Genomic DNA, 57671 nt, shown 5'->3' on the forward strand with positions numbered 1-57671 from the left:
TAGATGGGGTAAGGCTCCCAGTAGACGACTGGGTTGATAGGCCAGATCTGGAAGCCCGGTAACGGGTGGAGGTGACTGGTACTAATAGGCCGAGGGCTTGTCCTCAGTTGCTCGCGTCCACTGTGTTGGTTCTGAAACCACGAACAACCCCACCCCTTGTTTGGTCACGGGGGTGGTGCGGTTGATATGTGTTTCACCGTGTTTCGGTGGTCATAGCGTGAGGGAAACGCCCGGTTACATTCCGAACCCGGAAGCTAAGCCTCACAGCGCCGATGGTACTGCAGGGGGGACCCTGTGGGAGAGTAGGACACCGCCGAACAAATATTGCGAAAAGCCCTGTACCGGGTTCACCGGTACAGGGCTTTTCTGCGTTTTACGGTTAATTGAAATGGTGTCTCTCCCCAGTGCCTCCCCCGAGGGGGAGAGGCCTGTTCAGAGACGTCCTGCGGCTTTCAGTGCCAGATATGCGTCCGCCAGTGCCGGCGCCAGTTCGTCCGGCGTCGCGTCGACGACGGTGACGCCGTGGCGGCGGAGCTGTTCGGCGGTTCGGTGACGTTCCGTCTGTGCTTGGGCGGCGGCTGCGGCCTCGTACACCGCTTCTGTGTTTCCTCGGGCTGCTGCCATGGCTGCGATGTGCGGATCTGCCACCGAGGCCAGGAGGACCGTGTGGCGCTGGGTCAGTTGAGGGAGGACGGGTAGCAGGCCCTCTTCGATGGGGGCCGTGTCCAGGCTGGTGAGTAGGACGATCAGGGAGCGCCTGGGGGCTGCACGGAGCGCGGTGGCCGTGAGGCCGCGGGCGTCCGTTTCGATGAGTTCGGGTTCCACGCCGGCCATCGCGTTGACCAGGGACGGGAGGACGTCGGCCGCGGCTCGGCCCTGGACCAGGGCGCGTACCCGGCGGTCGTACGCGAGGAGGTCCACGCGGTCGCCCGCGCGGGAAGCCAGGGCTGTGAGGAGGAGGGCCGCGTCCATGGAGGCGTCCAGCCGGGGGACGTCGCCGACGCGGCCCGCTGACGTACGGCCGGTGTCGAGCACCAGAAGGATGTGGCGGTCGCGCTCGGGGCGCCAGGTGCGTACGGCGACGGTGGTCTGGCGGGCTGTGGCGCGCCAGTCGATGGAACGGGTGTCGTCGCCGGGCACGTACTCGCGCAGGCTGTCGAATTCCGTGCCTTCGCCGCGGGTCAGGACGCTGGTGCGGCCGTCGAGTTCGCGCAGGCGGGCGAGCTTCGACGGGAGGTGCTTGCGGCTGGTGAACGGGGGGAGGACGAGTACCGTCCAGGGAACGCGGTGGTTGCCCTGGCGGGTGAAGAGGCCCAGGGGGCCGTACGAGCGGATCGTCACGCGGTCGGCATGGCGGTCGCCTCGGCGGGTGGGGCGTAGGCGTGTCGTGACGCGGCGGCGTTCGCCGGCGGGGACCGTCAGGCGGTGGCGGGAGGCCTCGACCTCGGTGCCGGACTGCCAGCTGCTGGGGGGCCAGGCATCGCGTAGGCCGGCGCGGAGCGGACGGCCGGAGGGGTTGGTGACCGTGAGCGTGACGTCTGCTGATTCGTTCAGGCGTACGGATGTGTCGCCGGAGCGTGTCAGGCCGAGGCGGCGTACCGGTGCTGCCAGGGCGAAGTCGCAGGCGCAGGCGATTGCCAGTGAGCCGTTGACTGCGAAGAAGCCTGTCCAGCCGGCGTCCCAGATACCGACGGGGATCGAGCCCAGGGCCGCCAGGAGCGCGGCGCGGCCGGTGAGTGCCATCAGCGGGGGACGGGGACGTGGGCGAGGATCGCGTTGATGACCGAGTCGGCCGTCACACCCTCCATCTCGGCCTCCGGGCGGAGTTGCACGCGGTGGCGGAGGGTGGGCAGGGCGAGTGCCTTGACGTCGTCGGGGATGACGTAGTCGCGGCCTGTCAGCCAGGCCCACGCGCGGGACGTCGCGAGGAGGGCCGTGGCGCCTCGGGGGGAGACGCCGAGTGTGAAGGACGGGGATTCGCGGGTGGCGCGGCAGATGTCCACCACGTAGGCGGTGATCTCCGGGGAGATCGTCGTCTCGGCGACGGCCGTGCGGGCCGCTTCGAGGTCTGCCGGGCCTGCCACGGGGCGTACGCCGGCGGCGCGCAGGTCGCGCGGGTTGAAGCCCTCGGAGTGGCGGGTGAGGACGTCTATCTCGTCCTCGCGGGAGGGGAGGGGGATCGTGAGCTTGAGGAGGAAGCGGTCCAGCTGGGCTTCGGGGAGGGGGTACGTGCCCTCGTACTCGACCGGGTTCTGGGTCGCCGCGACCATGAACGGGTCGGGGAGGGGGCGGGGGGTGCCGTCGACGGTGACCTGGCGTTCCTCCATGGCTTCCAGGAGTGACGACTGGGTCTTCGGGGGCGTGCGGTTGATCTCGTCCGCGAGGAGGAGGTTGGTGAAGACCGGGCCCGGCTGGAAGGAGAACTCCGCGCTGCGCGTGTCGTAGACGAGGGAGCCTGTGATGTCGCTCGGCATCAGGTCCGGAGTGAACTGGACGCGCTTGGTGTCGAGGTCGAGCGCGGATGCGAGTGCCCGGACGAGCAGCGTCTTGGCCACTCCGGGGACGCCTTCGAGGAGAACGTGTCCGCGGCAGAGAAGGGCGACGACGAGGCCGGTCACGGCGGGGTCCTGGCCGACCACGGCTTTGGCGATCTCGGCGCGCAGGGCTTCCAGGGAGGCCCGGGCGGTGCCCGGGTTCCCGGTGATCCCGGCGTTGTCAGTGGTCGGGTACATCATGGACGGCGTACCTCTCTTTCGAGGGCGTCGAGTTGGTCGGCGAGGGAGATGAGGGCGGCGTCGTCGCCGGGCGGCGGGCCGAAGAGGAGGGCATGCAGGGCCTGTCCGTCGCTGTGGTTCTGGAGCTGGGCGGACAGGGCGGGGAGCAAGGACTCGGGTGCGTGCGCCTGGGTGACGGGGACGCCTACGAGGGGGGCGAGGCGAGTGCGGGTGGTGAAGCGAAGAGCGCCTGCCGCGCGGTCGCGGGAGTTGGTCTTGCGGTAGAGGCGGGCGCGGCCTTCGACGGTTTCGGAGGCGCGGATCGCCACCGGAAGATGTTCGGCTACGAGGGGGCCGAATCGGCGTGCCCGCCAGAAGGCGGCCAGAACTGCGGCGAAGAAGAGTTGCAGGGTGCCCCAGAGCCAGCCCGAAGGGAGCAGGTCGAAGAAACTGCGCTCGCCGGAGTCGATGCGCGTGTCGTCGGAGAGCGACGGGAGGTACCAGACCAAGTGGGGGCGGGAACCGAGCAGTTGGAGGGCGAGCGAGGCGTTGCCGTACTCGTCGAGACGGTCGTTGTAGAGGATGTCGGGTGCGCCGAGCACGACGGTGTCGCCGTTCCCTGTGACCGCGGGGACGCGTACGAGGGTGGGGAGGCCGTCGCTGGGGTAGCACGCGTCGGCATCGGTGGCGGTGGTGTCGTAGCGGAAGCCACCCGTGTCGGCGGTGCCCGCGCGTTGGGCGGCGGGCAGGTCGCAGTCGGGGGAGAGCTTCGAGTGGAAGCTGAGCGCGGGGTCGGCGGTGACGCCGGGGGCGAGTGTCCCGACGGACGGACCGCCCGGGGCGACCAGGACTGTACGTCCGCCGGAGGTCGCCGTCGCCGCGTGCAGTTGATCCTGCTGATGGTCGGTCAGCAGGTCGGGGGCCGCGATCAGGAGGGTCGTGTCCGCGTCGGCAGCGCTGCTCGCCTCGGCGAGGGTGGTCACCACGCGCGTGGACACGCCCCGGTCGGCGAGGAGCGTGGCGACGGCGCGGCTGCCGCGGGGGTCGGCGGAACGTGGGTCGAGGCCGCCGCGCCGGGTGCCGGAGTTGATCACGGCGATTGCGATGGCACCCACGAGGAGGATGACGACGCCGAGTGCGACGCCTCGCGCGCGGGTCCACACCTGGCCGGCGGTGGGCGAGGTGGAGGTGGGGAGCGTGGCCTCGGTGGTCATTGGGCGGCTCCCTGGCGGGAGTTGGGGGCCGTGCCGGTGGCGCTGCTGCTGTTCACGAGGACCGGTTTCGTGCGCTCCAGGTCGTCGTCGAGTTCGGTGAGCCGGCGGTACATCTGCGGGGTCGCGGTGCGTCCGCCGTATGTGACGTCGTCGAAGTCGCGGGCCGCGGTGCGCAGGCGGTCGGTGTGCGCGGGCAGGGTGCGGCCGGCTTCCGCGGCTGCCTCGTCGGCGGTGCGGCCGGGGCGGGCATCGAGGAGCGCGCGTTCCTCCAGGGAGCGGACGACGGCACGCATGCGCTCCTGGACGGCCTGGTTCCAGTGGCCCTGGACGGCCTGTGCCTCGGCGGCGGCGCGGTGTTCGGCGGCGCTGCGGGGGCGGTCGTCGAAGAGCACGGCGGAGGAGGTGGGGCCGGTGCGTGGGATGCCGAGGCGCCACCACAGGGCGCCGATCACGGCGGCGACGGCCAGGACGACGACCACCAGTCCGACGGTTCCTCCGGGGGTCGCGGTCGAGGTCGAGTTGAACACCTTGTCGAGCCAGTCCCAGAAGGCGTCCATGGCCCGTTCGAGCGGGCTCGGGTCGTTCTGGTGGTACATGCGCTTGGACAGCTCGCGCCGGGCTGCCTCCCGCGCGGGATCACGCGGGAGCGTCACCGGCGGGTCGTCGGCCGCCAGCGACAGTACGGCGCTGCTGCCGGCTCGCAGCAGGGCTCGTACGGCCGCTTCGGCGGTGGGCGGCAGCGTCGGCACCGTGGTGAGAAATCCCCCCGTCAGGCTCACCGCATCAGCTCCCCGGGGTGGCGCCCGGGGCGCCGGAGCCCTGGACGCCGGCGGCGCGGGCCAGGTCGAGGTCGAGTGCCTCGCGGCGGATGCGCTGGTCGATGTAGAGGAGCACGGTCACGCCCGCTGTGATGGGGAAGGTGATCATGGAGCCGATCACCGAGCCGATGCCGCTGACGACGAGGAACGTCCAGCCGAAGGTGCCCGTGCCGTCGAGGAGACCGCTGATGCCGTCTCCGGTCAGGGCGCCGGCGACGAAGGTGAACGGGAGGACGACGATGGACGACACGACGCCCGCGATGATCGAGGCGAGCAGCTGGATGCCGAAGACCCGCCACCAGGAGCCACTGACGAGTTTCGCGGAGCGGCTGATCGACTTCACGATGCTCTGCTTCTCCAGCATCAGCGCAGGCGAGGCCAGGGAGAAGCGGATCATCAGCCACAGCACGACGACGCACGCGCCGAGGGCGCCCAGGACGATCAGCCCCGTGCCTGCGTCCTCCGAAGCCGAGACGGCCACGACGATGCCCGGAACCGTACCGACGGCGACGATCGCGACGGCGGTGAGCATGAGCAGGAAGATGAGGCCGAACAGCTTCGGGATCTGCGGGCGGGCGTCCCGCCAGGCTTCGCCGATGGTCACGGGCTTGCCGAGTACCGCGCGGCTGGTCACGGTCGTGAGCAGGGCGGTCGCGATGACGGTGCCGATCATGGAGATCACGAAGATGACGCCGGAGCCGAGCAGGGCGTCTCCCATGGCGCGGCTCAACTCGTCGAGGCTTGCGCTCGAGCTGTTGAGGGTGTCGGCACTCGTGCTGTCGTCCAGGAAGAGTCCCTGGACGAGGACGGCGACGATCTCCGTGACGACCGCGACGGTCAGCGAAATGCTCAGCACCGTGCGCCAGTAGGCGCGCATGGTGGAGACGGCGCCGTCGAGGATCTCGCCGACGCCGAGGGGGCGCAGCGGGATCACGCCGGGCTTGGCGGCGGGCGGGGGACCGCCCCAGTTGCCGCCCCAGCCGGGGTGGCCGCCGGGCGGGCCGTATCCGCCGTGTCCTCCGGGGCCGCCGTATCCGCCCGGGGTGCCTGGGTGGTTGCCGCCCCAGCCCGGGCCGGGAGGCGGCGGTGGGGGCGGCCCCTGGCCGGGGCCCCGGGGGCCGGTGGGAGCGGACCACTGGGCGGGTGGCGGCTGTTCCGTGGACCACTTCGGGCCGGAGCCGGTCGTGTCGGGGCGCGGCTGGTCCGCGGGTTCCGCGGGACCGGGGTGGTCGGCGGGGGTGGACGCGCCGGGCTGCTGCCCTTCGGAGGGGGCAGATCCGGGCGAGGCCCAGCCCGGAGTGTCGTTCATCGTCGCTCCTTCACGGTGCCCGTCCGCGTTCGCGGCAGGTTGGCAGCCATCGTGTCATGGGGAGCGCGCGGGGGGATCAGCCCCCGTATGGGCTGGGCACCTTCAATTGTCCGGCGGAGAAGGGGCAGACTGGGTGGATGGCTGATCAGTACGCGCAATCCCGCGAGGACAACCGGCCCACCGAGATACCGGCGATCCGCTGGGAGGAACCTCCCGAGGGTCCGGTGCTTGTCCTTCTCGATCAGACGAGACTGCCTGTCGAGGAGGTCGAGCTGGTCTGTACCGACGCGCCCGCGCTGGTGGCGGCGATCCGTTCGCTGGCCGTGCGCGGGGCGCCGTTGCTCGGTATCGCGGGGGCGTACGGTGTCGCGCTCGCCGCCGCGCGTGGCTTCGACGTGGACGAGGCCGCCGTCGCGCTGGCGCAGGCCCGGCCCACCGCCGTGAACCTCGGTGTCGGGGTACGCAGGGCGAGGGAGGCGTACCAGGAGGAGCTCGCCCGGACCGGTGACCGGGAGCAGGCAGCGGGGGCGGCGCTCGTCGCGGCGCGGGTGCTGCACCGGGAGGATGCCGAGGCCAGTGCGCGGATGGCCGTGCACGGGCTGGCGCTGCTGGACGAGTTGCTGCCCGGCGGCGGGCACCGGGTACTCACGCACTGCAACACCGGGTCGCTGGTGTCGGGTGGTGAGGGAACGGCGTTCGCGGTGGCGCTGGCGGCGCACCGGTCAGGGCGGCTGCGCAGGCTCTGGGTGGACGAAACGCGCCCGTTGCTGCAAGGTGCTCGCCTGACGGCCTATGAGGCGGCGCGCAGCGGAATGGCGTACACCTTGCTCACGGACAACGCGGCGGGCTCTCTGTTCGCCGCAGGGGAGGTGGACGCGGTACTGATCGGCGCGGATCGGATCGCGGCCGACGGTTCGGTGGCGAACAAGGTGGGGAGCTATCCGCTCGCCGTGCTGGCCAGGTACCACCACGTGCCGTTCATCGTGGTGGCGCCGTTGACGACGGTGGATCCGGACACCCCCGACGGGGCGTCCATCGAGGTGGAACAGCGTGCCGGGCATGAGGTGACGGAGATCGCCGCGCCTCAGGTGCCGGTGGCGGGAGCGGAAGCGGGAGGCGGAATTCCGGTGGCACCCCTGGGGACCCAGGCGTACAACCCGGCGTTCGATGTGACGCCTCCCGAGTTGGTGACGGCGATCGTCACCGAAGCGGGCGTTGTGTCGCCCGTGACGGCTGCGTCGCTGGCAGAGCTGTGTGACAGGTCACGACAGGTAACGATTTAGTTAATGGGATGATGTCGTTTATGAAGGGACGAGTCCTTGTCGTCGATGACGACACCGCACTGGCCGAGATGCTCGGCATTGTGTTGCGTGGTGAAGGTTTTGAGCCGTCTTTCGTAGCTGACGGCGACAAGGCGCTGGCCGCTTTCCGTGAGTCCAAGCCCGATCTGGTGCTCCTGGACCTGATGCTTCCCGGCCGGGACGGTATCGAGGTGTGCCGCCTGATCAGGGCGGAGTCCGGGGTGCCGATCGTGATGCTCACGGCCAAGAGCGACACCGTCGATGTCGTCGTGGGCCTGGAGTCGGGTGCCGATGACTACATCGTGAAGCCGTTCAAGCCGAAGGAGCTGGTCGCCCGGATCCGGGCGCGGCTGCGGAGGTCGGAGGAACCGGCGCCCGAGCAGTTGGCCATAGGTGACCTCCTCATCGATGTCGCCGGTCACTCTGTGAAGCGGGACGGGCAGTCGATCGCTTTGACGCCTCTGGAGTTCGATCTGCTGGTGGCGCTCGCGCGCAAGCCGTGGCAGGTGTTCACGCGTGAGGTGCTTCTGGAGCAGGTCTGGGGGTACCGCCATGCGGCGGACACCCGGCTGGTCAACGTGCATGTGCAGCGGCTGCGCTCCAAGGTCGAGAAGGACCCGGAGCGGCCGGAGATCGTGGTGACCGTCCGTGGCGTCGGTTACAAGGCAGGACCGAGCTGACATGTCCGGGGACAGTGCCGCTTCGCCCCCCGGGCGTTCCGGGGGGCGTGCGGAGCGGCCTGTCGGGCGGCAGAAGGTGAGCAGGGCCGGCTCCGGCCGGCGGCAGTTCTTCGAGGGCGGGCTGCTCCAGGGCGGTGTCCAGGGCAGCCCGGTCCTTCGGCTTTTCATGCGCTGGGTGCGTCGGCCGCTGCTGCCCGTCATGCGGTTGTGGCGGCGCAACATCCAGCTCAAGGTCGTCGCCACGACGTTGCTGATGTCGCTCGGTGTCGTCCTGCTGCTCGGCTTCGTCGTCATCGGCCAGGTGCGCAACGGCCTGCTGGACGCCAAGGTGAAGGCCTCGCAGAGCCAGGCCGCGGGCGGATTCGCGGTGGCCAAGCAGAAGGCGGACACGGCGGCCAGCGCCAGTGGGGACGACGGTTCCGGCGCCGGCGGCCGACCCGCGCAGAACGTCATCCAGTGGATGAGCGACCTGGTGGAGTCCCTGTCCAGCGGCGGGCAGGGTGCCTTCGACGTCGTGACGCTCCCGATCGGTCCGGCGGCCGACGACAGCGGCGGCGGGCGCGGGCCGCGTGCCTCCGGCGGGGTTGACCCGACGGCGAGCGTGCCCGAGGCGCTGCGTGAGCAGGCCGATGACAACACGCTGATGGCCCAGAGCTACACCCGTATCACCTACACCAACGGCAGCGAGTCGCAGCCCGCGCTGATCATCGGCAAGCAGGTCGACGACCCGAACGGCGACCCGTACCAGCTGTACTACATCTTCCCGCTCACGCAGGAGGAGAAGTCGCTGAGCCTCGTCAAGGGGACGCTGGCGACGGCCGGGCTGTTCGTCGTCGTACTGCTGGGGGCCATCGCCTGGCTTGTGGTGCGGCAGGTCGTGACGCCCGTGCGGATGGCGGCCGGGATCGCCGAGCGGCTGTCCGCGGGGCGGCTGCAGGAGCGGATGAAGGTCACCGGCGAGGACGACATCGCGCGGCTCGGCGAGGCGTTCAACAAGATGGCGCTGACTCTCCAGCTGAAGATTCAGCAGCTGGAGGAGCTGTCGCGGATGCAGCGGCGGTTCGTGTCGGACGTGTCGCACGAGCTGCGGACGCCGCTGACGACCGTACGGATGGCCGCCGATGTCATCCATGACGCGCGCGTGGACTTCGATCCGGTGACCGCGCGGTCGGCCGAACTGCTGGCCGATCAGCTGGACCGGTTCGAGACGCTGCTCGCGGACCTGCTGGAGATCAGCCGGTTCGACGCGGGCGCGGCGGCGCTGGAGGCAGAGCCGATAGACCTCAGGCAGGTCGTCCGGCGGGTGGTGAGCGGTGCCGAGCCGCTGGCCGAGCGCAAGGGGACGACGGTACGGATCGTCGGCGATCAGCAGCCTGTCGTGGCCGAGGCCGACGCCCGGCGCGTGGAACGGGTGCTGCGCAACCTCGTCGTCAACGCCGTGGAGCACGGCGAGGGCAAGGACGTCATCGTGAAACTGGCCGCCGCGGGCGGTGCGGTCGCGGTGGCTGTGCGTGACTACGGGGTCGGACTCAAGCCCGGTGAGGCGACCCGGGTCTTCAGCCGCTTCTGGCGGGCCGACCCGGCACGCGCGCGTACCACCGGCGGTAACGGCCTCGGCCTGTCCATCGCGCTGGAGGACGCGCGGCTGCACGGCGGCTGGCTGCAGGCGTGGGGCGAGCCGGGCGGTGGTTCGCAGTTCCGGCTGACGCTGCCGCGCACCGCCGACGAGCACCTGCGGGGTTCACCGATACCGCTGGAGCCCAAGGACTCACGGCGTCATCGGGGACTCAACGACGCGGGTCTGCCGTACGCGGGCGGCGACAAGCTGGCCACGGTGCCGGTGCAGACCGCGGCCACGGAACAGCGGCCGATAGCGCCGAGGCTCGTCGGCCCGGCCCCGACCGCGGACCCCACGGCGCTGCCCGGCAACGGCGCTCGCGTGGTGCCGCGCCCGGCCGGCGGCGCCCGGCTGGACGGTATGTCCGGTACGGAGTCGCAGCCCTCGGACACGGTGTCCGAGGATGCCGGGCAAGAGCGTGTGGACGAGCAAGGGGAGGCATTTCGTGGGCCCTGACCGCGAGCGGGACGGTCGGCGGCGGGAAACGGCTCGCGCGGTGGTGTACGCCGCCTGTGGCGCCCTGCTGCTGGCCGGATGCGCCTCGATGCCCGACAGCGGGGATCTGCGCGGAGTCGAGTCCACGCCCCGGCAGGACGCCCAGGTACGGGTCTTCGCTCTGCCGCCCCACGACAACGCCCCGCCGGGGCAGATCGTCCAGGGCTTTCTGGAGGCTCTGACCAGCGACGATCCGCACTATGAGACCGCACTCAAGTACCTGACGGCGCGTGCCGCGAAGCAGTGGCGGCCCGACGCGTCGACCACGGTGCTGGACGGGGGGCCCACCGCCGATCCCGTGCGCGTGGGCAGCCGGGACGACACCGACGACGACTACACGTCCACGCTGACCGGCGACCGGTTCGCCACGCTGGACTCCCAACAGTCGTACGAACCCGCCGACGGGAAGTACAGACAGACACTGCACCTCACGCGCGAGAAGAAGAGCGGGCAGTGGCGCATCGACGACCTGCCGCAGGGCATCGTCATGGGCAAGTCGGACTTCCTGCGCAACTACACGTCCGTCAACAAGTACTACTTCGCGTCGAACACGCCGACGGAGTCGGACGGGCAGCCCGTGTCCGTCGCCGATCCGGTCTACGTCCGCAAGAAGGTCGACCCGATGACGCAGACGGTGAGTTCGCTGCTGCAGGGCCCCTCGCGCTGGCTGGGACCGGTGGTCAGGTCGAGTTTCCCCACCGGCACGGCGCTCAAGAAGGGCGTCACCTCACTGACCCCCGACGACCAGAACCGGTTGACGGTGCCGCTCAACGACAAGGCGAGCCGGGTCGGGTCCGCCAAGTGCACCGAGATGGCGGCCCAACTCCTCTACACGCTCCAGGACCTGACCCCCACGGGGGTCGACGAGGTCGCACTGCAGCGCGCCAACGGCACCCAGCTGTGCCTCCTCGACAAGGACCGGGCCGAGATCGTCGCCGCGCGCGGTGTGGTGCAGCACCCCGAGTTCCAGTACTTCATCGACGGCAAGCACCGCCTCGTACGCGTGGCCGGCGACAGCCTCGAAGCCGCCGCCGACGTCACCCCGGTGCCGGGCGCGCTCGGCGAGGGCGAGAAGCAACTGCGGTCCGCGGCGGTCTCGCGCGACGAGGACAGCGCGGCCGGGGTCTCGGCGGACGGGGCCATGCTCTACGTCGCATCGCTGGTGTCCGGTGGATCGCTCGGTGAGCCCGTGCTGACCAGCCAGGGCGCGACCAAGGCAGACCGGCTGACCACACCCAGCTGGGACGGCGACGGCGACCTGTGGGTGGCCGACCGCAACCCCGGGAAGCCCCGGCTGCTGCTCCTGGAGAAGGGCGCGGGTGAGCCGCTGGAGGTGCGGACTCCGGGGCTCGACGGGCGTATCGAAGCGGTACGGGTGGCCGCCGACGGGGTACGGATCGCGCTCATCGTGGAGAAGGACGGTCAGCGGTCCCTGTACGTCGGACGGATCGCGCGGGACGAGCGGCCGGCGGCGGCCTCGGGCGGGTCGCCTCAGCAGAAGACGGCGGCGGGGCAGAAGACCGGGGAGCGGCCGGTCGTGTCGGTTCTCGAACTGCAGTCCGTGACACCGCAGTTGGAGGAGGTCACCGCCATGTCGTGGGCCGGGGACAGTCGGCTCGTGGTGGTCGGGCGTGAGCAGGGCGGCGTGCAGCAGATGGGATATGTGCAGGTCGACGGCTCGACACCGGTGGGGTCGGCGCCGACCGCGCTGACCGGCGTGAAGGGCATCGCCGCTTCCGAGGACGAGAGGATGCCGCTGGTGGCGTACTCGGAGGAGGACGGGATCGTGCGGCTGCTGTCCGGGTCCAAGTGGCAGAAGCTGGTCAGGGCGGGGTCGGCTCCGGTGTATCCGGGGTGAGCGGCCTTTCCGGTTGTACGGCTACGGCTCTCCGGGTATCCGGTTCGGCCCGTGGACCAGGGTGGAAGTGAAGTGTGGCGGCCCGTCGGATGTCCGGCGGGCCGTCGGCGTTTCCGGGTGCCGGCAGTGGGGCGTGCGGAGTTGTCCACAGGGTGTTTTCCACAGGGCTGGCCGGGTGGCGCAGGTGTTGGCACAGTGGTGGGCATGCGGGGGTGGTGGCGGGATCTCGGCGACCTGGTGCTGCCGGCCGAGTGCGGAGGCTGCGGAAGGCCTCGCACGGTGCTCTGCCCGGAGTGCCGTGCCGCTCTGAACGGGGCCGCACCGAACCGGGTGCGACCGGTGCCGGAGCCGCTCGGACTGCCGGCCGTGCATGCGGCGGCCCGGTACGAGGACGAGGTGCGTGCGGTACTCCTCGCGCACAAGGAAAGGGGCGCGCTGGCCCTCGCGGGACCACTCGGGACGGCGCTGGCGGGAGCTGTACGGGCCGGGCTCGACGGGGCCCTGTGCGGCGGTACGGGCGTGCTGCTCGTGCCTGTGCCGTCCGCGCGTCGGACTGTACGGGCACGGGGGCATGATCCGGCTCGGCGCATCGCCCTCGCCGCGGCGGGTGTTCTGCGCGGGTCCGGTACGCCGGCCCGGGTGCTGGCGGTGCTGCGGCAGCGGCGTGCGGTGGCCGATCAGGCGGGCCTCAGCTCACGGCAGCGGCTGGACAACCTCGCGGACGCGCTGTGTGTGGCCGCCGGGGGCGGGCGGCTGCTGGCCGGGGCGGGTGCGGTCGTCCTGGTCGACGATCTGATGACGACCGGGGCCTCCCTGGCCGAGGCCGCGCGTGCCGTGCGGGAAGCGGTCGGATGTGGGGAGATGGGAGGGGCGAAGGGGGCGGAACGGTCGGGAGAGGTGGGAAACGTGAGAGTAATGAGAAACGCCGTGTACTCGGAGGCGGGGCGGGAAGGCAGAGGACAGGAGCGCGCGGGAGTCACGGCCATGGGTGCGGAGCGGAGGCCAGGAGCGTCGGGAATGATGGCGACGGGCGCCTTCGGAGGCATGATCTGCGCGGCTGTGGTCGCGGCGACGCCTGATTCCTTCGAAATGAACCGGAACTGAGCGCGAACTTGCATCGTTGCAGGTAGTGAGAGGGTCAATTCATTTGAACGGAGGTACGCGCCAGTAGAGGGTGACGACATCCGTCCGGGCGAGATATGTTCGGTTGTGAGGGAAAGCCGCAGGCCACACCTCGAAAATCCGAATGCCGTGCTGCGGGTTTTGCTTAATCACCCCAGCCGGCCGCGTGGGGATCTTGTCCTTGGGGGAGGAGGAGGTGGAAGTCACCGAGTCCGCGGTTCCGGAGTACACCGGAACCTGGTGCAAAAGGGAGACGCTTCGCCACTGAAGCGGAGCGATCCGGGAACGGAGTTCTGCGTGGACATCGTCGTCAAGGGACGCAAGACCGAGGTGCCCGAGCGGTTCCGGAAGCACGTTGCCGAGAAGTTGAGGCTGGACAGGATCCAGAAGCTCGACGGCAAGGTGATCAGCCTCGATGTCGAGGTGTCCAAGGAGCCCAACCCCCGGCAGGCCGACCGCTCCGACCGAGTGGAGATCACCCTCCACTCCCGCGGTCCGGTGATCCGGGCGGAAGCAGCGGCAAGCGACCCGTACGCGGCACTCGACCTCGCGGCGGACAAGCTCGAGGCCCGGCTGCGCAAGCAGCACGACAAGCGTTACACCCGCCGAGGCGCCGGCCGGCTCACAGCCGCCGAGGTCGCCGACCACGTCCCGGACGCGGCAACGCTGAACGGCAATGGTCACCCCGTCCACGAGGAAGACGCGGACGGCGTGCCCGTCAAGAGGATCGGCTCGCTGGAAGTGAAGGGGGAAGGTCCCCTCATCGTCCGCGAGAAGAGCCACGTCGCCTCCCCGATGACGCTCGACCAGGCTCTCTACGAGATGGAACTGGTCGGGCACGACTTCTACCTGTTCGTCGACTCCGAGACCAAGGAACCGAGTGTCGTCTACCGGCGGCACGCCTACGACTACGGCGTGATCCACCTCAACACGGACCCGATGATGGTCGCCCACCAGGCGCACGCCCCCGAGGCGGGTGGCACGCTGGGCGGCTGACCACCCCCGGTGACAGCTGAGCGGGTGCCCCTGGAGCGCGTGTGCGCCCCCAGGGGCACCCGTGTACGCCCCCTCAGGGACCCGCTCTGTCACCGCACCGACGCCCGGGCATGGAATCATGGCCGCAACGGCTCAACCGGTGGGTCGTTGCCTTGGGTTGGCGATGGCACAGGACCACAGGCCAAAGCCTTCAGGGGGAGGAACGATGGCGGACAGCTTCGGACCGATGCAGGTCGAGGATGCCGATGGCGGCGTCTCCGGCATGGGCCCGGACGCGGGCAACTCGCGCAAGGAGCCGATCAGGGTCCTTGTCGTGGACGATCATGCGCTCTTCCGCCGTGGACTGGAGATCGTGCTCGCGGCCGAGGAGGACATCCAGGTCGTCGGCGAGGCGGGGGACGGTGCGGAGGCGGTCGACAAGGCCGCCGATCTGCTGCCCGACATCATCCTGATGGACGTACGGATGCCGAAGCGCGGAGGGATCGAGGCGTGCACGTCCATCAAGGAGGTCGCGCCCAGCGCCAAGATCATCATGCTGACGATCAGCGATGAGGAAGCCGATCTCTACGAGGCGATCAAGGCTGGTGCGACCGGCTATCTCCTCAAGGAGATCTCCACGGACGAGGTGGCCACGGCCATTCGTGCCGTGGCCGACGGGCAGTCGCAGATCAGCCCCTCGATGGCGTCGAAACTGCTCACCGAATTCAAGTCGATGATCCAGCGGACGGACGAGCGGCGGCTGGTGCCCGCGCCGCGGCTCACGGAACGCGAGCTGGAAGTGCTCAAGCTGGTCGCCACCGGGATGAACAACCGCGATATCGCGAAGGAGTTGTTCATCTCCGAGAACACCGTGAAGAACCATGTGCGCAACATCCTGGAGAAGCTGCAGCTGCACTCCAGGATGGAAGCGGTGGTTTACGCGATGCGGGAGAAGATCCTCGAGATTCGGTAGGGCGGTCAGGTGGCCCGGTGGCCGGGCGGTGGCACGGCCGGTGGGGGTCAGGCGAGGGACTGCGCCAGTTCCCTTGTCAGGGGGGTGCGTAGGTCCGGGGCGTCCATCCGTTCCACTCGTACGTTTGTGCAGTTCACCCAGCTTGCGGCCTCCAGCAGGGCCTGGGCCACGGCTGGGACCGCCTTCGGGCCGTTCAGGGTGACCTGTCTGGCCACCAGGGTGTTGCCCTCCCGGGCGGGGTCCACCCTGCCGACGAGGTGGCCGCCGGCGAGGACCGGCATCGCGAAGTAGCCGTACACGCGCTTCGGCTTGGGAACGTAGGCCTCCAGGCGGTGGGTGAAACCGAAGATCCGTTCCGTGCGCGCCCGCTCCCAGATCAGGGAGTCGAAGGGCGAGAGCAGGGTCGTGCGGTGGCGGCCTCGTGCGGGTGTCTCCAGGGCCGCCGGGTCGGCCCAGGCCGGTTTGCCCCAGCCTTCGACCGTGACGGGGACCAGGCCCGAGTCCGCGATCACCGCGTCGACCTGTTCCGCCTTGAGACGGTGGTAGTCGGCGATGTCCGCGCGGGTGCCGACGCCCAGGGACTGGCCTGCCAGGCGGACCAGACGGCGCAGGCATTCGGCGTCGTCCAGTTCGTCGTGCAGCAGGGTGTCCGGGATGGCGCGCTCGGCCAGGTCGTACACCCGCTTCCAGCCTCGGCGCTCAACGCACACCACCTCGCCGTACATCAGGGCGCGTTCGACAGCGACCTTGGTGCCGGACCAGTCCCACCAGTCGCTGGTGCGTTTCGCGCCGCCCAACTCCGTTGCGGTGAGGGGGCCTTGGGTGCGGAGTTGTTTGATGACCTGCTCGTAGGTGCCGGGCGGGAGGTCGTGGTTCCAGTGGGGACGGGAGCGGTAGGCGCGGCGGCGGAAGGCGAAGTGGGGCCATTCCTCCACGGGGAGGATGCAGGCGGCGTGTGACCAGTATTCGAAGGCGTGGGGGTGGGGGTGGCTGCTGGCGTGGGGGTTCTGGTTGGGGTCGAGGGTGGGCGTGGGGGTGGTTGGGGGAGTCGTCGGCGCCGGGTTCCAGTAGGCGTCTTCGATTTTCTTGCGGGGTATGGCGCCGAGGCGGGCGTACGGGATGAGTTCGTGGGAGCGGGCGAGTACGGAGATCGTGTCGAGCTGGACCGCGCCGAGGTGGCGGAGGATGCCGCGGACGCCTGCTTTGCGGTTGGGGGTGGTGAGGAAGCCCTGGGCGCGTAGGGCGATGCGGCGGGCTTCGTCGGCGGAGAGGTTGGTGTGGGGCGGGCTGCTCGTCATGCCTCCGCACGATAGGGGGTGGGACTGACAGTGGGGGTGAGCTGGGGTTTTGGGGGTGGTGGAGTTTCGCCCCCGCCGCCCCTGCCCGTCCCATCCTGTTCCTGGGGGCTGCGCCCCCAGACCCCCGCTTCGGCCCTGAAGGGGCCTCGTCCTCAAACGCCGGACGGGCTGGGTGGTGCGGCCGACGCTGAAGAGGTATGGCCCGCGTTGGAGGGGCGTCGCGTGGGGCAGAGGGGTGTCGCCCGGGCTGTGGAAGCAGTGCGGGAGGGGCTCAGAGGGTGGGGGGCGGGAGGTAGGGGGCCGTGGAGGGGAGGCCGACGTCTGATGGGAGGAGGGAGGCGACCCAGCAGTCGCGGCGTACTCCCTTGTTGTTGATCGCTGAGCGCAGGGTGCCTTCCATGGTGAAGCCGGCTTTTTGTGCTGTTGCCCAGGACGCGGTGTTGCCCACCTCCGCCCGCCATTCCACGCGGTCCACGGACATGTCGGTGAAGGCCCACCGGGAGGCGGTGATCGTGGCTTCGGTGATGTAGCCGTTGCCCCGGTGGGGCTTGGCGGCCCAGAAGCCGACTTCGGTCATTCCCAGGGAGCGCATGGTGAGGGCGAGCATGCCCACCAGCTCCTCCCCTTCGGGGAGGAAGACGCCGAACGTGAACATCGAGCCGTCGGCCCAGCCGTCGGGCACCAGCTGGGAGGTGAAGCCGTGCGCGTGCTCGGGGAGGTAGGGCGACGGGATCGTCGTCCAGCGCTGGATGTCGGGGTCCTGCACCGCCGCGTACACGGCGTCCGTGTCGTGCGGGCCGACCGTGCGCAGGAGGAGACGGGCCGTGGTGAGTGTGACGGGGTCCATCGGCCGATTCTGCTCGGGGGAGGATCAGGGCGCCATCCCTTTTGCCGTCCGCGAGTTCGTGATCACAATTCGCGCAATTCGTGGGTGGGGCGCGGCACCATCCGTGACTCCCGGCCGTTCTCCTTATGGCTGTCCTACCGGCAGGCCTCCCGGCTGGGCGGGGTCCTCGCATACGATGGCCGTCGCTCAGCTAAGACAATGGAAACCGACTGTCCTAGGCCCGACCGGCAAGGAGACCAAGCCCCGTGTCCGTCCTCTCAAAGATCATGCGTGCAGGCGAAGGCAAAATCCTGCGCAAGCTGCACCGCATCGCGGACCAGGTCAACTCCATCGAAGAGGACTTTGTCGACCTCTCCGACGCCGAGCTGCGGGCCCTCACCGATGAGTACAAGCAGCGGTACGCCGACGGTGAGAGTCTGGACGACCTGTTGCCCGAGGCCTTCGCCACCGTGCGCGAGGCGGCCAAGCGCGCCCTCGGTCAGCGTCACTACGACGTGCAGATCATGGGCGGCGCGGCGCTCCACCTCGGCTATGTCGCCGAGATGAAGACCGGTGAGGGCAAGACCCTGGTCGGCACCCTGCCCACGTATCTGAACGCACTCTCCGGAGACGGCGTTCACCTCATCACGGTCAACGACTACCTGGCCGAGCGCGACTCCGAGATGATGGGTCGCGTACACAAGTTCCTGGGGCTGAGCGTCGGCTGCATCCTCGCCAACATGACGCCGGCCCAGCGGCGCGAGCAGTACGCCTGCGACATCACGTACGGCACGAACAACGAGTTCGGCTTCGACTACCTGCGCGACAACATGGCGTGGTCGCAGGACGAACTCGTCCAGCGCGGCCACAACTTCGCCGTGGTCGACGAGGTCGACTCGATCCTCATCGACGAGGCCCGTACGCCGCTGATCATCTCCGGCCCGGCCGACCAGGCCACCAAGTGGTACGGCGACTTCTCCAAGCTGGTCACACGCCTCAAGCGCGGCGAGGCGGGCAACCAGCTCAAGGGTCTCGAGGAGACCGGCGACTACGACGTCGACGAGAAGAAGCGCACGGTCGCCATCCACGAGTCGGGTGTCGCCAAGGTCGAGGACTGGCTGGGCATCGACAACCTGTACGAGTCGGTGAACACGCCGCTGGTGGGCTACCTGAACAACGCCATCAAGGCCAAGGAACTCTTCAAGAACGACAAGGACTACGTCGTCATCGACGGCGAAGTCATGATCGTCGACGAGCACACCGGCCGTATCCTCGCCGGCCGCCGCTACAACGAGGGCATGCACCAGGCGATCGAGGCGAAGGAAGGGGTGGACATCAAGGACGAGAACCAGACCCTTGCCACTATCACCCTGCAGAACTTCTTCCGTCTCTACGACAAGCTCTCCGGCATGACCGGTACGGCCATGACCGAGGCCGCGGAGTTCCACCAGATCTACAAGCTCGGTGTCGTCCCGATCCCGACCAACCGTGACATGGTCCGCAAGGACCAGTCCGACCTCATCTACCGCACCGAGGTCGCGAAGTTCGAGGCGGTCGTCGACGACATCGCCGAAAAGCACGAGAAGGGTCAGCCGATCCTCGTCGGCACGACCTCGGTGGAGAAGTCGGAGTACCTGTCGCAGCAGCTCTCCAAGCGCGGCATCCAGCACGAGGTGCTGAACGCCAAGCAGCACGACCGGGAGGCGACCATCGTCGCCCAGGCCGGCCGCAAGGGAGCCGTCACGGTCGCCACCAACATGGCCGGTCGTGGTACGGACATCAAGCTCGGCGGCAACCCCGACGACCTCGCCGAGGCGGAGCTGCGGCAGCGCGGTCTCGACCCCGAGGAGCACATCGAGGAGTGGGCCGCGGCCCTGCCGAGCGCCCTGGAGCGGGCCGAGAAGGCGGTCAAGGCGGAGTTCGAGGAGGTCAAGGACCTCGGTGGGCTCTACGTCCTCGGCACCGAGCGGCACGAGTCCCGGCGGATCGACAACCAGCTGCGCGGTCGTTCCGGACGTCAGGGCGACCCCGGCGAGTCGCGGTTCTACCTCTCCCTCGGTGACGACCTCATGCGGCTGTTCAAGGCCCAGATGGTCGAGCGCGTCATGTCGATGGCGAACGTGCCGGACGACGTGCCGATCGAGAACAAGATGGTCACCCGTGCCATCGCCTCCGCCCAGTCGCAGGTCGAGACGCAGAACTTCGAGACCCGCAAGAACGTCCTCAAGTACGACGAGGTCCTCAACCGGCAGCGCGAGGTCATCTACGGCGAGCGTCGCCGCGTCCTGGAGGGCGAGGACCTGCACGAGCAGATCCAGCACTTCATGGACGACACCATCGACGCGTACATCGCCGCGGAGACCGCCGAAGGCTTCGCCGAGGAATGGGACGTGGACCGGCTGTGGGGCGCCTTCAAGCAGCTCTACCCGGTGAAGGTCACCGTCGACGAGCTGGAGGAGGCGGCCGGCGACCGTGCCGGGCTGACCGCCGAGTTCATCTCCGAGTCGATCAAGGACGACATCCACGACCAGTACGCGTCGCGTGAGGAGCAGCTCGGCTCCGAGATCATGCGTGAGCTGGAGCGCCGGGTCGTGCTGTCGGTCCTCGACCGCAAGTGGCGCGAGCACCTCTACGAGATGGACTATCTCCAGGAGGGCATCGGTCTGCGCGCCATGGCGCAGAAGGACCCGCTGGTCGAGTACCAGCGCGAGGGCTTCGACATGTTCACCGCGATGATGGAGGGCATCAAGGAGGAGTCCGTCGGCTACCTGTTCAACCTGGAGGTCCAGGTCGAGCAGCAGGTCGAGGAGCTCCCGGTCGCGGACGCCAAGCCGTCGCTGGACAAGGGCGCCGAGGACTCGGTGCCGGCGCAGGCGAGCGCCGGTTCCCGGCCGGAGATCCGGGCCAAGGGGCTCGACGCTCCGCAGCGGCCGGACCGGCTGCACTTCTCCGCCCCGACCGTGGACGGCGAGGGTGGCATCGTCGAGGGCGACTTCGTCGGGGACGACGACGAGGTTCGGTCCGAGGCGGACGGGCTCACGCGCGCGGAGCGGCGCAAGCAGCGGAGCGGGCGGCGGCGCAAGAAGTAAGCCGCAAGGAGCCAGCCGTAAGAAGTAGGCCGCAAGGGCTGGGCCTGAGAAATGGGCTGTCAGAAGCAGGCAGTAGGTAAGTGAGTACGCGGTAGTCGCTGTGTGAAGGGCCGGGCATCCTGCGAGGGTGGCCGGCCCTTCGGCGTGTGCGGGTGGTCGGGGGACTGCCGCGGTGGTGCCTAGTCGTCCGCCGTGTGGGGCCTTCGGGGGCCGCCCAGTTCCACCGCCGTGCAGCGCCAGCGGAAGTCGTGGCCCAGTTCCAGGCGGAAGGCCATCGCGCGGAGCTGGTTGCCCGCGCCGATGCGGGCGAAGGCCTCCAGTGCGCCTTGGCTGGGCTCGTAGTAGCCGACGTCGCGGACGACGGGGCGGGTGCCGCGGGTGCGGAGGGGGCCGCGTTCCGCGAGCCAGGCCAGTTCGTCGTAGGCGCGGCCCACGGTGTGGCGGAGCATGCTGTGGACGGGGCGTTCGCCGCTCAGGACCGCCAGGAGGCGGTCGGCGAAGAGGTCGGTGGGTCGGGGCTGCGGGGGTGTCAGGCGTGGCTGAGAGGGCTTCTGGAGGGGGTGCGGCGGTGCAGTCCTGTACTGCTCTGGGCTCTGGCCCTGGCCACGTTCGTGTCCACGTCCCTGGGTGGGGACTCGGGGTTCGGTGGGGGTGGTGTTTTGGAGGAGAGGCGTGCGGGGGGTGCCTCCGCCCGGGGTGGTGCGGTGCGGGGTGCTGCCGGGGCGGCGGGTGTCCCTGCGTACCGGCGGGCGGGACGGCGTGCGGTGGACCGTCCTCGTCATCACCTTGTTCATGAAATGTCCCCGTTCTTGAGGCCCGAGTGGGTACCGGGCGGTAACTTTCTGGTGGGGATCTTGTACGGGGAGTGACCGGCCGGGTGCAAGGAAGGGCGGGGTGCGGTTCGGGGGGTCCGGAGGTTCACTTATCCGGGTGGTTCGAGGAGGGGAAAGGCCTGGTGGGGATGGGGGGTGGGGGTGAATTTCGAGGCGTCGGGTGGACGCTCGGAGAGGTCTGGGCGGGGACTCGAAAGGGGACGCCCCGACGTATCCTGAGGGTCTTCCCGGGGCGTCCCCTGGTCGCGCCGGAGGGCTTGCTGGTTCCGGTCATGGAAACGCCCACTACGAAAGCGGTCAGCCATGCGCGTCTACGTCCCTCTGACCCTCCCGGGCCTTGCCGAGGCGTACAAGACGGGTGAGTTGGGGGCGGGGCCGTTCGTCGCGTACGCCGTCACACCCGCGTTGCGTGAGTGGTATCTGTCCGACGACATCGAGGAACTGGAGTACGCGGCGCTGAATCGGGCCGCGCTCGCTTCTCTGCGGCTGCTGGCGATGGAGCCGGGGGTGGTGCGTCGGCGGGTGGTCGTCGCCGTCGAGGTCGCGGACGGGGTGGCGGTCGCCGACCCCGACCGGGGGCTTGATCCGGGTGCGCTCGGTGAGGTGCGGGTCGGTGGGGCTGTGTCGTTGGGGAAGGCCGCGGCCGTGCATGTCGACTCCGGGGATGCGGAGGGGGATGTCGCGGCGGCTGCGGCGGCGTTGGGGGCGGCGGATCGGGGGGATGACGATGCGCAGTTCACGGTGGACGGGGCTGAGGATCATGAGCTGCTCTGGTATGCCACGCAGGAGATTCCGAACCTGGTGAATTCGTTGGGGTGAGCTGGGATGCGCGGTGGGTTGTTTCGCCCCCGCCGCCCCTACCCGTCCCATCCTGTTCCTGGGGGCTGCGCCCCCAGACCCCCCTTTCGCGCTGAACGCGCTTGTCCTCAATCGCCGGACGGGCTGAATGGTGCCGGCCGGTGCCGAAGGGGTACCGCCTACGCTGGAGGAGCGCTGGGGTGAGAGGTATTTTCTTGGTATGGGGAAGTACGGAGTGGCGCACATCGTGTGGGACTGGAACGGGACCCTGTTTCATGACACCGATGCCGTCATAGGGGCGACGAACGCCGCGTTCGCCGAGCTGGGGCTGGAGCCGATCACGCTGGAGCAGTACCGGGCGCTGTACTGCGTGCCGGTGCCGCGGTTCTACGAGCGGCTGCTCGGGCGGCTGCCCACCGATGCCGAGTGGGCTGTCATGGACGACGTCTTCCACCGGTACTACGCGGAGCACCGGGTGGCCTGTGAGCTGGCCGTGGGTGCGCGGGATCTGTTGGCCGGGTGGCAGTCGGCGGGGCGCAGTCAGTCCATTCTGAGCATGTACGGGCATGCCGACCTCGTCCCGCTGGTCCGGGGATTCGGGATCGAGCCACACTTCGTTCGCGTCGACGGGCGTACCGGGCCCTCCGGGGGGAGCAAAGCCGAGCACATGGTGCGTCACCTCGGTGCGCTCACCGGCGTCGAGGCCGCGCGCACTGTGGTCATCGGGGACGCGGCCGACGATGCCGTCGCCGCCCTGCACGTCGGTGCGCGGGCCGTGCTCTACACCGGGGGTTCCCACGGACGGGCCAGCCTCGAAGAGGTGGGCGTGCCCGTGGTGGACAGCCTGGAGGAGGCCGTCGCCGTCGCCGAGCGGCTGGCCGCGTAGCCATAGTCGTGGCTGTGGCTGTGGCTGTGGCTGTAGCCGTATCCGTGTTCCGTTCTGCGGCTCGGTTCACTCTCCGCGTTCGCCCACGTACCCTGTGCCATGGGTGGTGGGCGGGAGCAGGGGGCGGGGAATGGTGTTCGGGTTCGGGCAGCGGCGGGGTGGGCAACTGCCCGTCGAGCTGACCAGTTTTGTCGGGCGGACCGAGGAACTCGCGCTGGTGCGCGGCGCGTTCGAGCAGGCCCGGCTCGTCACCCTCGTCGGGCCGGGCGGCGTCGGCAAGAGCCGTACCGCCCTGAAGGCCGCCGCCGGGCTCGGGGAACTGTTCCCCGACGGGGTGTGGCTGGCCGAGTTGTCCGGGCTGCGCGACCCGGAACTCGTCCCCGCGACGCTCGCCGCCGTGCTCGAACTGCCCGAGCAGCCCGGGATGCAGCCGGTCGACGCCGTGGTCGCCCATCTTCAGGGGCGTCGGCTGCTGATCGTGCTCGACACCTGTGAGCATCTCGTCGACGCCTGCGCCATGCTGTCCGACATCCTGCTGCGGGAGGCCGAGGGCGTCAGCGTGCTGGCCACCAGCCGACAGCCACTCGACGTGCCCGGCGAGCACTGTGTGCAACTGGCCCCGCTCGCCACCGACGAGGCGCTGGAACTGTTCCTGGAGCGGGCTCGCGCCGCCGTGCCCGGGTTCCGGTTTCCCGAGGCCTTCCTGACCGGCCAGGAAGGGGAGCCGGGGGATCGGGAGCGGCTGCTCGCACTCGTTCGGCGCCTCGACGGGATTCCTCTCGCGCTGGAGCTGGCCGCGGTGCGGTTGCGGGCCGTGTCGTTGGAGGAGCTGGTGGCGCGGCTCGACCATCGGTTCGAGGTGCTGACCGGCGGGCGGCGCACGGCACTCGCGCGGCACCAGACACTCCGTACGGCCATCGGGTGGTCGCACGAGTTGTGCACGCCCGAGGAGCGGTTGCTGTGGGCCCGGTTGTCCGTCTTCGCGGGGTCGTTCCGGCTGGCTGTTGCCGAACAGGTTTGTGGGGGAGGGGAGTTGCCGCGCGGGCGGGTGCTGGAGGCGCTCATCGGGCTGGTCGACAAGTCCGTGGTCCAGCGGGTCGGTGAGGACGGTGGGCGCTACCGGCTGCTGGACACCATCCGGGAGTACGGCGCCGACTGGCTCGACGAGTCCGGCGGCGCGCCCGCCGTACGGGAGCGGCACTTCGCCTGCTACGAGGATCTCGCCCAGCGGTTCTGGGGCGGGTTCCTCACCTCCGCGCAGGTCGGGCTGCACCGGGAGGTGCGCGACGAGGTCGCCGACGTACGGGCCGCCCTGCGGTATGCCTACGAGGGCGGGGAGGCGGCGGCGGAGCGCGGGGTGTGGGTGGCGACCCTGCTCGGGCCCTACTGGCGGGCCGTGGGCACCCTGTCCGAGGGGCGGTACTGGATCGACAAGGGGCTCGGTCTGGTCGTCGGCGACTCGGCGGCGCGGGCCTGGGGGCTGTTGATGGCCGGAGTCTTCGCCGTGTGGACGGCGGATCTCCACACCGCCCTGACGCGGTTCCCGGAGGCCCAGGAGGCCGCCCGGCGGGTGGGCGAGGACCGGGTCGTGCTGTTCACCGAGGCGTATCTCGGGGGGCTCGCCGCCCTCTGCGGGGACGTCGAGAACGGGCTCGCCGCGCTGGAGAGGGCCCGGCTGCGGATGGTCGAGACGGACGACGGGCTCGGGATCGGTGTCTTCCACTACGAGGGTGCCCTCGTGCGGGCCGTGCTCGGCGACACCGCCGGCGCGCTGGAACTGTGCGCCACCGGGCTGGCGTATCTGGAAGGCACCGGCGAGCGGCAGCTGTACGGGTCGACGCTCATGGTGCAGGGCGTCATCCGCTGGCTCTCGGGGGAGCGGGCGGAGAGCGCCGCCTCCCTGCGGCGGGCCCTCGACGCGGGCCGGTGAACTCGGTGAGGTGCTGGTCTTCGCGATGTGCGCCCTGGTGCTCGGCTGGCACGCGGCGCACGAGGGCCGGCCGGTGCGGGCGGCCTGGCTGCTCGGATACGCCGAGCACGCGCGCCGGACGGGCGGCGACCCCGTCGACCTGCTGCCGTCGCTGCTGGAGGAGCAGCAGGCCGTACGGGAGTCCGTGCGCGAGGCGCTGGGGGACGGGGAGTTCGAGCGGTGGCGCGGCGTCGGGGCCCGGCTGTCCGGGCAGGACGTGCTGGACGCGGTGCGAGCCGACGCCGAGGTGCCGGGGACGCGGCGGAAGGTGCCCGGGCCGCGGGGAGTCGACGCGCTGACCCGGCGTGAGCGGGAGGTCGCCGCACTGGTCGCGCAGGGGCTGTCGAACCGGGAGATCGCCGAGCGGCTGGTCATCTCCAAGCGGACCGCCGACGCCCACGTCGAGCACATCCTCGCCAAGCTGGGCGTCACCTCCCGCGGTGAGATCCCGGCCCTGCCGACCGTTCCGTCTGTTCCGTCCGTTCGGGTCGTGCCGATGACGCCGGAAATGTGATGTGAACGACGCGGTGTGTACGTAACGCTGTCGTACGTATACCTATGGGCGCGTCCTGTCGTGCTGTTCCGTCGAATCCGTATGCCGATCTCCGGAGGATTCGAGCCCCCGGGCACCTGCCGTGCCCGATGCTCGTAGTGCGTCGCCCGGGGGCATCCCGCTGAGCGGCCGGGTGTCGGCACTGCTGGTCAGAATCCCCACGGCCCGTGGCTGTCATGGCAGACACCCCGCCGTTCGCCCCGGGCGACGCGGAGGCCCGGCGGCTGTCTTCGTCGGTGGGGCAGCCGCCGCCGTTCGGGCGTTTCGGGCCTCCCTTTTTCTCCACTGTGCAGAACGGCAAACTTCACGACCCGTCTTTGTACACAAATGGCGCATGACGTGGCCCCCGTGATGAGCGATAGCCTGGTGGCGTGATCAGCGCGATACGTCGCGGGGGCGTCATGGCCCCTGCCCTGCGCCCGGAACGCACGGACCACATCCGTGCCCGGGTGGCGATCGCTGGTCGGCGCGGGCGGGACGGAACCCCGAGGGTTCCCAGGACGCCGTACGCATCCCACGGACCGGCGCCCGCGAGAGCAGCGTCACACTCCGCCGGGGTGCCGAGAATGGCTGATAACCCACCGCTCTTCCCACCCTGCGGCATAGCGTCGGAACAGACCGGACACCCCGCGTCGAGGCGTTGTGCCGGAAGAGGGACCGTACTTCCTTCTACGTCACGCAACGGCGCGCGACAGGAGCCAGAGGACAATGCAGACCAAGCTGGACGAAGCCAAGGCCGAGCTGCTCGAGAGGGCCGCCCGGGTAGCTGAGAACAGCCCGGTCGGGGGCTACCTACCGACCGGGACGACACGTGCGACCGCGCCCGGCGGGGACCCCGGAACCCCGGACCACGACACCGTGCTCGCGTTCCTCCAGCGCTACTACCTGCACACCGCCCAGGAGGACCTCGTCGGCCGCGACCCGGTGGACGTCTTCGGCGCTGCCTTCTCGCACTACCGGCTGGGCGAGACACGTCCGCAGGGCACGGCGAGCGTGCGGGTGCACACCCCGACCGTCGAACAGAACGCCTGGACGTCCAGCCACTCCGTCGTCGAGGTCGTGACCGACGACATGCCCTTCCTCGTCGACTCGGTCACCAACGAACTGTCCCGGCAGAACCGCGGCATCCACCTCGTCATCCATCCGCAGTTCGTCGTACGACGGGACCTGACGGGCCGGCTCATCGAGGTGCTGCCCGACCGGGCCACCGGGAGCGCGACCGCCGGGGGCGCCGAGCTGCCGCACGACGCGCACGTCGAGTCGTGGATCCACGTCGAGATCGACCGCGAGACCGACCGCGCCGATCTGAAGCAGATCACCAACGACCTGCTGCGCGTGCTGTCCGACACCCGTGAGGCCGTCGAGGACTGGGAGAAGATGCGCGACGCGGCGCTGCGCATCGCCGAGGAACTGCCCAAGGAGCCGACCGCCGACGATCTGGTCGACCAGGACGTCGAGGAGGCGCGCGAGCTGCTGCGCTGGCTCGCGCGGGACCACTTCACCTTCCTCGGCTACCGCGAGTACGAGCTGCGGGGCGACGACTCGCTGGGCGCCGTGCCCGGGACCGGGCTCGGCATCCTGCGGGCCGATCCGCACCACTCCGAGGACGAGGGCCACCCGGTCAGCCCGTCCTTCGAGCGGCTGCCCGCCGACGCCCGCGCCAAGGCCCGCGAGCACAAGCTCCTCGTACTGACGAAGGCCAACAGCCGCGCCACCGTCCACCGTCCTTCCTACCTCGACTACGTCGGGGTCAAGAAGTTCGACGAGAACGGTGAGGTCGTCGGTGAGCGGCGGTTCCTGGGGCTGTTCTCCTCCGCCGCCTACACCGAGTCCGTGCGCCGCGTGCCCGTCGTCCGGCGCAAGGTCGAAGAGGTGCTGCGGGCCGCCGGGTTCTCGCCCGACAGCCATGACGGCCGCGATCTGCTCCAGATCATGGAGACCTACCCGCGCGACGAGATCTTCCAGACGCCGCCCGACGAACTCCGGGCGATCGTCACCTCGGTGCTCTACCTCCAGGAGCGGCGCCGACTGCGGCTCTACCTCCGCCAGGACGAGTACGGGCGCTACTACTCCGCGCTCGTCTATCTGCCCCGGGACCGGTACACCACCGGCGTACGGCTGCGGATCATCGACATCCTCAAGGAGGAACTCGGCGGTACCAGCGTCGACTTCACCGCCTGGAACACCGAATCCATCCTGTCGCGGCTGCACTTCGTCGTCCGCGTCCCGCAGGGCACCGAACTGCCGCAGCTGTCCGACCAGGACAAGGAGCGCATCGAGGCGCGGCTCGTCGAGGCCGCCCGGTCCTGGGCCGACGGCTTCGGCGAGGCCCTCAACGCCGAGTGCGGCGAGGAGCGCGCCGCCGAACTGCTGCGCCGGTACGGCAACGCCTTCCCCGAGGGCTACAAGGCCGACCACACTCCGCGTGCCGCCGTCGCCGACCTCGTCCACCTCGAAAAGCTGGGCGTCGGCACGAACTTCGCGCTGAGCCTGTACGAGCCGGTGGGCGCCGCGCCCGGTGAGCGCCGCTTCAAGATCTACCGCACCGGCGAGTCCGTCTCGCTGTCCTCCGTGCTCCCCGTCCTCAACCGGCTCGGCGTCGAGGTGATCGACGAGCGGCCGTACGAGCTGCGCTGCTCGGACCGGACCACCGCGTGGATCTACGACTTCGGGCTCCGGCTGCCCAAGTCGCTGAGCAGCGGCGGGGATTATCTCGGGGACGACGGCCGCGAGCGTTTCCAGGAGGCTTTCTCGGCCACCTGGACCGGGCAGGCCGAGAACGACGGTTTCAACGCGCTGGTGCTGAGCGCGGGCCTCGACTGGCGGCAGGCGCTGGTGCTGCGCGCGTACGCCAAGTACCTGCGCCAGGCCGGTTCCACGTTCAGCCAGGACTACATGGAGGACACCCTCCGCAACAACGTCCACACCACTCGGCTGCTGGTGTCGCTGTTCGAGGCGCGGATGTCGCCGGACCGGCAGCGGGCGGGCGTCGAGCTGACCGACGCACTCCTGGAGGAACTGGACGCGGCCCTCGACCAGGTGGCCTCCCTCGACGAGGACCGCATCCTGCGGTCGTTCCTCACCGTCATCAAGGCGACCCTCCGGACGAACTTCTACCAGGAGAGCGCGGGCGGCAAGCCGCACGACTACGTCTCCATGAAGTTCGACCCGCAGGCCATCCCGGACCTGCCCGCGCCGCGTCCGGCGTACGAGATCTGGGTGTACTCGCCGAAGGTGGAAGGCGTCCACCTGCGGTTCGGGAAGGTCGCGCGGGGTGGACTGCGCTGGTCGGACCGGCGCGAGGACTTCCGTACCGAGATCCTCGGGCTGGTCAAGGCGCAGATGGTGAAGAACACCGTCATCGTGCCGGTCGGCGCCAAGGGCGGGTTCGTCGCCAAGCAGCTGCCGGATCCGGCTGTGGACCGGGACGCGTGGCTCGCCGAGGGGGTCAGGAGCTACAAGACGTTCATCTCGGCGCTCCTCGACATCACCGACAACCTGGTGGCCGGCGAGGTCGTGCCGCCCGCCGACGTCGTACGGCACGACGAGGACGACACCTATCTCGTCGTCGCCGCCGACAAGGGCACGGCGACCTTCTCGGACATCGCCAACGAGGTCGCCCAGGCGTACAACTTCTGGCTCGGGGACGCCTTCGCGTCGGGCGGCTCGGCCGGGTACGACCACAAGGGCATGGGCATCACCGCGCGCGGCGCCTGGGAGTCCGTCAAGCGGCACTTCCGCGAGCTGGGCGTCGACACCCAGAGCGAGGACTTCACCGTCGTCGGTGTCGGTGACATGAGCGGTGACGTGTTCGGCAACGGCATGCTGCTGAGCGAGCACATCCGTCTTGTCGCCGCCTTCGACCACCGGCACATCTTCATCGACCCGAAGCCCGACGCGGCCACCTCGTACGCCGAGCGGCGGCGCCTGTTCGAGCTGCCGAGGTCCAGCTGGGCGGATTACGACAGCCAGTTGATCTCCGCCGGGGGCGGCATCTTCCCCCGTTCCGCCAAGGCCATTCCGGTCAACTCGCACATCCGCGAGGCGCTCGGCATCGAGGCCAAGGTCGCCAAGATGACACCGGCCGACCTGATGAAGGCGATCCTCCAGGCGCCGGTCGACCTGCTGTGGAACGGCGGCATCGGCACCTACGTCAAGGCGAGTACGGAGTCGCACGCCGACGTCGGTGACAAGGCCAACGACGCCATCCGCGTCGACGGCGCCGACCTGCGCGTCCAAGTCGTCGGCGAGGGCGGCAACCTCGGGCTCACCCAGCTCGGGCGGATCGAGTTCGCACAGGTCGGCGGGAAGATCAACACCGACGCCATCGACAACAGCGCGGGCGTGGACACCTCCGACCACGAGGTGAACATCAAGATCCTGCTCAACTCCCTTGTCGTGGAAGGCGACATGACCGTCAAGCAGCGCAACAAGCTGCTCGCCCAGATGACCGACGAGGTCGGCACGCTCGTCCTGCGCAACAACTACGCGCAGAACACGGCCATCGCCAACGCCCTCGCCCAGTCCAAGGACATGCTCCACGCCCAGCAGCGCTTCATGCGTCACCTGGTCCGGGAAGGGCACCTGGACCGGGCGCTCGAGTTCCTCCCGACCGACCGGCAGATCCGCGAACGCCTCAGCGGCGGCCAGGGGTTGACCGGTCCGGAGACGGCCGTGCTCCTCGCGTACACGAAGATCACGGTCGCCGACGAGCTGTTGAAGACCTCGCTGCCCGAAGACCCTTACCTGCGCCGCCTGTTGGACGCCTACTTCCCGAGCGCGCTGCGCAAGAAGTTCCCCGAGCAGATCGAGGGGCACGCGCTGCGCCGCGAGATCATCACGACGGTCCTGGTCAACGACACGGTCAACGCGGGCGGTACGAGCTTCCTGCACCGGCTGCGCGAGGAGACCGGCGCCTCGCTGGAGGAGGTGGTGCGGGCCCAGACCGCGGCTCGCGCGATCTTCAACTCGGCCGCGGTGTGGGACGGGGTCGAGGCGCTCGACAACACCGTCGAGGCCGCCGTCCAGACCCGGATCCGCCTCCACTCGCGGCGACTTGTCGAGCGCGGCACACGCTGGCTGCTCAACAACAGGCCGCAGCCGGTACAACTCACGGAGACCGTCGAGTTCTTCGGCGAGCGGGTCGGTCAGGTCTGGTCCCAGCTGGCCAGGTTGCTGAGCGGCGCGGATCTGGAGTGGTACCAGAAGATCTACGACGAGCTGACGGGCGCCGGCGTCCCCGACGAACTCGCCACCCGGGTCGCGGGCTTCTCGTCCGCCTTCCCGACGCTGGACATCGTCTCGGTCGCCGACCGGATGGGCCGTGACCCGATGGATGTCGCCGAGGTCTACTACGACCTCGCCGACCGCCTCCACATCACCCAGCTCATGGACCGCATCATCGAGCTGCCGCGCGCCGACCGCTGGCAGTCCATGGCCCGCGCGTCCATCCGCGAGGACCTGTACGCGGCCCACGCGTCCCTCACGGCGGACGTCCTCGCGGTCGGCAACGGCTCGTCGACGCCCGAGCAGCGCTTCAAGGCGTGGGAGGAGAAGAACACCGCGCTCCTGGGCCGGGCTCGGACGACCCTGGACGAGATCCAGAGCTCGGACGACTTCGACCTGGCGAACCTGTCGGTCGCGATGCGGACCATGCGGACGCTGCTGCGGAGTCACTCGTAGGCGGTAAGCGGTACGCGCGCAACAGGGGCGCCCCGAGCCATGACGGCTCGGGGCGCCCCTGGTTTTCTTGACAACTGTTAGAGAAAAGCAGACGGGGAATTTACCCTTTCCTGCTAGCCGGGACGCCTCGGATAAAGTCGCGGGCGTGAGTGTGAATGTCTCCGAGGACCGGCTGTCCGTTCCTGCCCGACCGGTGCGGCGCGTAATCCTTGAAGCGGTGAAATTCGGAGCCGTCGGCGGCAGCGGTGTCCTGGTGAACTTCCTGTTCTTCAACCTGCTGCTGCACGGCTTCGGTTGGCGGGCGATGACGGCCACCGTCCTCGCCAGCCTCATCGCCATGGGCACGAACTTCCTGGGCTTCCGCTATTTCACGTACCGGGACAGGGCCTCACGTACCAGGCAGCAGATCGCGCTGTTCTTCGTGTTCAGCGCGATCGGCATCGCGATGGAAAGCGGCTTGTTCTACATCGGTTATCACGGTCTGGGATTGCACGGGCCCGTCGAGTCGAATGAGGTGAAGGGCGTCTCGATCGTGCTCGCATCGGCGTTCCGCTTCCTCGTCTACCGGACCTGGGTGTTCCGGCACTGAGCGCTCGCGGGAAGCACGGTGACGAACCTGCGGGCCGGTGGGGGCTGGTCGCTCCCCCACTCTCGGCTTCGCTCGACCGGGGGGACCCCCATCGCGGCGCAGCCGCAGATCGACACAGCCCCGCGCCCCTTTCGGGGCGCGGTGGCACGCCCGGCAGGCCCTATGCGGCCTGGGCGGGCTTGGCCGGGCGGTTGGTGAAGGCCTCGTACTCCTTCAGTACGTCGTCCGTCGGGCCGTCCATCCGGAGTTCGCCGCGTTCCAGCCACAGGACGCGGTCGCAGGTGTCGCGGATCGACTTGTTGTTGTGGCTGACCAGGAACACCGTGCCCGCGTGCTGGCGCAGCTCGCGGATGCGTTCCTCGGAGCGCATCTGGAACGAGCGGTCGCCGGTCGCCAGCGCCTCGTCGATCAGCAGCACGTCGTGGTCCTTGGCGGCGGCGATGGAGAAGCGCAGGCGGGCGCCCATGCCGGAGGAGTACGTCCGCATGGGGAGGGTGATGAAGTCGCCCTTCTCGTTGATCCCCGAGAAGTCGACGATGCCCTGGTAGCGCTCCTTGATCTGCTCCCGGGACATGCCCATCGCGAGACCGCCGAGATAGACGTTCCGCTCGCCCGTCAGGTCGCCCATCAGGGCCGCGTTGACGCCGAGGAGGGAGGGCTGGCCGTCTGTGAAGATGCTGCCGTTCTCCACCGGCAGCAGTCCGGCGACCGCCTTGAGCAGTGTGGACTTGCCGGAGCCGTTGGTGCCGATCAGGCCGATGGCCTCGCCGCGGTAGGCGACGAAGGAGACGTTCTTGACGGCGTGCACCTTGCGTACACCGGCCGCCTTCTCGCTCTGCTTGCGCCGCATCATGCGGTTGAGGGCGGCGGTCGCGGTGCCGCGTCCGGCGCCCGTGCCGTTGACCCGGTAGACGATGTCGACGCCGTTGGCGACGACGGTGGGAATCTGCCCGTTCGGTGTCTCGTCCTGGATGTTGTTCGGGTTCTCAGCCACGGCCGTACGTCTCCTCAGCCTTCCAGAAGTAGATGAAGCCGCCGACGCCCGCGAGCAGCGCCCAGCCCGTCGCGACCGCCCAGACGTGCGGCGGCAACGAGCTGGAGTGGTAGCTGTCGATCAGGGCGAAGCGCATCAGGTCGATGTAGATCGCCGCCGGGTTGTTCTTCAGCATCAGCGTCACCACGTGCGGCATGTGGTTCTTCGCGGACAGCTTGTCGAGGCTCCACATGACCCCGGACACGTACATCCAGGTGCGCAGCACGAACGGCATCAGCTGGGCGATGTCCGGAGTCGACGCGCCCATCCGCGCCATGATCATCGACACGCCCGCGTTGAACACGAACTGGAGTGCCAGGGCGGGGATGACCAGCAGCCAGGACGCGGTGACGGGGATCCCGAAGCAGAGCAGGATCACGATCAGCGCGGCCATCGAGAACAGCAGCTGCTGGAGCTGCTGGATGCAGAAGGAGATCGGCAGGGCCGCGCGCGGGAAGTGCAGGGCCCGGACGAGGCCGAGGTTGCCGGCGATCGCGCGGGTGCCCGCCATGATCGAGCTCTGCGTGAACGTCCAGATGAACACGCCCGTGACAAGGAACGGGATGTAGTCCGGCACCCCGTGCTTGGTGCCCAGCAGGACGCCGAAGATGAAGTAGTAGACCGCCGCGTTGAGCAGTGGGGTCATCACCTGCCAGATCTGGCCGAGCTTTGCCTGGCTGTACTGGGCGGTGAGCTTGGCGGTGGCGAACGCGGTGATGAAGTGGCGCCGCGCCCACAGCTGGCTGACATAGGTGCGCAGGGTGGGGCGGGCGCCGCTCACCGAGAGGCCGTACCGGACGGCGAGCGCCGTGAGGTCGTCGCCGGCCTGCGTGACCTGCCAGGGGGTTGGCGTGGACTGGGGCGGCGTGTCGAGGGCCTGGCTCACATCCGCTGCTTTCGCTCGGGGGGAAGGGGGTGCGCGAACGGTTCCCGTTTCAGGCGTCCCCCGCCGGTTCCTTGGGTTCCTTACGCGATTCTTGCCATACTCTTACGTCGGGACGGGACCGTATCGTCGTGACGGGAGCGTATTCCGATTCGGCGTCGGAACGCAACCGTTTCGTCGTCACGCCTCTATGCTGGTCCGTATGACGACGAACACCGACGAGCCCGGGACCGCGCCGGCACGGACCCGCCGCCGGGCCCCCGCCGGAGCCGCCGTACTGCGGGAGGACGTGACGGAGGCCATCCGGGCGGCTGTGTTCGAGGAGCTCGCGTCCACCGGATACGCCCGGATGTCCATCGAGGGCATCGCGCGCCGGGCCGGCGTCGGCAAGACGGCGGTGTACCGGCGCTGGCGTTCGAAACTGCACCTGGTGCTCGACCTGGTCTCGGCGATCGCGGTGCAGGGGCTGCCCGCGCCGGACACGGGCACGCTGGAGGGCGACCTGCGGCTGCTGTACGAGCTGACGTCCCGCGCGCTGCGCCACCCGGTGGCCTCGCAGGTCATCCCCGACCTCCAGGCGGAGGCAGCCCGCAACCCGGAGATCGCCGACGCCATGCAGAAGGCGCTGCGGGAGGGGCAGGAAGGCGTCGCGAGCGGGATCGTCGCGGCGGCGGAGGGGCGGGGAGAGGTCCGCTCGGGCATCGACCCCGACCTGGCCCTCGACCTGATCTCGGGGCCGCTCTACTGGCGCTCGGTCGTGATCCGGAACCCGAAGCTGCCGAAGGGGTATCTGGCGTCTCTGGCCCGGGCGACCACGGCGGCGCTGAAGGCGCTGTAGCGGGCCGATCCGTACGACGGAACGGGGGCGGGCGGTGACCATGGTCACCGCCCGCCCCCGTTCCCGGGCCTTTGTCGCCCGGTGATCGTCAGGCCTGCTGTCCCTGGCTCCGGCCCTTCAGCAGGGCCATCCCCGCGCCCAGCGACACGACTCCCATGCCCGCGCTGGTCGCGAGGCCCTGTGCGCCGTCCACCGCGAAGGGCGCCACCGCCGCGACGCTGAGGTTGAACAGGAACAGGAACCAGAGGACCGGACGGGACGAGAGCAGCGCCTTCATGGGATTTTCCTTCCGAGGTGGGCAGCTCCTTCCGACCGGTGCGAGCCGAGTGGGGGAGCCGTGAACTTCCGAGATCAACGATCCCGGCATCCGCCCGCCGCCACGAGGGAGTGCTCTCCCGAACCGATGGTGTAGCCCGCTACACCATCACCCGGGAGCGGACTCTCCCGCGCTCCCGCCGACCCGTCGCCTAGCCTGATGACCATGTGGAAGACACTGCGGCAGGCAGCGCGGGCCACGGTCCAGCTGGTCGCGGTCGCGATCCTGGCCTTCGGCTCGTACATATTCATCACCGTCCTGCTGATCACGGCCACCGTCTCGCTCGCGGTCGTCGGCATCGGGATGCTCCCCGAGACGGTTCTGCTCATCCGCCGGATCGCCGGCACCAAGCGGCGGATGGCGACCGAGTGGTCGGGCGCGGAGATCCCCGAGGCGTATCTGCCGATCGAGGGCCGGCTGAAGGAGAAGCTGCGCATCGTCGTCCGCGACCCCGGTACGCGCACCGACCTGCGCTGGATGCTCGCCCACTACGTGTACGGCGCCCTGCCGCTGCTGATGATCCCGCTCTGGCCGGTGGGCCTCGTCGTCGACGGTGTCTGGTGCGGGCTGTTGGGTCACGGGGCCGTCGTCCTCCCCCTGATCAGCAGGCTCGCCGACCTCGACGCCTCCTGGTCGGCCGCGCTGCTCAAGCCCTCGCCCAAGGCGCAGCTCGTAGAACGCGTCGAACAGCTGAAGGCGACCCGGGCGGACGCTGTCGCCGCGCACGGGGCCGAACTCCGGCGCATCGAACGGGATCTGCACGACGGCGCCCAGGCCCGCCTGGTCTCCCTGTCCATGCGGATCGGCCTCGCGAAACGGGCGTACGACCGTGACCCGGATGCCGCCCGCAAGCTGCTGGAGGACGCCCAGGACCAGGCCGAGGAGGCGCTGACCGAGCTGCGCAACGTGGTGCGCGGCATCCATCCGCCGATCCTCACGGACCGGGGGCTGGTGGGTGCCGTACGGGCGTTGGCGTCGAGCAGCGGTCTGGAGGTGAGCGTGGTCGACGACGGGGTGGAGGACGGCGTACGGGCGCCCGCGGCGGTGGAGGCCGCCGCGTACTTCGTGATCGCCGAGGCGCTGACCAACGCGGCGAAGTACAGCGGGTCGCCGACCGCCTGGGTCGAACTCGCCCGTGTACCAAGGGGGTTGAAGGTCCGGGTGGGCGACCAGGGCATGGGTGGCGCCGACGAGAAGGGTGGCACCGGACTGCTCGGGATGCGCCGCCGGGTGGCCGCGCTGGACGGAAGCGTGGATGTGTCGAGCCCGGTAGGTGGACCGACCTTGATCGAGGTGGAACTGCCCTGCGTATGGTGAGCGCGACCGCCGCTTGGCCGGTGGGCCGGCCCGGATCGAGAACAGGACCGTCATGCGCGTAGTGATCGCCGAGGACAACGCCCTGCTGAGACAAGGGCTCGTCCTGCTGCTGACGTCGGCCGGGCACGAGGTCCTGGCCGAGGTGGGCAGCGGCCCCGAGGTACTGCCGGCGCTCCTCGAACACCGTCCGGACGCCGCCGTGCTGGACGTCCGGATGCCCCCCGGTTTCCGCGACGAGGGTCTGCGCGCGGCGCTGGAGGCGCGGGAGCAGATCCCCGGCCTTCCGGTGCTGGTCCTCTCGCAGTACGTGGAGGAGTCGTACGCGGCGGAGCTGCTGGGCGGCGGCGCGAGCGGCGTCGGCTATCTCCTGAAGGACCGCATCGGCAGGGTCGACGAGTTCCTGGACGCCCTGGAGCGTGTCGCCGCCGGTGGTACGGCCCTCGACCCCGAGGTGGTCGCCGAACTCCTCGTCCGCCGCCGCGACTCCCCCCTCGACTCCCTCACCCCGCGTGAGCGCGAGGTCCTCAAACTGATGGCGGAGGGCCACGACAACACGATGATCGCCAAGACCCTGGTGGTCACGGACCGCTCGGTCAGCAAACACATCGGCAACGTGTTCCTGAAGCTGGGCCTGCCCCCGACCGACAGCGGACACCGCCGGGTGCTGGCGGTACTGGCGTATCTGAACAACCAGTAGGAGCCAGTGACAGGTCAGGGTGTCGTCGTGTTCGCCTCCGGATGCAGACGCACCCAGCCCTCCCACGCCGAGGTGATCATGTCCTGGACGTCGTGCTTCGCCTTCCAGCCCAGTTCCGTGGCGATGCGCTCGGCGGAGGCCACGACCCTCGCCGGGTCACCCGGGCGGCGCGGGCCCACGACCGGGGGCAGGGTGTGGCCCGTGACGCCGTTCACACGGTCGATCATCTCGCGGACCGAAACCCCTTCCCCCCGGCCGATGTTGAGGGTGAGTTCGCGGCCCGGCGTCGCCTCCAGCGCCCGCGCCGTCGCCACATGGGCCTCCGCCAGGTCCACCACGTGGACGTAGTCCCGTACGCAGGTGCCGTCCGGGGTCGGGTAGTCGTCGCCGAAGACGCGCGGGGGTTCATGGGCCGTCAGGCGTTCGAAGATCATGGGGACGATGTTGAAGACGCCCACGTCCGCCAACTCCGGGGCCGCCGCGCCCGCCACGTTGAAGTAGCGCAGGGAGGCGGTGGAAAGGCCCGTCGCCCGGCCCGTCGCGCGGACCAGCCACTCGCCCGCCAGCTTTGTCTCGCCGTACGGGCTCATCGGTGCGCACGGCGTGTCCTCCGTAACCAGGGCTCCGTCCCGCGCGACGGACGGCATGCCGCCGTACACCGCCGCCGAGGACGAGAACACGAAGGACGGCACCCGGGCCGCCGTGACCGCGTCCAGCAGGACGCGCAGCCCCTCCACGTTCTCCCGGTAGTAGTGCAGGGGGCGGTCCACCGACTCGCCCACCTGCTTCTTCGCCGCCAGATGGACCACACCCGTCACCTCGTGGTCCCGCAGGGCACGCGCCACCCGCTCGCCGTCCAGGGTCGAGCCGACCACCAGCGGTACGCCGTCCGGCACGCGCTCGGCGATTCCGCTGGACAGGTCGTCGTACACCACAGTTCGTTCGCCGGCTTCGGTCATCGCGCGCACGACGTGCGCCCCGATGTAGCCGGCGCCGCCGGTGATCAGCCAGGTCATGTGCGGCCGTCCCCTCGGGTGGTCTGGTGGTCAGGATGGTCGGTCGAACTTTGTCAGTTAACTCCCGTTAAGGCGCACTAAGTTCCCACTCGGGGAGTGGACGGACGGGAGAAGCGGCCGGAAGCGGAACCACGGCCGGGCGGGCCGAGCGCCACAACCGTACGAAGGACAGGATCGCCGCCGCGGCCAGCAGACCGTTGCGTACGACCATCACCGCCACCCCCGTCCAGGTGCAGTGCACGACCTCGGCGTACAGGACCGGATAGTCGAGCCCGCTGACCGCCGCCGCTGCCAGCAGCAGCCACGCCACCGGGCGCTGGCTGGTGTACCGCGAGGTCAGGCACACGGCGGCCAGTCCGAGCAGCCAGACCAGGTACTGCGGGCTGATCACCCGGCTGGTGACCGTGAAGAGGAGTACGGCCGTCAGCGCCGCGTCGAACGGTGTCGCCTCCGTCCAGTGCCGGGCCCGCACCCGCCACAGCAGCAGGAGCCCGAACACCACGGCCGTCAGAGCGAGGGACAGCGCGGCCACGGCCGGGACGTGCGGGCCCACGAACTCCATCGCGCCGTACTGGTAGCGCACGCGCCCCTCCCACCCGGCGCGCGTGGCGAGGGAGAGTGCGGTCCCGCCGAACGACTCGATCTGCACGCCCCGCCCGCCCTGCTGGCGCAGGAAGGAGAAGGGGCTGCTGAAGACCGCCGCCAGGAGGGCCAGCGCGGCCGTCGCCGTGACCGTCGCGGACGTCCACGCCGACCGGGTCGTACGGCCCTTCGGCATGCCCAGCAGCACCAGCGCGGGCCAGACCTTCACCAGGGCGCCCAGTGCCGCGAACACGCCGCACGCGCGTGGGGAGCGCGACAACGTCAACAGGGAGATGACGGCGAACGCCGTGACCTGCACGTCGTAGCGCGCGAGCGGTACCTGGAGGAGGAGCGGCAGGCCGGCCGTCCAGTACCCGGCACCGCGCAGGGAACGGCCCGGACGTCTCCCCGCGCGCGTGAGGGCCAGCAGGATCAGGACGTCGGCGGCGAGCGTGAGCGCCACGAACGCCTCGAAGTACGTCAGCGCCGGCAGCAGCCCGGGCGACAACAGCACCGGACCCGCGCCCGGCGGGTACTGCCACAGCCTGTCGTCCGCCGGGAAAGTGCCCTGCGCGAGGACGCCGTACCAGCGGAAGTACAGCCGCTGCACCTCACGCGCCACCGAGCCGCCGCCGAGCAGCGGGAGGTCGTCGTGGACCAGCAGCCACAGCATCAGGGCCCGGGAGGCGGTCCAGCCCGCGGCGAGGGTGAGGAGGTGGGCGGTGGGTGCGGCGGGTGCGGTGGGTCTCGTCACGGCGGGATCGTAAGCCGCATGAATGGAACATTCACGTCAATTCATCATCAATCACCAACAAAGATTGTCTAATCGCACAAAATCAGGCCAGTGATCAACAGGCCGATGAACAGAGAGATGAACAAGAAGACAGCCGCCGTCGCGGTCCCCGTGATCCCCATGGCCGTCATGCTGGTGATCGGCTGCTGGGGGCTCGACCGGGGCGGCATATGGCGTGACGAGGCGGCCACCTTCCAGGTCGCGCGGCGCACGGTGCCGCAGATCTGGTGGCTGCTGCACCAGGTCGACGCCGTGCACGGCCTGTACTACCTGCTCATGCGGCCGGTCCTCGCCGTCCACCCCGGTGAGATCCTGCTGCGTCTGCCGTCCGTCCTCGCCGCGGTCGCGACCGCCGGCCTCGTCGCGGCCCTCGGCGCCCGCCTGGTCCGCCCGTGCGTCGGCCTCTGGGCCGGTCTGCTGTACGCGATCAACCCGATGGTCGGCCACTACGCCCAGGAGGGCCGGTCGTACGCCCTGGTCGCCGCCGGTGCGGCCGGCGCGACGCTGCTGCTGGTACGGGCGGTCGGGGGCCGCTCCTGGCTGCCGTACGGAGTGGTCGTCGCCGTCACCTGCCTCCTCCACGAGTTCGCCGTACTGCTGCTCCTCGCGCACGCCGTGACCCTCGCGCTCGCCCGCGTCCCCCGGCGGGTGTGGGCGGGCTGGCTGTGCGCGGCAGTCACCGTGGCGCTGGCGCTGCTCCCGCTGGCGCTGGTCTCGCACGCCCAGTCGGCGCAGGTGGGATGGCTGCGGCCACCCGGCCAGGACAGCGTGGACCAGCTCGTACGCCAGTTCGCCGGCCCGACGGACGAGGTCCTCGCACCCTGTCTGATCCTCATGTACGTGGGACTGCGCCGCCCCTGGACCAAGCCCCCCGGCCGTGGCCTGCCCCTCCCGGCCGTCGCCCTCCCCCTGCTCGTCGTACCGCCCGCGATCCTCATGACGGTCTCCCAGTGGTCACCGCTCTACGACGCCCGCTACGTCCTGTACGCCCTTGCCGGCGCCCCCCTTCTGGCCGCCGCCGGGGCCGACCGCATCGCGCGGGCCGTGTCGCGTCTGCCCCGCGCGACCGTCACCGCGGCCGGGGTGCTCGCCGTGGCCCTCGTCTGCGCGCACCAGCTGCCGCTGCTCCGGCAGGACCGTTCCATGGCCCAGCGCGGCGGCGACAACCTCGCCGTCGCCTCCGAGCTCGCGGCCCGTGAACTGCGCCCCGGCGACCCGGTCCTGTTCCTGCCGGCCATCGGACGGCGCTCGGCACTGGCGTACCCGAAGGGGTTCCGCGGCACCCGGGACGTGGCCCTCGCCGAGTCCGCGCGCACGTCCGGCACGCTGTACGGCGTCGAGTCGGACCCGGCCGCGCTACGGCGGCAACTGGCGGGACTGGATCATGTGTGGCTGGTCGCCGAGTCGTATGCCCTGCGCCCGTCCTGGCACCCCGACGGTCCGGCCGAGCGGACCAAACTGGCGGTGGTGGAGAAGGAGTTCGAGCCGAGGAGGGAGCTGGTGGGAAGCGGGGTGACGCTGCGCCTCTATGAGCGCAGGCCCACGCCAGCGCCCTATAGGGGCGCGGGGAACTGCGCGACCAGCCACGACGGCGCCGCAGCCGACCGACGCACCTCAGCGCTTTGCGGCACAGGCACAGGCACAGGCGCAGCGCCTACGCGTCCCGCGCCGCCGCATCCAACGCGACAGTGAGCTCGTCGAGACGAGCCCGCAACGCCCGGATCTCGTCCACGTCGAAGCTGGTCGCCGCGACGATCCGGCGGGGCACCTGAACCGCCCGCTCGCGCAGCGCGAGCCCCTCCTCGGTCGCCCGCACCTCCACCGACCGCTCGTCCCGGGCGCTGCGCTCGCGTCGGACGAGACCGGCCGTCTCCAGCCGCTTGAGCAGCGGTGACAGTGTGCCGGAGTCGAGGCGCAGGTGTTCGCCGACCTTCTTCACGGGCAGCTGTCCGTGCTCCCACAGCACGAGCATCACCAGGTACTGGGGGTAGGTGAGCCCGAGGTCCTTGAGGACCACGCGATAGACGCCGTTGAAGGCGCGGGACGCCGCGTTCAGGGAGAAGCAGATCTGCTGGTCGAGACGGAGGAAGTCCTCGGCGGAGGTTGCTGACATGCCTCCACGATACCTCTTTGCCCGTCATTTAGTTGTGCACAATTGAATTGTGTGCTTAAGTTATCTCCACAAGGAACCCCGCGAGGGGCTCCAGGGAAGCTTGATGAGAGGGACGGGTTCCATGGACGCGATCTACACCGCAGTCGCCACCGCCACGCACGGCCGCGAGGGCCGCGCCGTCAGCTCCGACGGCAAGGTGGACCTTGCGCTCGCCATGCCGGTGGAGTTGGGCGGCAACGGTGCCGGTACCAACCCGGAGCAGCTCTTCGCCGCCGGTTACGCCGCCTGTTTCGGTAGCGCGCTGGGCCTGGTCGGCCGTGGCGCGAAGGTCGACGTCAGCGACGCCGCCGTGACCGCCGAGGTCGGCATAGGCAAGCAGGGCGACGGCTTCGGCCTCAAGGTCACCCTCCGCGTCGAGCTGCCCGACTCCGTGGACGCGGAGACCGGCCGCAAGCTGGTCGAGCAGGCCCACCAGGTCTGCCCGTACTCCAACGCGACGCGCGGCAACATCGAGGTCGACCTCGTCATCGAGTAGTAGGTGGCAGGTACTGGCCAGTCGGTGGCAGGCGACCAGTACGTTGCTCAGGAACCGGTGTGGACGGGCGTGCCGTCGGGGCTGGACTGCGGGTGCGGCACGCTCGCGAGGGGTGCGGCGGCGAACGTGGCCGCCGCCGACGGGACCGGATGGCGCTCGGCGAGCGGAGTGACCGGCGCCCGGCCGGCCGTCCCGCCCAGCACCAGCCGCTGAACGACCCGTTCGGCGGCTCGCCCGTCGTCGTACGGACAGAACCGCTCCCGGAACGCTCCCCGCAGCTGCGCGGAGCGTGAGCCGCGCCAGTGGCCGGTCGCGAAGATGTCGATCAGCTCGTCCTCGCTGCGCGCGACCGCGCCCGGCGGGAAGGCGCGCAGGTCGAAGTAGGTGCCGCGGGCCGCCTCGTACGCCTCCCAGTCGTCCGAGTGGATCACGATCGGCCGGTCCAGGTTGGCGTAGTCGAACATCAGCGACGAGTAGTCGGTGACCAGCGCGTCCGAGGCGAGGCACAGTGACTCGATGCTCGGATGGTCGGTCACGTCGATGAGCCGGCCGCCGGAAGCGGGCGTCAGCGGAGCGTCGTAGAGATGGTGCGCGCGGGCCAGCAGTACGTAGCGCGGGCCGAGTTGGCGCAGGACGCGTTCCAGGTCGAGGGTGTGGCGGGGGCCGCGCAGATAGTCGCGGTGGGTGGGCGCGTACAGGATCGCGACCGAGCCCTCCGGGATGCCGAGCGACTCGCGCAGCCGGGTCACGTCCGCCGAAGTGGCCTGCTGGAAAACGTCGTTGCGGGGCTGCCCGGTTTCGAGGGTGGTGTAACCGCCGGGGAAGACCCGCTCCCATACGAGGGTCGAGTGGCGGTTGGCCGACAGGCAGTGGTCCCAGGTGTCGACGTCCGCGAGGAGCGCGGCGAAGTCGGTATCACGGGCGGCGGCCGGCCGGTCCTGGAGGTCGAGGCCCATGCGCTTCAGCGGCGTCCCGGCCTGCGTCCGGATCACCACCTGCCCGGCCCGCTTCACGAACCTCTCGTCCCAACTCGCGTTGCTCACCAGGTACTTGGAGCGGGCCAACGCCGTCCAGTAGGCGGCGGTGCCCGGCCGCACCCGGGCGGTTGCCGTCGGGAGTGTGTGATGGTGCTCGGGGCGTGCGACCCACGCCGTCCGCATGCCCGGCACGAAGGAACGGAACGCGGCTTCCAGAGCGCCCGGGTTGCAGCCGTACCCGCGCCCGGAGTGACTGGAGAAGACGGCCCGGTCGGCGCGCAGCGGCAGCCGCCGCTGGACCCGGTAGTGCAGCCGCAGAGCGGACGAACGGACGCTCCGCGCAAGGGACTTGACGAGACGGGTGGCGTTCTTACGCAGGACGGATGCCAGCCGCACCACCCGATACGTGCGGTAGCTGCCCGTCCGGACGAGGAGGTGCCGCAGCCGCGCGTGCAGCGGTACGGCGGCACCCGGGGTGCGGTAACGCCGGTAGTGGGCCCGGGACCTGCGCAGGAACTCGGCGCGGGCGGTACGCGGCAACCGGTCCGGGCGGGCCAGCACCGCCATCAGCTGGTCGACCATCCGGCGGAACAACACCGGCCGCCAGTGCGTGAGTTCGGGGCGCGCGTCGACGAACGCGAAGACCCGGTCGTACTGCTCGTGGATGTCGAAGTGCCCATGATCGCCATGATCGGTGGGGGTGTTGGTGAGCTGCCGCTGCCGGCGGTGGTGGACGCAGACCCGGTCCAGGGTCGCGACCGACTCGGCGGCCAGCAGCGCCGGGACCGTCCAGGAGATGTCCGTGTGGGCGCCGGGCGCGAAGGTGAGACCCTCACGCTCGACGAACTCCCGCCGGTACGCCTTGTTCCAGGCCACCATCGGCAGCTTGAGCAGCAACGGCCGGTCGTCCAGCCGGAAGGGGACGGGGCCCTGCTCGGTGAGCTGATGGAGAAACGGGCTGCGGACGGTTTCGCCGGTCCAGAGGGCGTGCGCGTGGTCGTAGACGACGACGTCCGGGTCGTCCGCCTCCTTGATCCGGTCGGCGATCGACCGCAGCGCGTCCGGGGCGAGAATGTCGTCTCCGTCGACGAAGACGAGATAGTCCCCGGTCGCGTGCCCGATCCCCGCGTTGCGCGCCCCGCCCACCCCGCCGTTCTCCGGCAGGTGGACGGGACGCACACGGGCGTCGCGCGCCGCGAACTCGTCGACGAGCGCGCCGCAGACGTCGGGCGAGCCGTCGTCGACGGCGATCACTTCGAGATCCGGGTACGACTGGCCGAGCACCGATTCCAGGCACTCCTGCAGATACGCCTGAACCTTGTACGCGGGGACGATGACACTGAACCTGGGCAAGGCACATCCATGGGTCGGCGGGTCGGCGCGGGCCTACTGCCCGGGAACGGCCGATGGAGTGACTTGGTTACGCCGATTGCGGCATGTGGGGGACATGGACGTTTGAACCCGTAACCCCACAAGTGAGATGCTTATCCGTTTACTTGATCGCGTTGCTTGATTGCGTCACTTGACCGGGTCACTTGACCGCGCCCGCCATCACCCCCGACACGAACTGCCGCTGGAACGCGAAGAACACGGCCAGCGGAATCACCATCGAGATGAACGCGCCCGGCGCCAGTACCTCGATGTTGCTGCCGAACTGCCGTACCTGCTGCTGGAGGGCTACCGTCAGCGGCTCCGACTGCGAGTCGGAGAACACCAGCGCGACCAGCATGTCGTTCCACACCCACAGGAACTGGAAGATCCCCAGGGACGCGATGGCGGGCGCGGCGAGCGGCATGACGACGGTCGCGAACAGCCTCATCTCGCCCGCGCCGTCCAGCCGGGCCGCCTCCAGCAGCTCGCGCGGGATCTCCGCGAAGAAGTTCCGCAGCAGGAAGATCGCGAACGGCAGCCCGAACCCCACATGGAACAGCACCACCCCGATGATCTCGCCGAAGATCCCGATCTTCCCGAAGAGATCGGAGAGCGGGATCAGCGCCACCTGCACGGGTACGACGAGCAGTGCGACGACGACCAGGAACCACCAGTCGCGCCCCTTGAAGTCCATCCACGCGAAGGCGTATCCGGCCATCGCGCCGATCATGACGACCAGGAGCGTCGCCGGGACCGTGATCCAGACGGTGTTGAGGAGAGAGCCGGTGATCGCGTCGTTCTCCAGCAGCGTCTTGTAGCTCTTGGCGGTCAGCTGCCCGGGAGCCGTGAACACCTTCCACCACCCGGACGCGGACATGTCTGTCGGGTCGCGGAACGACGACACGAGCAGCCCGAACGTCGGCACCATCCAGATGAGCGCGACGAGGATGAGGAAGAACCGCATCACGCCCCCCGCGGCGCCGGCGGCCACCCGGGCGGCGAAGGAGCGCTCGGCACGCACGGGCCGGTCGACGGGGGGATCGAGGGGAGGGTCGATGGTCGGGTCGAGAGCCGTCACCGCTGACGCTCCTTCCTGAGTCGACGGAGATTGACGAACATCACCGGCAGGACGAGCAGCAGCAGAATGACGCCGATCGCGCTGCCGACGCCGTAGTTGCCGCCACCGCCGAACGACGACAGGAACAACTGGAGCGCGAGGACGTTGGCGTCGTCCTGACTCGGCTGCGGGGCGATGATGTAGACGAGGTCGAACACCTTCATCACGTTGATCATCAGCGTGACGAGAACGACGACCAGCACAGGTGCGAGGAGCGGCACGGTGATCCGCCGGAACACCTGCCACTCGTTCGCGCCGTCGACCCGCGCCGCCTCCAGCAGGTTCCGGTCCACACCCGCGAGCCCCGCCGCGATGAGCACCATCGCGAACCCGGCCCACATCCAGGTGTAGCTGCCGATGATGGCCGGGGTGACCAGGGTGGGCCCGAGCCAGTCGATCCCGCTGTAGGCGGTGGCGAAGTTCGAGCCCGGCAGGCGCAGTTGGGCCCCGTCGGCGTCGGCTGGCAGGCTGAAGGTCCCGTCGGCGCCGCTGGTCGCCGAGGCGACGACCTTCCCGTCCTTCACGGCCTCGACCTTGACCCCCTCCAGCGCCTTCTCACCCGGGTCGACCTGGCCCTTCGTACCGCCACCGCCGAGCTTGAAGTCCAGCCAGACGGTGCCGCTGATCCCGGAACCGGAGGCGCCGGCCGCCTTCGCGTCCGCGGGTGTGCCGGGGAGCTTGTTGGGCGCGATGCCCACGAGGGGCAGCAGCGCCGGGGTGCCCGGGCTGACGGTTCCGGTGGAGGTGAACGAGCCCCCGCCTGACGCCTTGAGGTCGCTGGCCTGGGCGTTCGGCCGGGCCTTCGGATAGACGGAGGCGTCCACGAAGGCGTCGTGCACGGATGTCACGACCGCGTTGGCGACACCCTGGTCCGGGTCCGCCTCGTAGACGAGGCGGAAGATGATGCCCGCCGCGAGCATCGAGATCGCCATCGGCATGAAGACGATCAGCTTGAACGCCGTACCCCAGCGCACCCGTTCGGTCAGGACCGCGAAGATCAGACCGAGCGCGGTGACGAGGGCGGGTGCGACCGCCACCCAGATCGCCGTGTTGCGTACGGCGGTCAGCGTGGCGTCGTTCGTGAAGATGTCGCCGTAGTTCTCCAGGCCGACGAAGCCCGAGCCGTCGGCGTCGTACAGGCTGCGCCAGACCGAGTAGCCGATCGGGTAGACGACGAGCGAGCCCAGCAGGATCAGGGCGGGCAGCAGGAACAGGCCTGCCACCCACCAGCGGGTGCCGGTGACGCTCGTGGTCTTTTCTCTCTTTGCCTTGTCTCTCTTCGGGTCGTGTGACTTCGCGTCTTCTGTGTCTGTGTCTGTGCCTGTCTTCGACTCCATGCCGGGGCCGTCAGCCGTTCTTGTACGCCTTGGCGGCGTCGGTCTCTAGTTTCTGCTGGGTGCCCGCGATGTCCTTCGGGTTCTTCAGGAAGTCCTGGAGGTCCTTCCACTCACCGACGCCCTGGGTACCGCCGAAGGCGGCCGGGGCCTGGTCGGACATGTCGAAGCGGAAGTCGTTGCCGGCCTTGATGAGGGCCTTGGCGATATCCCGGGTGACGTCGTCCTTGTACGCCTTCTGGTCCATCGCCTTGCTGGGCGAGAGGAAGCCGCCCTGGGCCGCCCAGATCTCGGCGGCGTCGGTCGAGCCGAGGAACGTCAGGAGGGCCTGTGCGCCCGCGCCGTCCTTCAGCGCCACGGCGACGTCGCCGCCGCTGACGACGGGTGCCTGGTCGCCGACCGCCGGGAACGGGAAGACCTTCGCGTCCGTGCCGATCTTGGCCTTCGTGTCGGCGTTGATGCTGACGGCCACGAAGTCGCCCTCGAAGACCATTGCCGCCGGGGTGTCACCGGAGAAGGTCTGGGTGACCGACTTCGGGAACTCGGTCGCCAGCGCGCCGGAACGACCGCCCGCGAGGAGATCGTCCTTGCCCCAGAGTTCGGCCAGGGTGGTCAGGGCGTCCTTGACGGAGGGGTCGGTCCACTTGATCTCGTGCTTGGCGAGCTGGTCGTACTTCTCCGGGCCCGCCTGTGAGAGATAGACGTTCTCGAACCAGTCCGTGAGGGTCCAGCCGTCGGCGCCGCCCACGGAGACGGCGGGGGAGCCGGCGTCGGACAGGGTCTGGGCCGCCGCGACGAAGTCCTTCCAGGTGGCGGGGGCCTCGGTGAGGCCCGCTGCCTCGAACGCGGCGGTGTTGTACCAGACCAGGGACTTGTTGGCGGCCTTGACGTAGATGCCGTACTGCTTGCCCTCGAAGGCGCCGAGGTCCTTCCAGCCGGTGTCGAAGTTCTTGTCGAGCTGGGCCTGCGCGTCCGTGCCGAGCGGCTTGAGCCAGCCCTTCTCGGCGAACTGGTGCAGCACGCCGACCTGCGGCAGGAACGCGACGTCCGGGGGCTTGCCACCCTGGATCCGCGTACCGAGGAACGTGGAGGTGTTGTTGCCGGTCGGTACGAAGTTGACCTTCGCGCCGGTGCGCTTCTCGAACTCCTTGAGAACCTTGGTGAAGTTCTCCTGCTCGGGGCCCGTCCAGACGGCGGCGACCTCTAAGGTCTGGCCGTCGAGCTTAGGGAGCTTGACGGAGGCGGAGGTGTCACCGCCGGTGCCCGTGCTGGTGTCGGTGGCCTTGTCGCCCGGGTCGTCGTCGGAGCCGCAGGAGGTGAGGGTGAGGGTGAGGGCTGCGGCGGAGAGAGCGGTCAGGGTGCGTGTACGTAGCGTGCTGCGCATGTGTGCCCCGTTCGTCGTTCGGCGTTGAACGTGTTCGGCGCTTGTCCCGTGGGCTCCGGTCTACGCCGGGTCGTGGGGGTCGGCAAGTACGCCTGCGGTGTCAAGCGGGTGATCGTGACCGCGTCGTGTCCTTGGTCGCCCACCCGCCCACCCGACTCGGTCTGTTCACCGGGTGCCCTCGAACCGCTTTCCCACCCGTCCCGCCCGTCCGGTATTTGACGGCGACGCGGCTGCAGCCCAGGCCCTTGTTTCCCACCCACCAACCCGTTCACCGCATGAATCCAGCGCGGGCAACACCTCTTCAGCGCTGGCCGGCACCCCTCCAGCCCGTCCGGCACCATCCAGCCTGTCCGGCACCCTCCAGCCCGTCCGGCGTTTGAGGACAAGGCCCGTTCAGGGCCGTAGGGGGGTCTGGGGGGCGCAGCCCCCAGGGTCGGGACAGGACGGGACGGGGTCACAACAGCGACGGCACCTCTGTCGCCGACACCGACCGCGCCGCCCGCTCCAACGCGCTCGCCAACAGCGCCAAGTCCGTGGGCCCATTGCCCAACTCCCGCACCGGCCGACGCGTCGGCGGATCTCCCATCCGCTGCCAGTCCAGCGCGGCGACCGTCGGCCGCAGTGTCGCCGTACGAGGGATACGCCCCGTCACCCGCCCGCCCTGGAACGGGATCCCTCTCCCGTCCGCCCCGCTCAACCGGCCCCGCCCGGCCGCGGGTTCGTCCGGCCCCGGCGCCGGCGCGTCCAGCAGGACCCGCAGCGCGGCCCCCCGGGCCAGTTCGGTCTCCGCCGTACGCCCACCGACGCCCGCCGCGGCCACCAGATGCACCCCGAGCCGCTCGCCCTCCCGGGCCACCGCCTCCAACGCCCGCACAACGGACCCCGCCGACGGCCGCCCCGGCGACCCCAGCGCCGGCGACACCAACGCGTCCAGGTCGTCCACGACCACCACGAGGCGGGCCAGGGGCGGTGTCTCCGTGCGCCGCCGGCTCGCCGCCGGCCGCAACCGCATCGTCGAACTGGGTGGCGAATCGAGATCCCCGGCGCCTTCACCCGCCCCCGCGCCCACCGAACCGTGATTGGCCGACTTGAGCCCTGATCCTGATCCCGACCCCGCCCCGGACCGCTGCGGCCCGATCCGGCCGGACAGTTCGCGCCCGGTGTGCCACTCGCCGAAACCGACCCGCCCGAGCAACTCGGCCCGCCGCTTCAGCTCGGCGCTGAGCGACTGGGCGAACTCCCGCATACGGACCGGGTCGTTGGCCGTGAGGTGAGTGGTGACATGCGGAAGGTCGGTGCACACCCGCAGCCCCTCCCCGTGCGGCGAGCCACCTCCGCCTCCGCCGCTCCCGTTCCCACCGGTGCCGTCCCGGCCGTCCATCAGGACCATGCCCAGCCGGTCGGGCCGCTCGGCGGCGGCCAGCGACGCGACGACCGCCCGCAGCAACTCCGTACGCCCGCTGCCGGGCGGGCCCTCGATCAGCAGGTGGGGTCCCTCGGCCGCGAGGTCCACGCCGACGGGCCCGCGCGGACCGGCGCCCAGGACGGCCCAGGCCCGGCCGCCGAGCGTCTCCTTGTCGTCGGCCGCGTCCGCCCAACGCGCCATCAGGGACGCCGGGGTGGCCCGGGCGAGACCCAACTCGTCGAGCAGCCGCGCCGCTTGCGGCAAGGGTGAGGAGACGCGCTGCTGCCGTCCGCCGGCGGCACCGTCGGTGCGCAGCGGAGCCAGCGCCCGCGCGAACCGTTCGGCCCAGGCCAGGGACACGGCGTCCACGGCGGCGACGGAGCCCTGCCCGACCAGCCCGGCGCTCCCGACGGACGTCCGGACCGTCGCGTCGGCGAAGTCGGTGTCGCCGCCGGTGTCAATGTCGGTGTCGGGGGAGCGGGTCCGCCCAGGTGCTGTCGCCCCCGCCCGCGCCACCCGCATCACGTGCAGCGCCGTGGCGACGTCACCGCTGAGCAGCGCCACCGCCCCGCACTCACGGAAGGGCGGCGAGGCCGCGCACGCCGCCTCGTACGTCTCCGTCACCGGTGACGCGGGCGACGCCGCCTCCGTCTCCGCGAGGCACACGAGGTGGATTCCGGCCCGGGGTCCCTCCTGCGCCAGCCGCGCGACGGCCTCCCGGACCGCGGCACCGCCCGGGTCCCCGTCCACGACGACCACGGTGTACGGGCCCCCGAAACCGTCCGCCGGCCCGGCAGGGTCGTCGTCCCGGGCCCAGGAGGGCCGCCGGTCCGCTCCCTGGTCGCTCTGGGCGCTCCGGTCCGGTTCTCCGTCACCCGTGGCGAGGCTCTTCGCCGCCGCCTCCGTGTCGTGGTCCTCCAGGCGCCGCAGGAGTTCGTCGGTGCGGGCCGTGGCCTGTTCGCGGTCGTAGGCGACGAGGAGGCGGCAGTCCTGGCCGTGCCCGGGGCGCAGATGCGGGAGCCAGCCGAGCCAGGACCACTCGGCGGCGCGCTCCTCGGGGGTGCGCGAGCGGTCCGTGCTGATCAGGACGATTTCCAGGACCTCGGGGGAGTGCAGCGCCGTCAGCTGGGCCACCACCGCGCGGGCCAGCCCCGCGAGCCGCGCGCGGGGCCCCGCCAGTCCCAGTGCCCCGACCTCACGCAGCCCGGCGGTCACCGATACGGCGGGCAGCAGCCCCGAGCCGTCGGGGGCCGCGCGGTCCGCCGTACCGAGCCGGACCGTGAGCGCTTCCGGGTGTCGCGGTCCGCGCTCCCAGAGCCGGGGACCGGGGCCCAGGGCCGTGAGCAGCAGCGTCGCCGGGTCGGGCCAGCTCTCCGGGGCCTGCGGCGGGGCGTCCGTGAACTCCGGGGCCGCCGCGTCGGACACCGGGCCCTCGTCGTCGTACACCTCGCCCTCGGGCGTCTCCTCCTCCGAGCGCCCGCCGGTCAGCCTGCGCGCCCACTTGGAGAGCCCGCCGCGCTTGCGCACACCCTGCGGGACGTCCGTCCCCCTGAGGGGCGTCCCCTTGCGTCCGCTGCCCGCGGAGGCCTCCGCGTCCGCGTCGTCCTGGGCGCGTCCCGGGGCTGCCGCGGCAGCCCCGGACATCGGTCCCGGCAGGGAGAACCCGGCTCCGTGGGTGTCCCCGCCAGTGCCCGATGCCCTGGCCGTACCCGCCGGGCCCGTGGTTCCCCGGCTCTCGATCCTCGGTGCCCGGCCCTGTCCCGGGACGAGCGGCTGCGCCGCCTCCGCCGGACTCCGCGCACCACGCGACTCGGGTACGTCCCCGGCGGCTCCCCAACTCGCCGAACCGTAGGCGTGATGGGTCTCCCCGGAGGGCGGCTTCGCCATGCCGCCGGGCCGCACGCGCGCGGGAGGCACCTGAGACGGACCGGACGGGGATGCGGGGGACGCAGTTGGGGAGGGTCGCCTGTTGTGGTTGTTCCCGGTATTGCCGGTGGTCCCGGTGGTCTCCGACTCGTCCGGCGTCCGCTCCGAGGCCTTGGGGTGCCCTTCGGTGACGCTCACGCGCACGTGCCCCTCGCCGTCCGGGGTCGTGGCCACGCGCGCGCCCGCGTCCCCGGGCGGGGTCAGCCGCAGGGCCGACTCACCGATGCGCAGCAGCGCGCCCGGCGCGAGGCGGACCGGACGGGTGCCGAGGCGGGTGCCGGACAGCGTCGTACCGTTCGTGGAGCCGAGGTCCGCGACCCCTATGCGGCCGTCTTCCGCGACCGTGACCGCGCAGTGCAGCCGGGAGACGTCCGGGTCGTCCAGCGGGACGTCGGCGTCGGCGGAGCGGCCGATGGTGATCTGACCGCCGTGCAGGAGATGGACCCCGCCCGCGTCCGGTCCCGCGACCACGTGCAGCTGGGCCGCCACCTCGTCCGCCTCGGGGTGCGGCTCCGGTTCGGCGGGAGTGCCCAGGGCGAGCACCGCGCCGTCGCCCAGCGGGGGCTCGCCGAGGGTGCAGCGCTGGGTGTCGAGGCGCTGGTCGCCCGCGTACAGCACCACCGGGCCGCCGCTCTCGCGGCCTGGGCGCTCGGGCGGGGACGGAACCCTGTCGCCCGCGACCACCGACGCCAGGGCCGAGGCGACCGCGGCGAGCGCCGTGCCGGCGGGAGCGGTGACCAGTACGTCGCAGCTCGCGGCGCGCGCCCACGGCTCCGAGGGCGGGCCCAGCGGGTCTACGACGGTCAGCCGGATCTGCATCGCCGTCAGCGGTCCCTTCTGCACGGACACCCGGAAAGGAGGACGAAGCCACGCCACGGGTCCCACCACCGCGGACTTCCCCCACCGCACACGAGCACGTAGGCCAGTACTGGAGGCATCCTCGCATCTGCCACTGACAACGCGCCCGCCCCCCACCCATAAGTGATCTTGAATGGTCGCCTCTGCCCGCAAAAGTGCCTGACCAGTGACCGACGGCTGTCCGTTTGGGATCGGTTTGGTAATCGATTTGAGATCGGTCACGTTCGGGATTCGGCAACCGATGGGCCCGATGAGACGTCTTTCCCGTCGACTTTCCGTCGAACGCGAGAAGGGGGCCGTACGTAGCCGACTGTGGACGGCGGTCGTCACCCGGGCTGTCCTGGGGGCGCGGCACTAGAGTGGGTCGGAAAATCGGAAACTCGGAACCTCGGAAGCACTGTGTACGGGATGTACGTACGTAAGGGAGCCATGACGTGCGGCCGGTAGGGAGCAAGTACCTCCTTGAGGAGCCGCTGGGACGCGGCGCCACAGGCACTGTCTGGCGTGCCCGCCAGCGGGAGACCGCGGGAGCCGAGGCGGCCGTGGCGGGCCAGCCCGGCGAGACCGTGGCGATCAAGGTCCTCAAGGAGGAGCTCGCCAACGACCCGGACATCGTGATGCGCTTCCTGCGTGAGCGGTCCGTGCTGCTGAGACTGAGGCACCCGAACATCGTCCGGGTACGGGACCTGGTCGTCGAGGGCGATCTGCTGGCGCTGGTCATGGACCTCATCGACGGGCCCGACCTGCACCGGTACCTGCGGGAGAACGGGCCCTTCACACCGGTCGCCGCCGCTCTCCTCACCGCCCAGATCGCCGACGCGCTGGCCGTCAGCCACGCCGACGGTGTCGTGCACCGGGACCTGAAGCCCGCCAACGTCCTGCTCATGCAGGACAACGGCCGGATGCATCCGATGCTCACCGACTTCGGCATCGCCCGCCTCGCCGACTCCCCGGGCCTCACCCGCACCCACGAGTTCGTCGGCACGCCCGCGTACGTCGCCCCGGAGTCGGCCGAAGGCCGTCCGCAGACCTCCGCCGTCGACATCTACGGCGCCGGCATCCTGATGTACGAGCTGGTCACCGGTCGTCCGCCGTTCGGTGGCGGGTCCGCCCTCGAGGTGCTGCACCAGCACCTCACCGCCGAGCCGCGCCGCCCCTCGACCGTGCCCGAACCGCTGTGGACGGTCATCGAGCGCTGCCTGCGCAAGAACCCGGACGAACGCCCCAGCGCCGAGAACCTCGCGCGCGGGCTGCGCGTCGTGGCCGAGGGCATCGGCGTCCACTCCAACTCGATGCAGATCGCGGCGGCCGACGGGGTCGTCCACCTGCTCGCACCGGATCCGGCGCCGACCGCGGTGCCCGGCTCGGGCGACCCGACACAGGTGCTGCCGTACGGCGCGGGCGCCGCCGGAGCGTACGACCCGAACGCCGCCACCAGCGTGCTGCCGCACACCGGCGGGCCCGGTCCCGTGGGGGCGATGGGCGCTGTCGGCGCCGCGGACCCCACGGCCGTCCTGCCGTCCGTGCCGCCGAACCAGACTGGCGGCCCCGGCGGTTCCGGAGGGCCCGAGGAACCGCATCCCTGGCAGAACCAGCTGCGCGCCGCCCGGGACCGCAACGAGCAGACGCAGGTCCAGTACCTGGACCCCGGGGAGGACCCCCTGCGCCGCCGGCCCCAGCGACAGCCGGGCCGGCCGCCGCAGCAACAGCCCCAGCAGCAGCCCCCGCCGTCGCGTCAGCAGCAGCGGGGTCAGCAGCCCCAGCCCGGCTACGGCTATCCACAGGGCCCGGGTCAGGGTCCGGGGCAGGGCGGGCAGCCCCAGCACCAGCAGTACGCGCCGCCGCCCCAGCAGCACCAGCCCCGGCAGCACCAGCCCCGGCAGCAGCCCCAGCGGTACGCGCCGCCCGCCCCCGCCCCGGCGCCCCAGCGCCCTCAGCAGCCCGAGAGCCGGCCGCCGAGGGAACCCCGGCAGCGCAGCGCCAACCGGATGAAGATCCCGGGGCTCGGCTGCCTCAAGGGGTGCCTGTTCACGATCGTCGTCCTGTTCGTCGCCGCCTGGCTGATCTGGGAACTGACCCCGCTCCAGGGGTGGATCGGGTCGACGAAGGGGTTCTTCGACCAGATCGGTGACTGGTACGACCAGGTCAGCGAGTGGGTTTCGCGCCAGCAGAACCAGTAGCGCGGAGGGTTTCCGGTTGGGCGCGGAGGTTTTCCGGTTTCGGGGAGACGCTCCGCCCAATCAGGTCGTAGCCGGGGCATTTGGGGATCAGGTGGGCGGTGCTCCGGTCGGGATTCCGGTGCGACTCTGGGGATTTGTCGACACCTGGCGGGTGATTTCCGTCCTGGCGGTGAAGGTTGCCCCTCCGGACGCGTAGCTTTGTCGGCTGAGGTCGAGGTCTTGTCGGGTGAGGGTCCCGAGGGAGTCACCCGGATCGGCGCCGTCGGCAACACGCGTCTGTAGGAGCAGTCTTGGCACGGAAGATCGGCAGCCGGTACACCGCCAACCAGATCCTGGGGCGGGGCAGCGCCGGCACGGTGTGGCTGGGCGAGGGACCCGAGGGTCCCGTCGCCGTCAAGCTGTTGCGCGAGGACCTGGCGTCGGATCAGGAGCTCGTCGGACGCTTCGTGCAGGAGCGGACCGCCCTGCTCGGGCTCGAGCATCCGAACATCGTGTCCGTACGGGACCTGGTGGTCGACGGGAACGACCTCGCGCTGGTCATGGACCTGGTGCGGGGTACGGACCTGCGCACCCGGCTCGACCGGGAACGCCGGCTGGCCCCCGAGGCCGCGGTCGCGATAGTGGCCGACGTCGCGGACGGGCTGTCCGCCGCGCACGCCGCCGGGGTCGTGCACCGCGACGTGAAGCCGGAGAACGTGCTGCTGGACATGCAGGGCCCCCTGGGTCCCGGCGGCGCGCACCCCGCCCTCCTGACCGACTTCGGCGTCGCGAAACTCATCGACTCACCGCGGCGGACCCGGGCCACGAAGATCATCGGCACACCGGACTATCTGGCGCCGGAGATCGTCGAGGGCCTGCCCCCGCGCGCGGCGGTCGACATCTACGCACTGGCGACGGTCCTCTACGAGCTGCTGGCCGGCTTCACGCCCTTCGGCGGCGGCCACCCGGGCGCGGTGCTGCGCCGGCACGTGACGGAGACGGTGGTCCCCCTCCCCGGTATCCCCGAGGAACTGTGGCAGCTGCTCGTGCAGTGCCTGGCGAAGGCGCCGGCGTCGCGGCTGCGGGCGTCGGAGCTGGGGGCGCGGCTGCGGGAGCAGTTGCCCTTGCTGGTGGGGATGCCGCCGCTGGACGTGGACGAGCCGGACTCGGAGGACGACGAGCAGTCCGGGCAGGGCCAGGGGCACGGGAATGGCCAGGGGTCGGGACAGGGTTCGCGGGACGAGGGGTACGACGAGGTGGCCGTACCGGCGGGGGAGCGGGTACGGCGGGGTGCGGTGCCGCTGGTGCGTGGCGCGAAGCCGGACTCGAACCGGGACACGCACACGTCGATGCGGGTGCCCGGGCCGGACGAGCTGGCGGGCGGGGCGCTGGGCACGGCCCGCGTGCCGCGTCCCGTGGGCGCCCCGCGGCCCGGCTCGGCGCGGCACCGGGCTTCGGCGCGGCGGCGCAGGGTGACGTTGGGGGCGGCCGCGGTGGTGCTGGTGGCGGCGGTGGGGGTCGGCACGTGGGTGGCCCTGTCGGGCGACGACGCGGGAGCGACACCTCAGGAGACGAGAAACTCGGCCCCGGCGTCACCGTGAGGCTCCTGGGGGGGCTGCGCCGCTGCGCCCCCAGACCCCCCATCGCGCTGAACGCGCTCGTCCTCAAACGCCGGACGGGCTGGATGGTGCCGGCCGGGCTGAAGGGGTGTTGCCCGCGCTGAATAGATGCCGTAAATGGGTGGGTGGCTGGGAAAACGGGCCTGGGCTGCACCGGCCTCGCCGATTTCGCTCCGGGCGAGACCGAAATCCTGCCGCTCGGCGGAGCCGTTACGCTGGTGTCGTGGCAGTCGTCGATGTATCCGAAGAGCTCAAGTCCCTCTCCTCGACCATGGAGTCGATCGAGGCCGTCCTGGACCTCGACAAGCTGAGGGCAGATGTCGTCGTGCTCGAGGAGCAGGCGGCAGCGCCGTCCCTGTGGGACGACCCGGAGGAAGCGCAGAAGATCACCAGCAAGCTCTCCCACCTCCAGGCGGAGGTGAGGAAGGCCGAGGCGCTGCGCGGGCGGATCGACGATCTGAGCGTGCTCTTCGAGATGGCCGAGGAGGAGGACGACCAGGACACCCTCGCCGAGGCCGAGACGGAGCTGACCTCCGTCAAGAAGGCCCTCGACGAGATGGAGGTCCGTACCCTCCTCTCCGGCGAGTACGACGCCCGTGAGGCCCTCGTCAACATCCGCGCGGAGGCCGGTGGCGTCGACGCCGCCGACTTCGCCGAGAAGCTGCAGCGCATGTACCTGCGGTGGGCCGAGCAGAAGGGCTACAAGACCGAGATCTACGAGACGTCGTACGCCGAAGAGGCCGGCATCAAGTCGACCACCTTCGCCGTCCAGATCCCGTACGCCTACGGGACGCTGTCCGTCGAGCAGGGCACACATCGCCTCGTACGCATCTCGCCCTTCGACAACCAGGGGCGCCGACAGACCTCGTTCGCCGGGGTGGAGATCCTGCCCGTCGTGGAGACGACCGATCACATCGAGATCGACGAGTCCGAACTGCGGGTGGACGTCTACCGGTCGTCGGGCCCCGGCGGTCAGGGCGTCAACACCACCGACTCCGCGGTGCGCCTGACCCACCTTCCCACCGGCATCGTCGTCTCCTGCCAGAACGAGCGTTCGCAGATCCAGAACAAGGCAAGCGCGATGAACGTCCTCCAGGCCAAGCTCCTCGACCGGCGCCGTCAGGAGGAGCAGGCCAAGATGAACGCACTCAAGGGCGACGGCGGCAACTCCTGGGGAAATCAGATGCGTTCGTACGTCCTGCACCCGTACCAGATGGTCAAGGACCTGCGGACGGAGTTCGAAGTCGGCAACCCCGAGGCCGTGTTCAACGGTGAGATCGACGGATTCCTCGAAGCCGGAATTCGCTGGCGCAAGCAGCAGGAGAAGTAGCACTCCGCAGGACGCGCCCGAACGCGTCCGAAGGACGCCTTGTCGACAAAGCAACCGTCGCCCACCGGGCGGCGGTTGCTTTGCGTCGGGAGATGCCTGGGTTTTACATCACACTCACAGGGTCTGATGTGCGGCAAGCGAGGAGCAAGGGGACATTGCGCGCGCAACGACCTTGACGTGCTCTTGGAAAATCGAAAAGGTGAGGCTCGGCATGCGTATCTCTGGGGCGCATGTGAACCGGGGGTGCGCACTGCCGCTCCTGTCGATCACGGCCCCGAGCGCGGCTCCACTGATGAATTAGCTACATGGGGGTAGCAGCCATATGACGAACAAGACGCGGATCCGGGTCGCGCGGATCGCGGCCGGAGCGGTGATCGCCGCTGGTGCGTCCTTCACCGCCGCGGGCATAGCCTCCGCCACCGACGGCGACGACTGCGTGATCGAGGTCTGTGCCGGTACGCCGAGCCC

Annotated in this window: 40 protein-coding genes, 2 rRNA genes and 1 pseudogene (1 of these 43 running past the window's edge); 24 read left to right on the forward strand and 19 right to left on the reverse strand. The window is 70.2% G+C overall.

Annotated elements, in window-relative coordinates:
* Together G3I56_RS43155 and rrf are read left to right on the forward strand one after the other, a co-directional pair.
* A 23S ribosomal RNA gene (locus G3I56_RS43155) occupies window positions 1–105 on the forward strand; the annotation flags it as partial.
* Window positions 106–202: 97 nt separating this feature from the next.
* Window positions 203–319: ribosomal RNA gene (rrf, locus tag G3I56_RS06175) — 5S ribosomal RNA — on the forward strand.
* A 113-nt stretch (window positions 320–432) separates the two neighbouring features.
* Here the strand turns inward: rrf and G3I56_RS06180 are convergent.
* From G3I56_RS06180 to G3I56_RS06200, 5 genes are read right to left on the reverse strand one after another with little or no spacing between them, the layout of a single operon-like run.
* Window positions 433–1743, reverse strand: coding sequence for a DUF58 domain-containing protein (locus tag G3I56_RS06180; RefSeq protein ID WP_164407861.1), 1311 nt, complete (start codon window positions 1741–1743; stop codon window positions 433–435).
* On the reverse strand, window positions 1743–2732 hold the full coding sequence (locus G3I56_RS06185; RefSeq protein WP_203689385.1) for a MoxR family ATPase: 990 nt from the start codon (window positions 2730–2732) through the stop codon (window positions 1743–1745). Before G3I56_RS06185 ends, G3I56_RS06180 begins: the two co-directional genes overlap by 1 nt.
* Window positions 2732–3928, reverse strand: a complete 1197-nt coding sequence (locus G3I56_RS06190) for a DUF4350 domain-containing protein (RefSeq protein WP_164407863.1) — start codon at window positions 3926–3928, stop codon at window positions 2732–2734. Before G3I56_RS06190 ends, G3I56_RS06185 begins: the two co-directional genes overlap by 1 nt.
* Window positions 3925–4707, reverse strand: a complete 783-nt coding sequence (locus G3I56_RS06195) for a DUF4129 domain-containing protein (RefSeq protein WP_164407864.1) — start codon at window positions 4705–4707, stop codon at window positions 3925–3927. Before G3I56_RS06195 ends, G3I56_RS06190 begins: the two co-directional genes overlap by 4 nt.
* A 4-nt stretch (window positions 4708–4711) precedes the next feature.
* Window positions 4712–6055 carry a glycerophosphoryl diester phosphodiesterase membrane domain-containing protein gene (locus G3I56_RS06200; protein ID WP_164407865.1) on the reverse strand — a complete coding sequence of 448 codons (1344 nt, stop codon included), beginning with the start codon at window positions 6053–6055 and terminating at the stop codon, window positions 4712–4714.
* Between the two features lie 137 nt (window positions 6056–6192).
* On the opposite strand from G3I56_RS06200, the gene mtnA reads away from it, so the two are divergent.
* The 7 genes from mtnA to G3I56_RS06235 all read left to right on the forward strand — a co-directional run bounded on the left by mtnA (window position 6193) and on the right by G3I56_RS06235 (window position 15077).
* Window positions 6193–7338 (forward strand): S-methyl-5-thioribose-1-phosphate isomerase, encoded by a 1146-nt coding sequence (mtnA, locus tag G3I56_RS06205; protein WP_164407866.1) that lies wholly within the window; start codon window positions 6193–6195, stop codon window positions 7336–7338.
* An 8-nt stretch (window positions 7339–7346) separates the two neighbouring features.
* Window positions 7347–8036, forward strand: coding sequence for a two-component system response regulator MtrA (gene mtrA / locus G3I56_RS06210; RefSeq protein WP_189148219.1), 690 nt, complete (start codon window positions 7347–7349; stop codon window positions 8034–8036).
* A gap of 1 nt (window position 8037) precedes the next feature.
* Window positions 8038–10110, forward strand: coding sequence for an MtrAB system histidine kinase MtrB (mtrB, locus tag G3I56_RS06215; RefSeq protein ID WP_164407867.1), 2073 nt, complete (start codon window positions 8038–8040; stop codon window positions 10108–10110).
* Window positions 10100–12007 carry an LpqB family beta-propeller domain-containing protein gene (locus G3I56_RS06220; protein ID WP_164407868.1) on the forward strand — a complete coding sequence of 636 codons (1908 nt, stop codon included), beginning with the start codon at window positions 10100–10102 and terminating at the stop codon, window positions 12005–12007. Before mtrB ends, G3I56_RS06220 begins: the two co-directional genes overlap by 11 nt.
* Window positions 12008–12211: 204 nt before the next feature.
* Window positions 12212–13111: a ComF family protein gene (locus G3I56_RS06225; RefSeq protein ID WP_164407869.1), complete on the forward strand. Its 900-nt coding sequence runs from the start codon at window positions 12212–12214 to the stop codon at window positions 13109–13111.
* Between the two features lie 282 nt (window positions 13112–13393).
* On the forward strand, window positions 13394–14125 hold the full coding sequence (gene raiA, locus G3I56_RS06230; RefSeq protein ID WP_164408182.1) for a ribosome-associated translation inhibitor RaiA: 732 nt from the start codon (window positions 13394–13396) through the stop codon (window positions 14123–14125).
* Window positions 14126–14330: 205 nt separating this feature from the next.
* Complete coding sequence (locus G3I56_RS06235) at window positions 14331–15077, forward strand: response regulator transcription factor (protein WP_164407870.1); 747 nt, start codon at window positions 14331–14333, stop codon at window positions 15075–15077.
* 47 nt (window positions 15078–15124) lie between these two features.
* Here G3I56_RS06235 and G3I56_RS06240 read toward each other — a convergent pair whose 3' ends face one another.
* Together G3I56_RS06240 and G3I56_RS06245 are read right to left on the reverse strand one after the other, a co-directional pair.
* Window positions 15125–16375, reverse strand: a complete 1251-nt coding sequence (locus G3I56_RS06240) for a crosslink repair DNA glycosylase YcaQ family protein (protein ID WP_164407871.1) — start codon at window positions 16373–16375, stop codon at window positions 15125–15127.
* A gap of 271 nt (window positions 16376–16646) precedes the next feature.
* On the reverse strand, window positions 16647–17222 hold the full coding sequence (locus G3I56_RS06245) for a GNAT family N-acetyltransferase (protein WP_164407872.1): 576 nt from the start codon (window positions 17220–17222) through the stop codon (window positions 16647–16649).
* Window positions 17223–17467: 245 nt separating this feature from the next.
* Between G3I56_RS06245 and secA the strand changes: the two genes are divergently transcribed.
* Window positions 17468–20290: a preprotein translocase subunit SecA gene (gene secA, locus G3I56_RS06250; RefSeq protein ID WP_164407873.1), complete on the forward strand. Its 2823-nt coding sequence runs from the start codon at window positions 17468–17470 to the stop codon at window positions 20288–20290.
* 179 nt (window positions 20291–20469) lie between these two features.
* Here secA and G3I56_RS06255 read toward each other — a convergent pair whose 3' ends face one another.
* Complete coding sequence (locus tag G3I56_RS06255; protein WP_164407874.1) at window positions 20470–21084, reverse strand: Rv3235 family protein; 615 nt, start codon at window positions 21082–21084, stop codon at window positions 20470–20472.
* Between the two features lie 342 nt (window positions 21085–21426).
* On the opposite strand from G3I56_RS06255, the gene G3I56_RS06260 reads away from it, so the two are divergent.
* The 5 genes and pseudogenes from G3I56_RS06260 (at window position 21427) to G3I56_RS06280 (ending at window position 31600) form a co-directional block, all read left to right on the forward strand.
* Window positions 21427–21942, forward strand: coding sequence for a hypothetical protein (locus G3I56_RS06260; protein ID WP_164407875.1), 516 nt, complete (start codon window positions 21427–21429; stop codon window positions 21940–21942).
* 199 nt (window positions 21943–22141) lie between these two features.
* Complete coding sequence (locus G3I56_RS06265; protein ID WP_164407876.1) at window positions 22142–22807, forward strand: HAD family hydrolase; 666 nt, start codon at window positions 22142–22144, stop codon at window positions 22805–22807.
* A gap of 130 nt (window positions 22808–22937) precedes the next feature.
* Window positions 22938–25290 (forward strand): annotated as a pseudogene (locus G3I56_RS06270) (LuxR C-terminal-related transcriptional regulator).
* 747 nt (window positions 25291–26037) lie between these two features.
* Complete coding sequence (locus G3I56_RS06275; protein WP_164407877.1) at window positions 26038–31011, forward strand: NAD-glutamate dehydrogenase; 4974 nt, start codon at window positions 26038–26040, stop codon at window positions 31009–31011.
* Between the two features lie 151 nt (window positions 31012–31162).
* Complete coding sequence (locus tag G3I56_RS06280; protein WP_343239879.1) at window positions 31163–31600, forward strand: GtrA family protein; 438 nt, start codon at window positions 31163–31165, stop codon at window positions 31598–31600.
* Window positions 31601–31760: 160 nt separating this feature from the next.
* Here the strand turns inward: G3I56_RS06280 and G3I56_RS06285 are convergent, their stop codons facing one another.
* A complete protein-coding gene (locus G3I56_RS06285) occupies window positions 31761–32594 on the reverse strand; it encodes an ABC transporter ATP-binding protein (RefSeq protein WP_343239880.1) in 834 nt (277 codons plus the stop codon).
* Complete coding sequence (locus G3I56_RS06290; RefSeq protein ID WP_164407878.1) at window positions 32587–33519, reverse strand: ABC transporter permease; 933 nt, start codon at window positions 33517–33519, stop codon at window positions 32587–32589. The genes G3I56_RS06285 and G3I56_RS06290 overlap by 8 nt, the downstream gene beginning before the upstream one ends.
* Window positions 33520–33718: 199 nt before the next feature.
* Here G3I56_RS06290 and G3I56_RS06295 point away from each other — a divergent pair, with 199 nt between their 5' ends.
* Window positions 33719–34354: a TetR/AcrR family transcriptional regulator gene (locus G3I56_RS06295; RefSeq protein ID WP_164407879.1), complete on the forward strand. Its 636-nt coding sequence runs from the start codon at window positions 33719–33721 to the stop codon at window positions 34352–34354.
* Window positions 34355–34442: 88 nt separating this feature from the next.
* On the opposite strand, the gene G3I56_RS06300 is transcribed toward G3I56_RS06295, so the two are convergent.
* On the reverse strand, window positions 34443–34631 hold the full coding sequence (locus G3I56_RS06300) for a hypothetical protein (RefSeq protein WP_164407880.1): 189 nt from the start codon (window positions 34629–34631) through the stop codon (window positions 34443–34445).
* Window positions 34632–34835: 204 nt separating this feature from the next.
* Between G3I56_RS06300 and G3I56_RS06305 the strand changes: the two genes are divergently transcribed.
* Window positions 34836–35987, forward strand: a complete 1152-nt coding sequence (locus tag G3I56_RS06305) for a histidine kinase (RefSeq protein WP_164407881.1) — start codon at window positions 34836–34838, stop codon at window positions 35985–35987.
* A gap of 52 nt (window positions 35988–36039) precedes the next feature.
* Window positions 36040–36684: a response regulator transcription factor gene (locus tag G3I56_RS06310; protein ID WP_164407882.1), complete on the forward strand. Its 645-nt coding sequence runs from the start codon at window positions 36040–36042 to the stop codon at window positions 36682–36684.
* Between the two features lie 14 nt (window positions 36685–36698).
* On the opposite strand, the gene galE is transcribed toward G3I56_RS06310, so the two are convergent.
* Window positions 36699–37700: a UDP-glucose 4-epimerase GalE gene (gene galE, locus G3I56_RS06315; RefSeq protein ID WP_164407883.1), complete on the reverse strand. Its 1002-nt coding sequence runs from the start codon at window positions 37698–37700 to the stop codon at window positions 36699–36701.
* Window positions 37701–37767: 67 nt separating this feature from the next.
* Complete coding sequence (locus tag G3I56_RS06320; protein WP_343239881.1) at window positions 37768–39036, reverse strand: glycosyltransferase family 87 protein; 1269 nt, start codon at window positions 39034–39036, stop codon at window positions 37768–37770.
* A gap of 117 nt (window positions 39037–39153) precedes the next feature.
* Here G3I56_RS06320 and G3I56_RS06325 point away from each other — a divergent pair, with 117 nt between their 5' ends.
* On the forward strand, window positions 39154–40767 hold the full coding sequence (locus G3I56_RS06325) for a glycosyltransferase family 39 protein (protein WP_239134749.1): 1614 nt from the start codon (window positions 39154–39156) through the stop codon (window positions 40765–40767).
* Here the strand turns inward: G3I56_RS06325 and G3I56_RS06330 are convergent.
* On the reverse strand, window positions 40730–41188 hold the full coding sequence (locus G3I56_RS06330) for a MarR family transcriptional regulator (protein ID WP_164407884.1): 459 nt from the start codon (window positions 41186–41188) through the stop codon (window positions 40730–40732). The two genes, G3I56_RS06325 and G3I56_RS06330, sit on opposite strands and share 38 nt — an antisense overlap.
* Window positions 41189–41309: 121 nt before the next feature.
* On the opposite strand from G3I56_RS06330, the gene G3I56_RS06335 reads away from it, so the two are divergent.
* Window positions 41310–41723 (forward strand): organic hydroperoxide resistance protein, encoded by a 414-nt coding sequence (locus G3I56_RS06335; RefSeq protein ID WP_164407885.1) that lies wholly within the window; start codon window positions 41310–41312, stop codon window positions 41721–41723.
* 47 nt (window positions 41724–41770) lie between these two features.
* Here the strand turns inward: G3I56_RS06335 and G3I56_RS06340 are convergent, their stop codons facing one another.
* From G3I56_RS06340 to G3I56_RS06360, 5 genes are all read right to left on the reverse strand, one after another.
* Complete coding sequence (locus G3I56_RS06340; RefSeq protein WP_164407886.1) at window positions 41771–44053, reverse strand: bifunctional glycosyltransferase family 2 protein/CDP-glycerol:glycerophosphate glycerophosphotransferase; 2283 nt, start codon at window positions 44051–44053, stop codon at window positions 41771–41773.
* 178 nt (window positions 44054–44231) lie between these two features.
* A complete protein-coding gene (locus G3I56_RS06345; RefSeq protein ID WP_203689389.1) occupies window positions 44232–45035 on the reverse strand; it encodes a carbohydrate ABC transporter permease in 804 nt (267 codons plus the stop codon).
* A 110-nt stretch (window positions 45036–45145) separates the two neighbouring features.
* Complete coding sequence (locus tag G3I56_RS06350) at window positions 45146–46525, reverse strand: sugar ABC transporter permease (RefSeq protein ID WP_239134750.1); 1380 nt, start codon at window positions 46523–46525, stop codon at window positions 45146–45148.
* A 10-nt stretch (window positions 46526–46535) separates the two neighbouring features.
* Window positions 46536–47906, reverse strand: a complete 1371-nt coding sequence (locus G3I56_RS06355) for an ABC transporter substrate-binding protein (RefSeq protein ID WP_164407888.1) — start codon at window positions 47904–47906, stop codon at window positions 46536–46538.
* A 454-nt stretch (window positions 47907–48360) separates the two neighbouring features.
* Window positions 48361–52056, reverse strand: coding sequence for an FHA domain-containing protein (locus G3I56_RS06360; protein ID WP_164408188.1), 3696 nt, complete (start codon window positions 52054–52056; stop codon window positions 48361–48363).
* 473 nt (window positions 52057–52529) lie between these two features.
* Here G3I56_RS06360 and G3I56_RS06365 point away from each other — a divergent pair, with 473 nt between their 5' ends.
* From G3I56_RS06365 to G3I56_RS06380, 4 genes are all read left to right on the forward strand, one after another.
* Complete coding sequence (locus G3I56_RS06365; protein WP_164407889.1) at window positions 52530–54275, forward strand: serine/threonine-protein kinase; 1746 nt, start codon at window positions 52530–52532, stop codon at window positions 54273–54275.
* Between the two features lie 290 nt (window positions 54276–54565).
* Window positions 54566–55855 carry a serine/threonine-protein kinase gene (locus G3I56_RS06370; RefSeq protein ID WP_164407890.1) on the forward strand — a complete coding sequence of 430 codons (1290 nt, stop codon included), beginning with the start codon at window positions 54566–54568 and terminating at the stop codon, window positions 55853–55855.
* A gap of 241 nt (window positions 55856–56096) precedes the next feature.
* Window positions 56097–57203 carry a peptide chain release factor 2 gene (gene prfB / locus G3I56_RS06375; RefSeq protein WP_164407891.1) on the forward strand — a complete coding sequence of 369 codons (1107 nt, stop codon included), beginning with the start codon at window positions 56097–56099 and terminating at the stop codon, window positions 57201–57203.
* 322 nt (window positions 57204–57525) lie between these two features.
* Window positions 57526–57671: the beginning of a hypothetical protein gene (locus G3I56_RS06380; protein WP_164407892.1), read on the forward strand. 475 nt of this gene lie beyond the right edge of the window; 146 of the gene's 621 nt are visible here — the first part of the coding sequence; its start codon is at window positions 57526–57528; its stop codon lies off the right edge, out of view.

The organism is Streptomyces sp. SID12488 (genome assembly GCF_010548275.1).
Lineage (GTDB): Bacteria > Actinomycetota > Actinomycetes > Streptomycetales > Streptomycetaceae > Streptomyces.

Excerpts from the sequence above, each read along its gene's own strand:
- G3I56_RS06180 (WP_164407861.1), bottom strand. The coding sequence starts at position 1,743 with ATGGCACTCACCGGCCGCGCCGCGCTCCTGGCGGCCCTGGGCTCGATC.
- G3I56_RS06185 (WP_203689385.1), bottom strand. The coding sequence starts at position 2,732 with ATGTACCCGACCACTGACAACGCCGGGATCACCGGGAACCCGGGCACC.
- G3I56_RS06190 (WP_164407863.1), bottom strand. The coding sequence starts at position 3,928 with ATGACCACCGAGGCCACGCTCCCCACCTCCACCTCGCCCACCGCCGGC.
- G3I56_RS06200 (WP_164407865.1), bottom strand. The coding sequence starts at position 6,055 with ATGAACGACACTCCGGGCTGGGCCTCGCCCGGATCTGCCCCCTCCGAA.
- mtnA (WP_164407866.1), top strand. The coding sequence starts at position 6,193 with ATGGCTGATCAGTACGCGCAATCCCGCGAGGACAACCGGCCCACCGAG.
- mtrA (WP_189148219.1), top strand. The coding sequence starts at position 7,347 with ATGATGTCGTTTATGAAGGGACGAGTCCTTGTCGTCGATGACGACACC.
- mtrB (WP_164407867.1), top strand. The coding sequence starts at position 8,038 with ATGTCCGGGGACAGTGCCGCTTCGCCCCCCGGGCGTTCCGGGGGGCGT.
- G3I56_RS06225 (WP_164407869.1), top strand. The coding sequence starts at position 12,212 with ATGCGGGGGTGGTGGCGGGATCTCGGCGACCTGGTGCTGCCGGCCGAG.
- G3I56_RS06235 (WP_164407870.1), top strand. The coding sequence starts at position 14,331 with ATGGCGGACAGCTTCGGACCGATGCAGGTCGAGGATGCCGATGGCGGC.
- G3I56_RS06240 (WP_164407871.1), bottom strand. The coding sequence starts at position 16,375 with ATGACGAGCAGCCCGCCCCACACCAACCTCTCCGCCGACGAAGCCCGC.
- G3I56_RS06245 (WP_164407872.1), bottom strand. The coding sequence starts at position 17,222 with ATGGACCCCGTCACACTCACCACGGCCCGTCTCCTCCTGCGCACGGTC.
- G3I56_RS06255 (WP_164407874.1), bottom strand. The coding sequence starts at position 21,084 with ATGAACAAGGTGATGACGAGGACGGTCCACCGCACGCCGTCCCGCCCG.
- G3I56_RS06260 (WP_164407875.1), top strand. The coding sequence starts at position 21,427 with ATGCGCGTCTACGTCCCTCTGACCCTCCCGGGCCTTGCCGAGGCGTAC.
- G3I56_RS06265 (WP_164407876.1), top strand. The coding sequence starts at position 22,142 with ATGGGGAAGTACGGAGTGGCGCACATCGTGTGGGACTGGAACGGGACC.
- G3I56_RS06275 (WP_164407877.1), top strand. The coding sequence starts at position 26,038 with ATGCAGACCAAGCTGGACGAAGCCAAGGCCGAGCTGCTCGAGAGGGCC.
- G3I56_RS06295 (WP_164407879.1), top strand. The coding sequence starts at position 33,719 with ATGACGACGAACACCGACGAGCCCGGGACCGCGCCGGCACGGACCCGC.
- G3I56_RS06300 (WP_164407880.1), bottom strand. The coding sequence starts at position 34,631 with ATGAAGGCGCTGCTCTCGTCCCGTCCGGTCCTCTGGTTCCTGTTCCTG.
- G3I56_RS06305 (WP_164407881.1), top strand. The coding sequence starts at position 34,836 with ATGTGGAAGACACTGCGGCAGGCAGCGCGGGCCACGGTCCAGCTGGTC.
- G3I56_RS06310 (WP_164407882.1), top strand. The coding sequence starts at position 36,040 with ATGCGCGTAGTGATCGCCGAGGACAACGCCCTGCTGAGACAAGGGCTC.
- galE (WP_164407883.1), bottom strand. The coding sequence starts at position 37,700 with ATGACCTGGCTGATCACCGGCGGCGCCGGCTACATCGGGGCGCACGTC.
- G3I56_RS06325 (WP_239134749.1), top strand. The coding sequence starts at position 39,154 with ATGAACAAGAAGACAGCCGCCGTCGCGGTCCCCGTGATCCCCATGGCC.
- G3I56_RS06330 (WP_164407884.1), bottom strand. The coding sequence starts at position 41,188 with ATGTCAGCAACCTCCGCCGAGGACTTCCTCCGTCTCGACCAGCAGATC.
- G3I56_RS06335 (WP_164407885.1), top strand. The coding sequence starts at position 41,310 with ATGGACGCGATCTACACCGCAGTCGCCACCGCCACGCACGGCCGCGAG.
- G3I56_RS06345 (WP_203689389.1), bottom strand. The coding sequence starts at position 45,035 with ATGCGGTTCTTCCTCATCCTCGTCGCGCTCATCTGGATGGTGCCGACG.
- G3I56_RS06350 (WP_239134750.1), bottom strand. The coding sequence starts at position 46,525 with ATGGAGTCGAAGACAGGCACAGACACAGACACAGAAGACGCGAAGTCA.
- G3I56_RS06355 (WP_164407888.1), bottom strand. The coding sequence starts at position 47,906 with ATGCGCAGCACGCTACGTACACGCACCCTGACCGCTCTCTCCGCCGCA.
- G3I56_RS06360 (WP_164408188.1), bottom strand. The coding sequence starts at position 52,056 with ATGCAGATCCGGCTGACCGTCGTAGACCCGCTGGGCCCGCCCTCGGAG.